Origin of the sequence: Pseudomonas sp. S5D5, from assembly GCF_003013355.1 — a bacterium.
GTDB classification, from domain to species: domain Bacteria; phylum Pseudomonadota; class Gammaproteobacteria; order Pseudomonadales; family Pseudomonadaceae; genus Aquipseudomonas; species Aquipseudomonas aylmerensis.
The window spans coordinates 6,497,298-6,554,968 of the sequence record NZ_PTEO01000001.1; the positions used below are offsets into that span (position 1 = coordinate 6,497,298).

Genomic DNA, 57,671 nt, shown 5'->3' on the forward strand with positions numbered 1-57,671 from the left:
ATCAAGCTGGCGCACAAACAGGGTTCGGCGGTGATGATAGGCCACCCTTATCCACAGACCCTGGCGGTGCTGGAGCGCGAGCTACCCAAGCTCAAGGCCCAGGGGGTCGACTGGATTGATATCAAGCTGATGATCAGCGTGCGCGGCAACCAGGCGATGGCCGGGCACGGCAAGAATGGTATTTACCGCTGACGATTCATTGTAGGGGCCGGCTTGCCAGCGATGGCGGGGCATCAGTCAGTAGCTTCAGTGACTGACCTGGCGCTTTCGCGGGCAAGCCCGCTCCCACATTTTTTGGGCGTGTTTAGCCTGCTGATTGTGTAGCGCAATTTGTGGGAGCCTGGTTTGCCAGCGATGGCGGGGCATCAGTCAGTGGCTTCAGTGACTGACCTGGCGCTTTCGCGGGCAAGCCCGCTCCCACATTTTTTGAGCGTGTTTAGCCTGCTGATTGTGTAGCGCAATTTGTGGGAGCCTGGCTTGCCAGCGATGGCGGGGCATCAGTCAGTGGCTTCAGTGACTGACCTGGCGCTTTCGCGGGCAAGCCCGCTCCCACATTTTTGGACGTGTTTAGGCCGCTGATTGTGTAGCGCAGTCGGTAGGAGCCTGGTTTGCCAGCGATGGCGGGGCATCAGTCAGTGGCTTCAGTGACTGACCTGGCGCTTTCGCGGGCAAGCCCGCTCCCACATTTTTGGGCGTGTTTGGCCCGCTGATTGTGTAGCGCAGTCTGTGGGAGACTGGCTTGCCTGCTCCCATAGAAGTGCTCGCCAGTTAAAGATAGTTCGCCATGATCTGGTCGACGACGCCGTCTTTACGCAACTGGTCCAGCGCGGCCTGCAGCTTGGCCACCAGCTCGTCAGGGACCTCCTTGTTCAACGCAAGGTAAAGCTGCGCACTGTTGAACCGCAGTACGGTCTTGAGCCCCGTCACACCGACCTGACGCGCCAGGTAACGCCCGGCAGGATCACCGGTGGCCCAGAGGTCGATCTGGCCATCCATGAGCTTTTGCGCGTTGTCCTGGTCGCGCAGTACCACCAGCGGGTTGAGCCCCTGTTTCTCAAGGGTCTCGGCGATCGCATCACCCTTGTAGGCGCCGATCTTGTAGCGGCGCGCGTGCTCCAGGTCGGACAGTTGGATCTTGCTGTCAGCCTTGGCCAGCATCACCCAATCATCCGGGCCGATCGGGCCGACCCACTTGAACAGCGCTTCGCGGTCCGGCAGTCGCGCCATCACGAATACGCCGTAGCCAGGCTTTTCCAAGGCGAGTTTGTAGATTCGCTCCCAAGGGAAACGCAACGTGAGGTTGTAGGAAATGCCGGCGCGCTTGAAGGTCTCGCGGACGATGTCCACGGCGATGCCTTCGATGTTTTCTTCCTTGGCGAAGTTCTTGCCGTTCTTGGCCATGTTGTAGGGCGGGAAATTTTCCGTCAGCAACACCAGGGCGGCGTCAGACGGTTCTTCCGCGTGGGCCGAACCTGCCAACAAAAGGGAAGTACTGGCGAGGGCGAGCAGCAGGGTCTTGAACATGAAGGCTACCGGAATCCATGGCAAGCGCAGAGAGTGCCGCGCGCCCGCCATGGTGTCCAGCAACGTTTAGCGAACGACGATACCGCGCGCTGCCATGTAGGCCTTGGCCTCGGGAACGGTGTATTCGCCAAAGTGGAAAATACTCGCCGCCAGCACCGCGCTGGCGTGGCCTTCGATCACGCCGTCAGCCAGGTGCTGCAGGTTGCCGACGCCGCCGGAAGCGATCACCGGGATACCCAGCGCGTCGCTGATAGCGCGCGTCACGCCCAGGTCGAAGCCATTTTTCATGCCGTCCTGGTCCATGCTGGTCAGCAGGATTTCACCGGCGCCCAGGCCTTCCATCTTCATCGCCCACTCCACCGCGTCCAGGCCGGTCGGCTTGCGACCGCCGTGAGTGAAGATCTCCCAGCGCGGGGTTTCGCCCGGGGCGGAGACTTTCTTCGCATCAATGGCGACCACGATGCACTGCGAGCCGAAGTGCTGCGCGGCTTCGCCGACGAACTCCGGGTTGAACACCGCAGCGGTGTTGATCGAGACTTTGTCCGCGCCCGCATTGAGCAGGTTGCGGATGTCTTGCACGGTACGCACGCCGCCGCCCACGGTCAGCGGGATGAACACCTGGCTGGCCATGCGCTCGACGGTATGCAGCGTGGTGTCGCGGCCGTCGACGCTGGCGGTGATGTCGAGGAAGGTAATCTCGTCGGCACCTTGCTCGTCATAGCGACGCGCGATTTCCACCGGGTCGCCGGCATCACGGATGTTCTCGAACTTGACGCCCTTGACCACGCGACCGTTGTCGACGTCCAGGCAAGGGATGATGCGTCTGGCTAAAGCCATTGACTTAATCTCCGATTAAGAAGCTTCAAGCTACAAGCGGCAAGCTGGAGCAGGTGTGCTTTGACTTGCAGCTTTCAGCTTACGACTTGGAGCTGTTCGCGTAGGCATCGCAGTAAGCCTGGGCTTCGGCGACGTCCAGGGTACCTTCGTAGATCGCGCGGCCGGTGATGGCGCCGATGATCCCGGGAGCCTTGGCGTCCAGCAGCGACTTGATATCGCCCAGGTTGTGAATACCGCCAGAGGCGATCACCGGGATCTTGGTGGCCGCCGCCAGTGCCGCGGTAAACGGCACGTTGCAGCCCTGCATCATGCCGTCTTTGGCGATGTCGGTATAAACGATGGCAGACACGCCGTCGGCTTCGAACTGCTTGGCCAGGTCGATCACCTGCACGGTGCTGATTTCAGCCCAGCCGTCGGTGGCGACGAAACCGTCCTTGGCGTCCAGGCCCACGATTACCTTGCCCGGGAACGCGCGGCAAGCTTCGGCGACGAACGCCGGATCCTTCACGGCCTTGGTGCCGATGATCACGTAGCTCACGCCCGCCTTGACGTAGTGCTCGATGGTTTCCAGGGAGCGGATACCGCCGCCGATCTGGATCGGCAGGTTCGGGTAGCGCTTGGCGATCGCGGTCACTACTTCGCCATTGACGGGCTGGCCTTCGAAGGCGCCGTTCAAGTCCACCAGATGCAGACGACGGCAGCCACCTTCCACCCATTTGGCAGCCATGCTCACCGGGTCATCGGAGAACACGGTGGAGTCTTCCATGCGGCCCTGGCGCAGGCGTACACAAGCGCCGTCCTTGAGATCGATAGCGGGGATAATCAGCATGCTTTTTCCTTCGTCAAAAGAGTTGCGAGTTGCGAGCTATAAGCTGCAAGCAAGCACGCGTATCAATTCTTGCAGCTTGGCGCCTGACGCTTTCAGCTGCTCTTTTCAAGCGACCACAGGTCGCTTTCGATGCTTTCGAACCTTTCTTTAAGGAGCGTCTGCGTGTCGAAAATCGCCCTGTTGTAATAGTGCGGAGCGACCTCGGTGGTGAACAACTCAAGGATCTCGGCGACCTCGAACGAGCCCAGCTTGAGCTCGAAACGGTCTTCCATGAAGCGCTTGATCTTGAGGATCGCCTCACCCTCCTGCTCAGGCGTGAGGTTGAGCACCGGCAGCTTCGGCTTCTTGGCCATTTACCAGCGACCGTCCCAGGCGGCGAAGTTCTGCAGCAACTGCAGGCCATGGGTATGGCTCTTCTCCGGGTGGAACTGCACGGCAAACCGCGAGCCCTCGGCCAGCGCGGCGGCGAAGTCGACGCCATAATGCCCGCCACCCACCACCTGGCGCGGGTTACCGGCGGCGATGTAGTAGCTGTGCACGAAGTAGAAACGCGCCATGTCAGGGATTTCGTGCCACAACGGGTGGTCGACGGTGCGACGCACTTCGTTCCAGCCCATGTGCGGGACCTTCAGGTGTTCGCCGTCTTCATACAGGTCTTTGCCGAAGAACTTCACCTGGCCTGGGAACAGGCCGATGCAGTCGACGCCGTCGTTCTCTTCACTGCTGTCGAGCAAGGCTTGCATGCCCACGCAGATGCCGAGGAACGGGCGATCCTGGCTGACTTCGCGCACCAGGCTGTCAAAGCCCAGGCGACGGATCTCGGCCATGCAATCGCGAATCGCACCGACGCCCGGGAACACCACGCGATCGGCTTCGCGAATCACGTTGGCATCGCTGGTGATAAGCACCTTGCCGGCACCGACGTGCTCGAGGGCCTTGGCCACCGAGTGCAGGTTACCCATGCCGTAATCGATAACCGCGACCGTCTGCATTACAGGACGCCCTTGGTCGATGGCATTTGCCCGGCCATGCGTTCATCAAGCTCGACAGCCATGCGCAGCGCGCGGCCGAAAGCCTTGAACACGGTTTCGATCTGGTGGTGGGTGTTGGTGCCGCGCAGGTTGTCGATGTGCAGGCTGACCAGTGCGTGGTTGACGAAGCCCTGGAAGAATTCCTGGAACAGGTCAACGTCAAACCCGCCTACGGTGGCGCGGGTATAGGGCACATGCATCTGCAGGCCAGGGCGGCCGGAGAAGTCGATGACCACGCGCGACAACGCTTCGTCCAGCGGGACATAGGCGTGGCCGTAGCGACGGATGCCTTTCTTGTCGCCGATGGCCTTGGCAAATGCCTGGCCCAGGGTGATGCCTACGTCTTCCACCGTATGGTGGTCGTCGATATGCAGGTCGCCCTTGCTGACGATATCCAGGTCGATCAGCCCGTGACGGGCGATCTGGTCCAGCATGTGCTCAAGAAAAGGTACACCGATATCAAATCGGGCCTTTCCGGTGCCATCCAGGTTGATCGAGGCTTTGATCTGGGTTTCCAGAGTGTCGCGCTCGACGGACGCCTTACGTTCGGCCATCACCAGCTCCGCAAAATCATTGGGCGAAAAAGGCAGCCATTATAGGGGCGCGGGCGCTAAACAGAAACATCGGAGGGGATAAGACTGATGGAGTGTCGACAGGCGCCCCAACATGGTGCGCCCGAGGTATTTACTCGAATGCCCTCGGCGGCTTCGCTGTAACATGAACGCAACGTTTAAAACCTGATGAACTGAACAGTGACAATACCCAGAGTCTTAAGACGCAGCGGCATTCTCCTCTTGTGGGCACTCACCTACTACGTGACCGGCGTCGCCTCGCTGGCCTTTGCTGATCCTGTCTCGGGCATGGCGATCATCTGGTTCCCGGCGGGTGTTTCGGTATCAGCCTTCCTCAGTTCGAAACGCGCACACTGGCCGCTGCTGTTCCTGGTGTTGCTGGCCGCGCGAGTGCTGCTGGATGAGCCAGGCTGGCAACACTTACCGGTCGCCGTGGCGCTTTCGGCCCAGGCGCTGGCGGGCTCGGTGGCGATTGCCTGGCTGGTTCGGCGCTTCGCCCGGCGTGGCGACGACCTGCACGCCATCGTGCTATGGCTGCTGGCAACCGTGGCCGTGTGTGGCGCCGAGGCGTTGCTGAGGAAAGCCTGGCTGATACTGGCCGGGGAGGCCTCGTCGCATACGCTGATGAGCAACTGGATGGCCGGCGTCAACGGCGTGTTCTTCGCGACCGTCGTGGTGATGAACGTACTGACCCGCAACCTGCGCGACGTCGCCCTCAGCGCGCGCGAGAAATGGGCCGGCGCCGTGTGCGTGGCGCTGCTGGCCGTGATGACCTGGTACGTGTTCGGCACGACGCCGCACTGGCTCACCGACATGCTGGACACCGACGCCGGTGCTGCGCTGTATTTCATCCTCGCCTGCCTGCCCATCGCCCTCACCCTCGCCGTCTGCGTGACATGGCGCAGCCCCGGTGGCTCGCTCGCGCTGCTGGTCCTGGGCAGTATCGTGGTCAATTACACCGATCAGCAGACAGGCCCGTTTTATGTGCCCGGCCTGCTGGAAGGTGAACCCTTGCTGCTTGCGCAAAGCTACCTGTCGATCACTGCCTTGCTGGTGGTCGCGATACGCCTGATGACCCAGGCGGCCAAGCCTTATGACCCGCAAAGCGGCCGCCTGGCGGGTGATGGCGTGATGTACCAACTGCACCCCGGCACGGGGGAAATCCTCTGGGACGACAACCTTGCAACGCTCCTGGATGTGAGCACCCTGCCACTGGGCACCGTGCAACAGGTCCTGGAACGCGTGCATCCCGAGGATCGCGACCAGCTCAAGCGCCACTGGACACCGGCCACCCACGCGCGCGCGGCCTCATTGGCGTTTCGCATCGACAAGGGCAACGGTGACTGGCTGACCCTTTATGACCAGAGCCCCGGCGCCCTGCGTGATGCCCACGGCCAAGTGATTGTCGGCAACTGGCAACCGAGTCGTTATGACTGACCCCATGACTATTGCCGACCCGCGCCTACCTGTACGAGTACCTTCATGATCCAGATTGCTTTACTGCTGTTCGGCGCAGAATTCGTCCGTTCCAAGTTCTGGTTTCTCGGCCTGGTCGGCATCGTCTGGGGCGCGCTGGGCCTTGGCGTGATGATTGATGGGCTGGATGGCGAGCTGTATTTCCCGCTGCGCGCGTTCGGGTTGATGTTGCTGCTCGAAAGCATTGTCACCCTGAGCGTGGCCGCCAGCGGCGTGGGCACTCAGCGGGCCGTGCTGTATTTCAAGGGCGGCATCTGCTTCTTCGTCGCGGTGCTGATTCTGGCCGACAAGGTCTACAGCAACCTGCTGCTGGCGATCATCTTCGGCTTCACCTACTTCGTGATCGGCCTGCTGACCATCACCTCGGCCTGGGTAGTGAGGTTCCCGCATTGGCGCACATCGCTGATCAGCGGCGGCGCGCAGGTAGTATTTGCGGGGTTGCTGGTCAGTCCCTATCCGATTGCCAACAGTGCAACGGTGTCGTTTTTCCTCGGCGCGTTGATGATCGTCAGCGGCTTGAACACCGTGCGCATCGCGCGTCGCGTCCGGCGCCTGCGCCACGGCACCTCGACGTTCGAGTTGCTCGCGCCCAGGGACCTGCTGTCGGACTTCAAGAAGTTGCCGCCGCAAGCACCGCTCGAACAGCAGGAGCCCGAACCTGCCTGCAACGATCCGCTGGTGGTGCATATCTGGACACCGGAAGGCACCGCGAGCGCCACGACGATCCCGCGCCCGATCATCAACCGCTACATCGCAGCGGTGGATGCGCAAGGCGTGATTTCCACCGGGCATGCGGCCCTTGAACTGTCGCCCTCGGTGTACCTGAGCCTGTACCCGGTCGCCGACATCGATCGCTCGCCGTCAGAGTTTTTCCGCATCCTCAAGGCCACGCGCAACAACGACGTGCCCGGCACATTCCAGCCGGACTACGCCACCGAAGTCGCCAACTGGTGCGACTCAGACCGCAAGATCGTGTTTCATCGGTACAGCCGCAAGGCGCTGATTGAGTTCTCGACCCACTATCGGCAACAGGCCACCTACAACCTGACCTATCGCAACTGCTCGAGCAGCGTGGCATTTGCGTTGGAAGCCTCGATGGATGGCGTGCTGTCGGAGCGGTCCCGGCGTTGGCGCTCGGTGCTGCAGACCTTGCTGATGCCCGAGCTGTGGATTGCCGCGCAAGTGCGCAAGCGCGCCATGACGATGGCGTGGACACCCGGATTGGTAATGGACTATGCCCGCGCGTTGCGGGTGATTGTGCATCCGGTGCCGCAGCCATGGTTTCAACGGATTCCATGGCGCGGCACTGCGGCCAAGGCCGCGCCCGACAAGAAGCAGGACTAGCACGGCCGGATGCCCGGCCCCCCCTCACCTTGCGTGAAAGGGCGCCGGGAAACTGCGTATCAGTGGAACAGTACCGCGGTCTTCTGCAGGGTCACCCACACACCCCACGCCAACGGAATACCCACCACCAGCCAGGCGGCGATCGCCAACGGCTTGCTGCCCGCAGACGCTTTCCACTCCAGCGACGTAGAGGCATCGGTACCTTTGTCATGACCCAGCGCCTGTTCGGCGGCCAGTTCGGCATCGGTCATGAAGTACTTGTCGGCCACCGGACGCACCAGCAGGTTGCAGAGGAAACCCAGCACCAGCAGGCCCGCGAGGATGTACAAGGTGATGTCGTAGGCCGCAGCGCGATCCACGCCGATGCTCAACTGGTACTCACGCAGGTAGTTCACCAACACCGGGCCGAGTACGCCCGCAGCGGCCCAGGCGGTCAGCAGGCGACCGTGGATCGCGCCGACCATCTGGGTGCCGAACAGGTCGGCCAGGTAAGCCGGGACGGTCGCAAAACCACCGCCGTACATCGACAGGATGATGCAGAACGCGGCCACGAACAGCGCCACGTTGCCCAGGTGCCCCAGGTTCGGGATCAGCGCGTACAGGGCAAAGCCCAGGGCGAAGAACACGAAGTAGGTATTTTTACGCCCCAGGTAGTCGGAGAACGACGCCCAGAAGAACCGACCACCGATGTTGAACAGGCTCAACAGACCGGTGAAGCCCGCGGCAATTGCCGCAATTGAAGCCAACTGACCGGCATCAAGCTGGCCGAATGGCACGTCCACACCCAGCAACTTGCCGCCGAAGACTTCCTGCAGCAGTGGCGAAGCCATGCCGAGGATGCCGATACCGGCGGACACGTTCAGGCACAGCACCAGCCACACCAGGCGAAATTGCGGGGTTTTCCACGCCACATTCACGTGCACGTGACGGTGGGTGATCATCGCGTTGCTGGCTTTTTTCGCCGGTGCGGTCCAGCCCTCAGGCTTCCAGCCGGTCGGCGGAACGCGGTACAGCAGCGCGCCGGCGATCATGAACACGAAGTAAATCGCCGCCATGACCACAAAGCTCTGCCACACGCCCACGCTGGTCGGCGTGGCAAAGTGGCCCATCAGCGCTGCCGCCAGGGGAGCGCCAACCATTGCGCCGCCGCCGAAGCCCATGATCGCCATGCCGGTGGCCATGCCGCGCTTGTCCGGGAACCACTTGATCAGGGTCGACACCGGCGAGATATAGCCCAGGCCCAGGCCGATACCGCCAATGACCCCGGAGCCGATCCACATCAGCCAGATCTGGTGGGTATAGATACCCAGCGCCGAGATCAACAGGCCGCCACACCAGCACAGGGCCGATACAACCCCGGCTTTACGAGGCCCGGCATGTTCCAGCCAGCCGCCCCAGATCGCTGCCGAGCAGCCCAGGAAAATGAAGAACAGGGTGTAGATCCAGCCCAGCATGGAGATGGGCCAGTCGCATTGGGACGAGAAGACTTGGGCGATGAACCCCATGTCCGGCGCGCAGGCGACCGGCTTGGTGATACCCAGTGCCTTGGACAGTGGCAGCCAGAACACCGAGAAACCGTAGGCCATACCGATGCACAAGTGGATGGCCAGGGCGGCCGGTGGAACCAGCCAGCGGTTGAAGCCGGGCTTGGCGATAATGCGCTCCTTGGACAGGAACGCAGGCTGTGCGGCAGTATGACCTGCTGCAGTGCTAGTGCTCATTGGTGTTTCCCCCAGTTGTTAGTATGTGTCCGTCAGGCGCTCTCTCCCTCGGCCTTGCACGCAAAGCGTTGGCCGTTGTTGTTGAGTAAAGCTCCTTTTAAGCGCGACGTTGTGTCGCAGAAGGCAGACGAACCTGCGCAGATTAGCACCTGTGGATGACAGAAAAACCAAACTGATATCACCTTTTTCAGGAAATCTGTTTTGTTTGACGCCAGAAACCCGTTCCCGCGCCCCTGGATACAATGTAACGATCCGCGAACTGACGCGGGCCGTCGGGCGTTATACTCTGCGGCTAAATTTTGAAATCGACATACAAGGACTCGCCCATGAAAGCGTTCGGCAAAATCCTGGGTCTGGTACTTCTCGGGCTGTTGCTGATCATTGTGGCTCTGGGCTTTGCCCTGACCCATCTCTTCGATCCCAACGACTATAAAGACGAGATTCGCCAGATAGCCCGCGACAAGGCCCACATCGAGCTGACGCTCAATGGCGATATCGGCTGGAGCTTGTTCCCCTGGCTCGGCCTTGAACTGCACGAAGCCAGCGTCGCGACCCTGACCAACCCGACTCAGCCGTTCGCCGACCTGCAGATGCTGGGCCTGTCGGTGCGCGTGCTGCCGCTGCTGCGCCGCGAAGTCCAGATGAGCGACGTGCGTGTCGAAGGCCTCAACCTGCGCCTGACCCGCGACAAGCAAGGCCACGGCAACTGGGAAGACATTGGCAAGAACGTGTCGTCGGCCAGCACCGGCGCACCCGCTCCGACCGAGCAACCTGCCGAGACCGAGCCGGAAAAACCGTCAAAGCCGATCCGCCTGGATATCGACAGCCTGACGGTCAACAACGCCCGCATCGAATACAACGATGAACAGACCGGCAAGCAGTTCAGCGCCGAAAGCATCCAATTGAGCGCCGGCGCCGTGCACGAAGGCGCGAGCATTCCGGTGAAACTCACCGCCTTCTTCGGCAGCAACCAGCCGGTGATGCGCGTCAAGACCGAGCTCAACGGCAACCTGCGCATCCAGCGCGCCCTCAAGCGCTACCAGTTCGAGGACATGAAAATCACCGGCGAAGCCACGGGCGAGCCGCTGCAAGGCAAGACAGTGACCTTCTCCACCCAGGGCCAGTTGCTGGTGGACCAGGCGGCGAATATCGCCGAGTGGACCAACCTGAAGCTGTCGGCCAACCAACTGCGCGCCTTGGGCGAGCTGAAGGTCAATGACCTGGACAAGACCCCGCAATTCAGCGGCGCGCTGTCCATTGCCCAGTTTGACCTGGCCAAGTTCCTCGACAGCGTCGGCCACCCGTTGCCGCCGATGGCGGACGGCAGCCTGAGCAAGGTCGAGCTGGTCAGCCGCCTCAAGGGCACGCCAAACAGCCTGGCGCTGGAAGACCTGAACCTGAAACTCGACGGCAGCACCTTCACCGGCCGCGTTGCCGTGGACGATTTCGCCAAGCAGTCGCTGCGGGTTCAGCTCAAGGGCGACACCTTCAACGCTGACAACTACCTGCCGGCCAAGTCCGACTCCGCCAAAGGCGCGAGCGCCGCCCGCCAGGCCGAGGTGCAGAACAGCGAAGCCGGGGCCATGGCCGCCGGTGGCACTACACCGCTGCCGGACGCGCCCACCAAAGGCGCCTGGAGCACCGACAAGCTGCTGCCGCTGACGCACCTGCGCACCCTGGACATAGACGCCGACCTCGCCTTCGGCCAGCTGACGCTGAGCAAGCTGCCGATCCAGAACGCGGCACTGAAAGCCTCCGGCGTCGACGGCCAACTCAAGCTGGACACCCTCAGCGGCGGCCTCTACAACGGCACGTTCCAGGCCAACGGCAACCTCGATGTGCGCCAGGACATCCCGGTCCTCGCGCTACAGACGCATATCAAGCAGGTGCCGGTTGAACGCATCCTGCAGGCCCAGGGGCAGAACCCGCCGGTCAAGGGCCAGATCACCCTCGACAGCAACCTCAACGGCCGTGGCAACAGCCAGAAGGCGCTGATCGACAGCCTCAACGGCACCGCCAGCTTTGTGATCAACAACGGCGTGCTGCTCAACGCCAACCTCGAACAGCAACTGTGCACCGGCATCGCCCTGCTCAACCGCAAGACCCTGAGCACCACGCCCCAGGGCAAGGACACGCCCTTCCAGGAGCTGCGCGGCAACCTGACATTCCGTAACGGCGTGGCCAGCAACCCCGACCTGAAAGTGCGCATTCCAGGGTTGACGGTCAACGGCAACGGCGACGTCGACTTGCGCGTACTCGGCATGGATTACCGCGTCGGCATCATCGTCGAAGGCGACCAGCGCGATACGCCGGACCCGGCCTGCCAGGTCGGCTCCAACTTCCAGAACATCGAAGTGCCGCTGCGTTGCCGTGGCCCGCTGGAACTGGGCGCCAAGGCCTGCCGCCTGGACAAGGACGGCCTGAGCCAGGTCGCGATCAAGGCGGCCGGCAACAAGCTCAGCGAGAAGCTGGAAGAGAAACTCGACAAGGTAAACCCGCAGTTGAAAGACGCGTTGAAAGGCCTGTTCAAACGATGAGAAACGAGCAGTTTTCAGAGGCCGTACTCAACTGGTACGACCGCCACGGTCGCCATGACCTGCCCTGGCAACAGGGCATCACGCCTTACCGGGTGTGGGTCTCGGAGATCATGCTGCAGCAGACCCAGGTGAGCACCGTGCTCAACTACTTCGACCGCTTCATGGCCTCGTTGCCAACGGTCGAGGCCCTGGCTGCCGCGCCGGAAGACGAAGTGCTGCACCTGTGGACCGGACTGGGGTACTACACCCGGGCGCGCAACCTGCAAAAGACCGCGAAGATCGTCGTGGCCGAGTACGGCGGCGAGTTTCCCCGGGATGTCGAAAAGCTCACCGAACTGCCGGGTATCGGCCTGTCCACCGCCGGCGCGATTGCCAGCCTGAGCATGGGCCTGCGCGCGCCGATCCTCGACGGCAACGTCAAGCGCGTGCTGGCACGCTTTACCGCGCAGGAAGGCTATCCGGGCGAGCCCAAGGTGGCGAAGCAGCTGTGGGCCACCGCAGAACGCTTCACTCCGCATGACCGCGTCAACGCCTATACCCAGGCGATGATGGACATGGGCGCCACCCTCTGCACCCGCAGCAAGCCCAGTTGCCTGCTGTGCCCGCTGGAAAAAGGCTGCGAAGCCCACATGCTCGGCCTGGAGACGCGCTACCCGATCCCCAAGCCGCGCAAGAGCATCCCGCAGAAGCGCACGCTGATGCCCTTGCTGGCCAATGCCGAAGGCGAAATCCTGCTTTACCGGCGCCCATCCACCGGCCTGTGGGGCGGTTTGTGGAGCTTGCCGGAGCTGGACGACCTCACCGACCTGGAACACCTCGCCCACCAGCACGCGCTGGCACTGGGCAAACAGCAGGAGCTGCCGGGGCTGATCCACACCTTCAGCCACTTCCAGCTGGCCATCGAACCCTGGCTGGTCCAGGTCGAGGAATCCGCCCATCACGTGGCCGAGGCCGACTGGCTCTGGTATAACCTCGCCACCCCGCCGCGCCTGGGCCTTGCCGCCCCGGTCAAGAAACTGCTGAAGCGCGCGGCCGACGTATTGAATGCAGGAGTGTCGTCATGACCCGCACCGTAATGTGCCGCAAGTACAAAGAACAATTGCCCGGCCTGGAACGCCCTCCGTACCCAGGTGCGAAAGGCCAGGACATTTTCGATCACATTTCCGCCCAGGCATGGGGCGACTGGCTGAAACACCAGACGCTGCTGATCAATGAAAAACGCCTGAACATGATGAACGCCGAAGATCGTAAATACCTGTCAGGCGAAATGGACAAGTTCTTTTCCGGCGAGGATTACGCCAAGGCCGACGGCTACGTGCCGCCTGCTCAATAATTGATCAAAAATCGGGGTCGGCACGTAAGCGACGGTAATAATTAAATATTTTTTGAAAACTTGCTTGACGACCCCCTGAAAAACCCGTTTAATGCGCCCCGTTGCCCAGATAGCTCAGTCGGTAGAGCAGGGGATTGAAAATCCCCGTGTCGGCGGTTCGATTCCGTCTCTGGGCACCACTATTAAGTTTCAGGTGGTGCAAATATCATCTGAAACACACAAGAAACCCGCCTAGTGCGGGTTTTTTGTTGCCTGCGATTTTTCGGTCTACCGAGGCGATTCAACATCGCCCCAAAGCATCGATCACCCTCCTCCACATCAGCGCCTTCCGCCCCTCACATGACCGGCCAACCACTCGACCGGCAGACGCATAGCCCGTCACTGACTCACTCCAGCAAAAACACCATCAGGGGATTATCGTTCAAGCGCCCCTCGAAGCTTGGCGCCAGATGTTCCAGGGGCGTGCCCTTGAGCAGCGCGGTTTCCTTGCGCGCCACGATGACCCACGCCGGGCGGGGCAGAGTGTCCAGCCGCGCAACGTCGGAGCTACCGACAAACAATGGCTGCTCGTCATGCTCCAGGTTCATCATGTAGCGCACCGCCCAGGTGTCCCGGCCGAGATTCACAAATACCAGCGGCCCCGGTTGCGCCACGCGCAGGGCTTCCACCTGGCTGACAAACTGGCGGGTGTCGAACTGCAGGTCCTTGGCGGGCTCCACTACCGTCACCAGCACCAGCCACTGCGCCGCGAGTGCGAACACGCTGAGCCACACCAGCCGCCCTGCTCGCCGCCAGGCAAGCAGCGCCGCGACTTGCAGGATCACCAACCCACCGATCAACAACGGCAGCGAGACGCCAGGCCAGTAACCGTGTTTCTGCCAACTATGCCGACAGACAAACACGACAACCACGCACAACGCCGGCAGCGCCGCGACAAGCCCCTCGTAGCATCGGCGCACGCCAATCAGCCATCCTTGCGCCTGGAGCAGCCCATAGGCGGCGACAGCGGCAAACATCGGCACCATTGGCAGGATGTAATAAGCGCGCTTGAAGTGCGGCACCGACAACCCGAGCAGGATCATCAAGCCGCAGGCGCCGAGCCGCACGACCAATTGCACATCATCGTCGAAGCGCTGCGCCCAGCGCTGTCGCAGGGCAACCAGTGTGGCCAGCGCCAGGGGCACCACGGGGAAATAACGGTACAGGCTCAGCTGGAAGTAAAAATAGAACGGCTCGCCGGTCTCATCGAGGCGCCCGCCCACCTGCATCTTGAACACCTCATCGGCAAACGCATCGCCGCCACTCAAGCGCGCGAGCTTGACCAGCAGCCACCAACAGGCCGCCAGCAACACCAGCCCGACGATGCCGTGAATCAACACCTGCTTGACCCGCTCTCCAGGCCGGGCCAGTGCCCAGTACACGCACACCACGCCACAGACTTCGATCAAGCCCAGCGGGCCGCGAATCGCAAAGCCGAGGATGAACAACGGGAACACGGCGAGTTGGCGCCACCGCGAGCCGAGGCGCTCGCCGCTGTGCAGCAGGTAGAAACTGCCCAGGCACAACAGCGCGACCATTTGGTCCAGGCACACCGAGCGCGACTTTTCCAGCAACTGGGTCGTCAGCAGGGTCAACAGCACGGTAAGCAGCGCCCAGCTGCGACCATACGGCACCAGCAGGCGATAGATCAGCGCCACCACCCCGGCCGAGGCCAGCGCGGTCGGCAGGATATTCGCCAGATGGTTAGGCGCGCCGAACAACCGGGCGAAGACAAAACTAAAGAACGTCGCGGTGCCGGGATAGTCCGCGTAGGGCTGCCCGTAGGTCGTGGGGAAAAGACTCGCGCCATGGCGAAACATTTCCTGCAGGAAAAGCGCCCAACGTCCGTCAAACCCTTGCGGCTGCTGATCCCAGATGCCCAGGGTAAACAGCAACAAGGCAAGCAGGAAAATGCCCAGGGATTCCATGCGAAAACGGTTGCGATGATCCATCAGTAGGCCTGTCAGGTAGGGAGCGCCAACCTATGTTGCCGAGCGAGCCCCTGAATAGCGCCTGAACAAACCTGAACATTTGCGCTTTTACCGACCCGCGGGCCACACCGCCTTGGGAATCAGCCTAACGTAAATCAGCTCACCCACCAGTTCGACCAGGGTTTGCAGGATGACCGCCGTCGCCGCCAGCCCTCGCACGTCTTCCGGCAAGGCCAGCGCCAGGGGCAGCACCACCAGCGAATTACGCGTCGACGCGCTGAAGGTCACCGCCCGCGCCGTTGCCGCCGGCAGCGCGAACAGCCGCGCCGCCAGCGCGCCCATCAGCGGCGCCAGCACCAGGAAGCCGACATACACCGGGATCACCGGCAGCAGCAGGTTGATGTCGCGCACCACCGAGGTGATTTGCGAACCGATCACCACAAACAGCACCGCTGCCATCGCCGGCACCGGCAGCCACGCCCAGGCGCTGTTCCAGGCATTGATGAGCGCCGACTTGCGCGCCAGCGACGTCGTGATCACCGCGAGCACCATCGGCAGCACAATCAACCACAGGAACGCCTCGATAAATGGCCCCGCCGCCACCACGACCTCGGACTGCGCGCCCAGCATGAAACCCAGGTACAGCGGCAACAGCAGCAACTGCAGCAGCAACAGCACCGGCGTCGCCGCCAGCATCAGTCGCGCATCACCTTTGCCGATGTGGGTGAACACCACCACGTAGTCGATACACGGCGTGAGCAACACCAGCAACGCACCCACCAGCAACGCCGGGCGCTCCACCAGTCCACGCGTCAATGCCCACACCAGCAACGGCACCAGGATGAAATTGGCCAGCAGCAACGCCGCGAGGAAGCGCCTGTTGCCCAGGCCCTGACGCAGATCCAGAAAAGGGATTTGCAGGAACATGGCGTACATCAAGACCGCGATGGCAGGCGTGACCAGCGCACCCATTCCATGCCCCCAGGACGGCGCAAGCAAGCCGAAGGCGACGGCCAGAATGACCGCGACGAAGTAGACCGGGATCTGGTTGTGCTCGAGGGTGTCGCGGGTCATGGACTGACTCCGGTTGATCAAAAGTTCGTAAGCCTAAGCACCCCAGGGGATAAGGTCGAGCATCGCAATAATTCCTGCGCCTGCGCCGGGCGAAATTTGTTAATTTCGGCTGACTACAAAAGCGCATGGGCCTTCCAGCCCACATCGAAGCGCAAGGATCGAGTCGACCTATGAACCTGCCCACCCGACCTGCCCCAGAAGCATTCCGCGAGCCCGCTGCCGACGGTTACCCTCTCGGCGGCTTCAGCTGGCGCCACGTCCGAACCGACCTGGCGCGCCCCGCCGTGATCATCAACGCCGCCACCTCGGTGCGCTGCCGCCATTACTCACGCTTCGCCGATTACCTGTTCGCCCACGGCTTCGACGTGATTACCTACGACTACCGAGGCATCGGCGAATCCCGCAGCGGTTCGTTGCGCGGCTTCAAGGCCTCGTGGTCGGATTGGGGCGCGCTGGATTTCGAGGCGATCCTGCGGCGGGCGCAGCGGGAGTTTCCGGGCCAGCCGATTGATGTGGTCGGCCACAGCTTCGGCGGTTGTGCGGCAGGGCTCGCCGCCTCAGGGGCGGTGATCCGGCGGATCGTCACGGTGGGCGCGCAGTTCGCCTACTGGCGCGATTACCAGGCGAGCGGGCGCTGGCGGATGTTTGCCAAGTGGCATGTAGTGATGCCACTGGTCACGGCGCTGTGCGGGTACTTCCCGGGCAAGCGACTGGGCTGGCTGGAGGACACGCCGGCAGGCGTGGTACGCGACTGGAGCACGCCGACACCGAGATACGAAAAGCGGCCCAGCGGTCGCGCGCTGGCGGGCTTGCCGTTCAGTCGTGTGAGCGCGCAGATCCTGGCGATCAGCATCACCGATGATCCGTTTGGCACAGTGCCGGCGATTGAGCGATTACTGGGCTATTTCGACGGCAGCGAACGCACTCACCTGCGGATTGCGCCTGAAGATATCGGCGAAAAACAGGTCGGACATTTCGCGTTCTTTCGCAGCGAGTATCAGGATCGGCTGTGGCCGATTGCATTGGCGTGGCTGCAAAACGGCGAATTAACCGCAGATACCCTTGGGATTTCCCCCAACCTGCGCTTCAATACTCATCCCAGATCCTCAGGACGTTGAGCCCATGGCCTCGCCAAACAAGCAGCAAAAACGCGCCCAACGGGCAAAGGCCAAGGCCAAGGCCAAGCAGAACCGTACCCAGCGCGCCGTCGCGAGCAAGCCGGATGCGTTTTCCGGCGATGACAGCCGCATTGACCTTGAATCGGTGGATTTGACCGAGCTGTTCGTCGAGATGCGCACAGCGGGCGAGATCAGCCAGCAGGCATTGTGTGCCGTGTTCCTGGCGCACCCGTTGCTGGCGCTGGTGCTGGAGCAGGAAGGCGAAGAGGAAGCCACCGACTTCATCCTGGCGGCACTGATCGAATATCGGCAGTGGGCCACGGACACCGATGATGAAGCGGCTGCGCTGGCGTGGATCGAATCGCCGCAGTTCCAGGCGGATTACCTCGCGGCCTCGAAGGCACTGACCCAACTCTGACTCTGTAGAAGCCGGCTTGCCGGCGATGGGGCCCTTGAAGACGCCATCGCCGGCAAGCCAGCTCCTACAGGGATCGGTGCAACCTAGCTGAGTGCTGCAGCGCCTACCCGCTGGGCCTTGCGACGGCTCGACACAAACAGCCCCGCCACGACCACCAGCAAGCTGAGGATACCGGTCGCGATGATCTCGACCCGGTGCGCTTCCTGGAACAGCATGATGGTCAGCGTGCCCACGATGAAGACCATCACTGCGTAGGTCAGGCCTGGGAACAGCCACATCTTGAACACAATCTTCTCGCCCGCCGCCGTGCGCTTCTGGCGCATGCGCAGTTGCGATACCGCAATCACCAGGTACACCAGCAACGCGATGGCACCGGAACTGGCCAGCAGGAATTCGAACACCGCCGCCGGGGCCACGTAGTTGGCAAACACTGCCAGGAACGCCGCGCCGGTCGACAGCAACACTGCCCAGTAAGGCGTGCCGCTCTTGTTGGTGCGCTTGGCGACTGCCGGTGCATCACCGCGACGACCCAGCGAGAACAGCATGCGCGAAGCGGTGTACAGCGCCGAGTTCAGGCAACTGGTCACAGCGACCAAGACCACCAGGTCGACGATCAGCTTGGCATTCGGGATGCCCATGCGTTCCAGCACGGTCTGGTAGGAACCTACGGCAGCCAGGGTCGGATCGTTCCATGGCACCAGCGACACTACGATGAAGATCGACAACAGGTAGAACAAACCAATCCGCCAAATGACCGAGTTGGTGGCCTTGGTGATTTGCTGGCCTGGGTTCTTCGATTCGGCGGCGGCGATGGTGACGATCTCGGTGCCCATGAAGGAGAACATGGTGGTCAGGATCGCAGCCAGGACAGCGCCCATGCCGTTAGGCATAAAGCCTTGGGTGTCGAACAGGTGCGAAACGCCGCTGACCTGGCTGGTCGGCAGGAAGCCGAAAATCGCCGCGAGGCCGAGGATCACAAAGCCCACGATCGCCACGACTTTAATCAACGCAAACCAGAACTCGAACTCACCGTAGTTCTTCACGCTGAACAGGTTGGTCGCCGTCAGCAGCAAAGTGATGATCAGCGTAAAGGCCCAGATGGCCACATCCGGGAACCATGCGTGCAGGATGGTCGCGGCGGCGTTGGCCTCCAAGGGGATGACCAATACCCAGAACCACCAGTACAGCCAGCCGATGGTGAAACCGGCCCAATGGCCGATCGCGCGGTCGGCGTAGGTGGAGAACGAACCGGTATCAGGCGAGGCCACGGCCATTTCGGCGAGCATGCGCATCACCAATACCACCAGCGTCCCCGCAGCGGCGTAGGCCAGCAGTACAGCAGGGCCGGCGGCAGCAATCGCGTGGCCGGAGCCGACAAACAAACCGGCACCGATGACGCCGGCGATCGACAGCATGGTGACGTGACGCGGTTTGAGCCCCTGTTCGAGGTCATTGGAGCTTTGCGTACTACTCATTGACACACCTTTACGAGGAATTGCGAAAACGGTCCGCCCGGCCTGAAATCTTTCTCGTGAAAAGAAACCAACAGGGCGTTCTTTATTTTTTACGCAAGATTTGCGCCAAAATGTTACAAGGCCGCGATTGACGCGGGCTGTAGGACGATTCAACAGAAATCGCAAGTCATTGAGAACAATGGCATTCCGCTATAGCGTTACCGTGCGACTCACTTCCAAGACCACCCAGCGCACCAAAAACACACACAAAAAGTACGTGACGCTCCATAAAAGGGCTGATAAGCACCGTTTGCCCGGTTAACCCTTCCAACACCCGCCCAAAGCTGGCACCATCGCGCCCTTTTTTACGCGAAGCCTGCGGTTTTACAGGTTCAAACGGTTGTTCGGTTGTTGATGGCGCGACACGCTGCTGTGCCGATGCGACACCCTGCCGCACACCGCCTGTTTACCGCCGGCCGCGCTGTTGGCTGCCATCAAGGCGCTATGCTAGCTTGGCGCCTCGCCAGGAAGGCGGCCCAACAGCAGGAACGCAATGAACACAATGAGGACCGCACATGGCCGAGGCCGCGCCCGCGCTTGAAATCCGCAACTTGCATAAACGCTATGGTGAGCTGGAGGTACTTAAAGGTATCTCGCTGACCGCTCGCGACGGCGACGTGATCTCGATCCTGGGTTCCTCCGGTTCCGGCAAGTCCACGTTCCTGCGTTGCATCAACCTGCTGGAAAACCCGCACCAGGGCCAAATCCTGGTCGCCGGCGAAGAGCTCAAGCTCAAGGCCGCGAAAAACGGCGAGCTGATGGCCGCCGACGGCAAGCAGATCAATCGCCTGCGCAGCGAAATCGGTTTTGTGTTTCAAAACTTTAACCTGTGGCCGCACATGAGCATCCTCGACAACATCATCGAGGCACCCCGCCGTGTGCTCGGCCAGAGCAAGGCCGAGGCGATCGAAGTCGCCGAAGCCTTGCTGGCCAAGGTCGGCATCAGCGACAAGCGCCACGCCTACCCCGCGCAATTGTCCGGCGGCCAGCAACAACGGGCGGCCATCGCGCGCACCCTGGCGATGCAGCCCAAAGTCATCCTGTTCGATGAGCCTACATCCGCGCTTGACCCGGAAATGGTCCAGGAAGTACTTAATGTGATCCGCGCGCTGGCCGAAGAAGGCCGCACCATGCTGCTGGTCACCCATGAGATGGGCTTCGCCCGCCAGGTGTCCAGTGAAGTGGTGTTCCTGCACCAGGGCCTGGTCGAAGAGCAAGGATCGCCACAGCAGGTATTTGAAAACCCGCTTTCGGCGCGCTGCAAACAATTCATGTCCAGCAACCGCTAACGGAGCAACATGCATGCAGAACTATAAAAAATTCCTTCTGGCCGCGGCCGTCTCGATGGCGTTCAGCGCCACGGCCATGGCAGAAACCTTGAAAATGGGGATCGAAGCGGCCTACCCGCCGTTCAACAATAAAGACGCCAGCGGCAACGTGGTCGGCTTCGACAAAGACATCGGCGACGCCCTGTGCGCCAAGATGAAAGTCGAAAAGTGCGAAGTGTATGTGTCCGACTGGGACGGCATCATCCCGGCCCTGAACGCCAAGAAGTTCGACTTCCTGGTGTCCTCGCTGTCGATCACCGATGAGCGCAAGCAGGCCGTCGACTTCACCGACCCGTACTACTCCAACAAGCTGCAGTTCATCGCCCCTAAAGCCACGACGGACTTCAAGACCGACGCCGCTTACCTGAAGGGCAAGGTCATCGGTGCACAACGCGCGACGTTGGCCGGTACCTACCTGGAAGACAAACTGCCGGAAACCACCGCCAAGCTCTATGACACCCAGGAAAACGCCTACCTCGACCTGACGTCCGGCCGCCTCGACGGGATGCTCGCCGACAAGTACGTGCAGTACGAATGGCTCAAGAGCAAAGACGGTTCCGCCTATGAATTCAAGGGCGACCCGGTGGTAGAAAGCGACAAGATCGGTATCGCCGTACGCAAGGGCGACCCGCTGCGCGAGCGCCTGAACAAAGCCCTGGCCGAGATCAAGGCTGACGGCACCTACAAGAAAATCAACGACAAGTACTTCCCGTTCAGCATCGAATGATCTGAACGGCCTGACCGGCGCGCCCCCTCGGGCGCGCCGGCTTTCAGCAATGCCTGCCGCGATATGAAAACACCATGAATTTCGATCTCTACGGATTCGGCCCGGCGCTCGCCGCTGGCGCGCTGATGACCGTCAAACTGGCGCTCACGGCCCTGTGCCTGGGGCTGGTGCTCGGCCTCGCCGGCGCCTTGGCCAAGACGTCCCCGTACAAGCCGCTGCAATGGCTTGGCGGTGCTTACTCGACCATCGTTCGCGGTATTCCCGAGTTGCTGTGGGTACTGCTGATTTATTTCGGCACGGTCAACCTGATGCGTGCCCTGGGGGAGTTCTTTGGCAACCCCGACCTTTCTCTAAGTGCCTTTGCTGCCGGGGTCATTGCCCTGGGCCTGTGCTTTGGTGCCTACGCCACGGAAGTATTCCGTGGCGCGATCCTCGCCATTCCCAAGGGCCACCGCGAAGCCGGTGTGGCATTGGGGCTGTCGAAGTTTCGCATCTTCACTCGCCTGATCATGCCGCAGATGTGGCGCATCGCTTTGCCGGGCCTGGGCAACCTGTTCATGATCCTGATGAAGGACACCGCGCTGGTGTCGGTGATCGGCCTTGAAGAAATCATGCGCCACGCGCAGATCGGCGTGACCGTGACCAAGCAGCCATTCACCTTCTTCATGGTGGCCGCCTTCATGTACCTGGGCCTCACCGTCCTGGCCATGACCGGCATGCACTTCCTGGAAAAACGCGCCGCCCGCGGCTTTGCAAGGAGCACCCAATGAGCGGCGACTACAGCTGGCTGGCGCATTTCGACCTGGGCCTGAACTGGGCCGTGATCATCAAGTGGCTGCCAAAATTGGCCCAGGGCGCGACCCTGACCCTGGAGCTGGTGGCCATTGCCGTGATCGCCGGCCTGCTGCTGGCGATCCCCCTGGGGATCGCCCGTTCCTCGCGCCGCTGGTATGTCAGCGCCCTGCCCTACGCCTATATTTTCTTCTTCCGTGGCACGCCACTGCTGGTGCAGCTGTTCCTGGTCTACTACGGCCTGGCCCAGTTCGACGCGGTGCGCAACAGCTTCATGTGGCCGTACCTGCGCGATCCGTTCTGGTGCGCCACGGCGACCATGACCCTGCACACCGCCGCCTATATCGCCGAGATCCTGCGCGGCGCGATCCAGGCCATACCGCCCGGCGAGATCGAAGCCGCGCGCGCCCTGGGCATGTCCAAGCCGAAGACGCTGTTCTACATCATCCTGCCCCGCGCCTCGCGCATCGGCCTGCCGGCCTATAGCAACGAAGTGATCCTGATGCTCAAGGCCAGCGCCCTGGCCAGCACCGTGACCCTGCTGGAACTGACCGGCATGGCACGCACCATCATTGCCCGCACGTACTTGCCGGTGGAAATCTTCTTCGCTGCCGGCCTGTTCTACCTGCTGATGGCCTACATCCTGGTACGGGGCTTCAAGCTGCTCGAACGCTGGCTGCGCGTCGATGCTTGCCAGGGACGTTGAGACACGCTTCGCGGCGCTGGATGCGTTTCTGATCGAGCACCAGGGGCTGTGGAAACCACGCCCCTTCACGCATCGCCAACTAGCCTGGGAAACCCGGCATCCCGACCTCGCCCAGTGGCTGCGTCAACGTTCGCTGGCCGATGCCGAAGCCAGTCACAACCATCCCCACGACCTGGCCGCGCCTGCGCCTTTTCCACAGCTTGCCGAGCAAGCCCTGCAACTCAGCGCTGTGGATAAGTTGCCGACGCAGCCCCTGCACCCCGCCCGCCAGCGCCTGAACGTCGACGTGCCGGGCCGCAAGTGGGAACAAATCGAAGCCTTCGGCGCGGCGCTGCCGTTTGCACAAACACCCCGGCACTGGCTGGACTGGTGTGCAGGCAAGGGCCACCTGGGTCGTCGCCTGCTGCAAACAGGCCAAACATTGACCTGCCTGGAATACGACCCGGCACTGATCGCCGCCGGCCAAGCCTTGAGCGAGCATCACGGCTTGCCGGTCACCCATCGCCTGCAAGATGTGATGGCCGACGTGGCTATCGGCCCCGAACACACGCCCGTCGCCCTGCACGCCTGTGGCGACCTGCATGTGCGCCTGCTGCACCTCGCCAGCGCCGCCGGCTGCAAACAGCTGGCGCTGGCGCCGTGTTGCTACAACCGCATCAACGCCGACACCTATCAACCGCTGTCCACCGCAGGCCGAGCATCGCGCCTGCAGCTGTCGATCGATGACCTTGGCCTGCCGCTGAGCGAAACCGTTACCGCAGGCAAACGCGTGCGCTTGCAGCGGGACACGTCCATGGCCCGACGCCTGGGGTTCGATCACTTGCAACGCGAGCTACGAGGCCACGACGACTACCTGCCCACACCGTCCCTGCCCGCCAGCTGGCTGGACAAACCCTTCGCGGACTACTGCCGGGAGCTGGCGAGCCGCAAAGGGTTATCCACAGGTGAGCAGGATTGGGGGGCATTGGAGGCATACGGCTGGCGGCGTCTGGCCGAGGTCAGGAACCTGGAATTGGTACGTGGTCTGTTTCGGCGCCCGCTGGAGGTCTGGCTGGTGCTGGATCGGGCATTGTTTCTAAGTGAAAACGGCTACACGGTCGAAGTAGGCAGCTTCTGCGAACCAACCCTGACGCCGCGCAACTTGATGGTGCTCGCCGAGCGCGATTAAGGGGCGAAATTGTCGCACCCCAACCTGTGGATAACTCTGTTGATGAATTCTTTACGGAGCCCGTAGCCATCTGCGCTACAGGCCGAAAGCCGCGCTGGTCATTTTTTGTTCACAAAATAAAACACACGTAAAACAGGCAGTTGCGGCGTGATGAGAACGGCTCCACAAAATGGCTGTTTCGTGACAACTCGGTCCAACCGATTGTGCATAAGCATTTGCTGTTACGCGTATAAACCGCCGTTCACAGCTGTTTTCTGCGTGCGATCAGCAGCCGGCAAAGCGCATCGATATCGTCACCCGCCAGACTCAAAGCCTGGCTGTCCAAGGGATCCGTGCCAAACGCCAGCGCCTCACTGATCGCTAAATCGTGGTGCACCTCCAATGGCTCCTTCGTACCGAGGCGCTGCCTGAACGCCTCAACCATATCCAGGCTGAAGGCATTGTCCTCATCGAGCTGATTGATCACAAAGTGAACATGCGGTGGCCGCTCGCGCTCAAGGTGCGGCGCCATCAAGGCATCGAGTTGATCCAGGGTGCCCAAGGAAGCGGCATCGGCCTGGGTAATCACCAACACCACATCGGCGACACTCAAGGCTTGATGAAAATAGACGTTATTGCCGGCAGGAGTATCGATGATCACCGTGTCGCGGGCACTCAGGTCCAGGGCTGCCAGGCGCTGCGCCAGCCATTGCGGCTCATGTTTGAGCCAGCGTTGGAGGTCGTCCTGCTGGCGGATATCGGTATCGCCAAAGGTAATCACGCGACTGCCGACAAAACCCGGCTGCTGGAGAGTTTCCCAACGTGCATTGCGCAGGCTGGCGCGACCAATCCCGGGCGAGGCGCGGCTGACACCGAAGTGCAATCGCAATGCATCCTGGGGGTCCAGATCCACCGCCACCACTGACTCACCCAGGCGCTGCAAGCCGCTGCTCAACGCGGTGGCCAGGGTGCTTCGCCCCACGCCGCCATTGACTGACACCAACGCCACCACACACGGACGCCGCTCGGCCTTGTCCACTGGCAGGCAATGCTCATTGGCGCTGGGAGTCTGAGGGGGAAACGGAGTGCCATCATCCACGGGGATGCTGCCGAAAAAGTGCAGCCGCGCATTCAGCCCACGGGCGTCGCGACTGACATCTTTGCCAAGCAGGGCAAGAAGACCATCGGTAAAACTCATAGCGCGTTCCTCGTCACGGCGAAGTTTAAAGACGTGAAAAGGTCAGCTGATACGACTGCTTACCGCAGGTCTTTTTCTGGTCGCCCTAGTCCGTGCAGTCTGCTTCAAGCGCATAAAAGTGTCATTATTTTGATGTCATGGCTGGCTATTTTTTAGACAAACGGCAAGTCGTCAATTTAATGACCGTCAACGCGCCTGTCATAGGGGTTTTCAATCGATTTGCTGCTTTAGACGAGGACGGGCCCCATAACCAGATTCCAGTGCGGGGGCATATGTAATTCCTTGCTGACTGTGCAAATAGAAGCCATTGCAGTGGGCAAAATAACCAGCCAGGCAAAAAAACTGCAATTGCGCAAAAATAGTCAGAATTCAGGGGTTTACAGAACCCCTCCAATCGCTATAATCGTCGCCCTAACACGCCGGTATAGCTCAGTTGGTAGAGCAACTGACTTGTAATCAGTAGGTCCCGGGTTCGACTCCTGGTGCCGGCACCATTCAAGGTTCCATAGAAAGCTTTCAAAATCTCTGGAATCCCCGAAAAACCCGCCTTCTGGCGGGTTTTTTCGTTTTGGCGTTCCATCGATTTCCGTCAGAAACTGGTGGATTCCAACCGTTTTAAGGGTAGAGTTTGGGATACAGGTCACTTCGATAAAAGGGAGTACCCTTATGTCGCGCACCACAGCTCCGCTCTCCGACGCAGCTTGCCGCTTGGCAAAACCTGCAGACCGCGCCTACAAGCTTTTCGATGGCGATGGCCTCTATCTCCTAGTCCAACCCAATGGCCGCAAAGGCTGGCGGCTCCGTTACGTCAAACCTGACGGACGGGAAGGACTGACCTCGTTCGGCAACTACCCCGTCATTGGCCTCGCCGATGCGCGCCGCAAGCGCTTGGAAGTCAAGCGAATGCTGGCGGATGGCGTTGATCCTATAGAGACCAAGCACCAAGCCAAGGCGGAAGCCGTAATCAAAGGCAGAACCTTTGAAAGCGTTGCGCTCGACTGGCATACGGAAATGTCGGCCAAGTGGGCACCAGGCCATTCCAAAACAGTGATGAGCCGCCTCAAAACCCACGTGTTCCCGCTGATCGGCGCACGCGCCATTGTTGATCTCGACACCCATGACCTTATGCAGCCCTTGGAAGCGATCAAGAAGCGCGGATCGATAGACGTTGCTTTAAGGGTACAAAACTACCTGCAGAGCATCATGCGCGAGGCAAAGCGCCTCCGGCTTATCACTATAAACCCTGCTTACGACCTCGAAGGCTCGATCAAGGCCCCGCGGGTGATCCATCGCCCCGCTCTACCCTTATCGCGACTGCCGGAACTGCAGGAGCGGATCGACACCTATAAAGGCCGGGCACTTACCCGTCTGACGGTGATGCTGTCATTGCATGTGTTTGTACGATCCAGCGAACTGCGTTTCGCACGCTGGAGCGAGTTCGACCTCAAGCGCGGCACCTGGGAAATACCTGACACTCGTCCAGCGTTGGACGGAGTACCCTTTTCAACAAGGGGGACGAAGATGGCCGGGGACATCCACCTTGTACCCTTATCGCCGCAAGCCGTAGCCCTGCTTGAACAGATCCACGCCCTCACCGGAAAATTCGACCTGGTGTTTGCAGGCGATGCCAAGCCCTGGAAACCCATGTCCGAAAATACCGTGAACAACGCGCTACGGACGATGGGATACGACACCAAAACCGATATCTGCGGACATGGGTTTCGTTCGATGGCCTGCAGCGCACTGATCGAGTCAGGACTGTGGTCGGAGACAGCTATTGAACGGCAGATGAGCCACAAGGAGCGCAACAACGTCCGCGCCGCTTACATCCACAATGCTGAATTCATCGAGGAACGCAGGCTGATCATGAACTGGTGGAGTCGGTATCTGGAGGCCAACCGGCAAGAGCATGTCACTCCACACGAATTCGCCAACCAGATTGGGGTTAACGTTACTCGGATGAAGGCGAAGTCTGGCACTGGCGCAGAAAGGAAGAATTGACATGGATATCTCAACCGCACAAAGCATCAAGCTCGCCATCGTGTCGGCAACCGGGCTGTCAAAAGACGCGCTGCATATCTATGTGGGCATGGTGGTCTATTTAACGTTGATCGTCGGCACCCGACGATTCAGACCATACATTGGCTGGCTGGTTGTTTTCATCATTGCGTGTGCTGGCGAGTGGGTAGATCGGCGAGACGATATTGGAAGCTTCGGATACTGGCGTTGGCAGGCAAGCGCTCACGACATTCTCAACACGTTGTTTTGGCCGACGGTGCTGACACTGCTTTGGCTTTTAAAGTGCCGCAGTAAAGCAAGCGTACATCCGTAAGACTCTCGCAATCTGCTCTGCCACGCGGGTCCATCCAAACAGGGCTGCAAAGCCGCCCTGTTTGGATGGACCTCACTTAAAAAATCTAAAGCCCACCCAACTGTCTGTGGAAAACCACAGATTTCCACCGGTGGATAATTTCATCCACAGCCGCAGAACTCCCGAAAAATCGAACCTTGACCCAAATTATCTACAGGAGTAGAAAAGATCGGGCAAAGCGCTGTCGTTGACAGCAACCCAGGTAGCCAGAACCTTAAAGGCTACGCCACACCGTGGCGGTTCTCCCAAAGTGCGATTAGCGTCCGGCGGCTCGCACGGTCACAACGATGTGATGGATGCCTACTTTTACCAGCATGCCCACTGCGGCAACTCATTCCCTTTCATAGCTGCCCTGCAGCAACCTGTCCGCTTGGCCATTTCCTTGCGCCAACCTGCGCCCGTCTCTTTCTCCCGGAAAGAGACGGGCGCTCCTACCGCTGCTGCAGCCCAACTCGTACAAGGCTTTGCGGCATTCCCCCTCGTGACAATCGGCGTGACAAACACCGAAGTCACCAGCAACAGCGATGCAGATGATGGTGCCGCAGTCCACGGAATGGACTGCACCTGACTGACAGTCAGGCATACCCCAGTCATCGCCTCGCTGCCTTCACCCGACTCAGGATCTCGCGGCGCCGGTCTCGTCAGCCAGTGCAGCCTCCACCCGCCCACTTCTGCGGAAGTGTTCAGGAGGTCAGATCATGAGATGCCCAAGCTCCCGGTCGTAAAGAGCCGCCAGTCCCGCGTAGTGGACAACCCTCACAGGTCGCAGGGGCCTTGATCCCTGATAACACTCAACATTCTTGGCGGGACGACGTGGGGATGGTTTTAAAGGTTTGGCTTCGAGAGGAGTTTGGTCATGGGATTGGTCGGTAGACGAGCTGGGCGCAATTTTGGCTATGGTCGGCAGTTGAGCTATGCCGGGCCGCGGGCATTGCGCGATCTGTTTGGCGGCGGGCACTACGGCACGGTCAAGGCGCACAGTGATCACTGGCAGGCGTTTGTACGCTGGTGTCGCTCCGAGAATGGGCCAGGATTTAACGATGCACGACAAATTGATCGGCAGACCTTGCTGGACTACGCCGGACATCTGCGTCAGCAAGTTGAACAAGGTGAGCTCGCCATCGCCACCGCGCAAAACCGGTTATCCAGTGTGAATCGGACCATGGCCGCGCTTCGCGGTGATCAGTATGTGAAGGTCTCGAGTCCGAGTAAGGCGCTGGGAATGCGGCGAACCAGTGTTCGTCGCTCGGTGCCGCAGGGCCAAGACCGCGAACAAGTTAAGCGGACCGTAAACGCCCTCTGCGAAAATCAGTACCCCCGCGCCGCCGCCATTGCGCAGTTGGCGCGTGCCACCGGCATGCGCTTGCGCGAGGCCATTTTGGCCGACCTACCGCGTCTAAAACGTGAGGCCGAACAATACGGCAAGATCAACATCCAGGATGGCACCAAAGGTGGCCGCTCAGGTGCGTCGGCACCTCGCTGGATCAGGGTAGACGATCATATTCGTGACGCACTGAGGTTTGCCGAACAGGTCTCGCCCGACGGCAGCCGCAACCTGCTTGCACCGAACGAGAGCTATCTCGATTTCCAACCGAGTGTCGTACGCCCCGCCCGAGATATCCTCCATACGCACCACCTCAAAGGCTTCCACGAACTGCGCGCGGCCTATGCGTGCGAACGCTATGAACAGATCACCCACCACCTAGCGCCCATCAACGGTGGCAGGTGCAGGCGGCTCGATCCGCGCCTTGATCGAGAGGCACGATTACAAATCAGCTATGAGCTGGGGCACGGTCGAATCGACGTGGTATCGGCGTACATCGGCGGTCGGGTATGAGTAAACCATTCGATATGGAGATATTCTTGGCTGGAGTGCTGACTGGAGCACATACCACACGAGAACGACACATCCGCCAGGCCAAGACTATTCAAGCAGCTATTTCTGAACGCTGGAACCGAGGTAACCCATGGTCATGGCAAAGAAAACATCTCATTTGGTTTTTGAATCACCACATAAACTCAAACTCGAAATCGACCCACTACTACTATCTGCTTACCACAAGTCTGATCACTCTGCGCCTAGGAAAATCTTGGAATTTCAAACGCGAACGGAAGCCAGGGTACGACCACATCGCCGAGAATGTAGCTGCTTCAGGCGATAATTTTTAAAGCTCACATGGTGCTCCGTCATCGTCGAAGTAGTAAATATTCTCATGCTTATAACCCCATTTACCGGCTCTCAAACGTATGTGGGGCTCAAATGTAAAACAGGTCACCTCACCCAGGCGGCGATTGTTGCCCGACTCAATGTAAAGCCTTTGATCACGTCGCTCGCAAATGCTGTGACCAACGTTGCCAAGAAAATCGAGGTTCTCGAAACCGGCATCAATTATCGACTCATTAGCTAACTCATACAGGTCGTTGAAGGTGGTTTCAGGGTGAACAAACCGCAGCATGATGTCATGTAGACTTTGCTCCGCCACATATCCTCTAGTGAAATCATCACCAAGTGGCATCGTTCGACATATACCATCCTCGACGTAAAATGAACGTGCGCAATCACCCCACACAGTGCCTGATCGGGGGCTGAGATCGACTGTTACAAGATTTCGCAAACCTACCGCCTCTTCGCTTGGTTGGTAGCCCCGACCTGAGACTGAGGCCAGACTGCGGGATCCGAGCAAAACGAATGCCGGACAATCGTAATACCAAGTATCTGGATATCCCAACTGCGTGAGCATATCGGCTGCGATTCTTACGATAGATGCTTCAGTGGAGTTTGGTGTTATGTGATTAACGAGTTGTGCTAAGACGGATTTCGCAGCAGCTTGGACGGGTAGATTTAGCGGCGCAGGCATGGATGGGGCCTCTATCGTCGGTTTCGTTAGCCACGCAGGCGCTTGAGTTGAGCAGCTTAACAAAAGGTAACGAAGCTTTCGCTTCAAGGTGTATTGGCAATACACTTACCTCTCGAGAGCAGTTGGGGCACAAATCTATTGCGGAATCAATGGGAGCCCGTTTATCAGTACGCGCCCGGCAACGTCAGCTAGCCCGCTCCGCAAACCCCAGATAAGCATCCCGCCATCCCTCCGTTCGACCTTCAGGAGATGGCATTATCAAAGGCCGATCTAGAGATCGTTACACTCAACCGCGACTACTAAAGACTTTGAGGCAACCTGCATGAGCGGCGATGAGTTGAGGAGATTGAGGGCGGAAATTGATAGTTTGGATGAAGAGGTCATCAGGATTCTCGCGCTGAGATTTGTCGCTACTGGCAAGGTTGGCACTATCAAGGCAGCACAGAACTTGGAAGCTGTGGATCCTTCTCGCGAAGCCGCGCAAGCCGAAAGGTATTCCGTCCTAGCTGCACGTTACGGGGTTAGTATCGAGCTAACTCAGAAAGTCTTCAGAGCCGTCATAGACGAAGTCGTGGCAAATCATCAAACCATCCGAGAAAGCACATTGAAATAGGCTGCAAAGCAACCGATGGTGGATTCCCAGCGGTGAGGTAACAGCTCGGTAATCTCACGCCCAGCAGCGTCAGAAGGTGCATGAAGATGGCCTTCAAATCAGTATATGGATAATGTCCGTTGAGTCGCTGATTGGAGCAAGCTTATGATCGCCGCCAGCAGTTTTCCGCCGAGTAGCGACCTTTCAAACAGCCAATTCCATGGCCTAAGTACCCACAGGCGAGTCTCGAACTACTATTTACACTTCTCGCCCCTATCTTCCCAGCACAATCCAGCTGGCTGGACACTCAGCGCTCTCGTAATAACAAATGGCTCCTCATTGAAGACAATTTCGTCTAAAGCCAGGACTAAATGCGGAGTAAATTACCGTGCTTCTGTGACTGCCATGGAGGCATTGATGCCCTCTCCAAAACTCCAAATCGGCCTTGTGCTGTTCCCCAATCTGACACAGCTTGATCTCACCGGACCCGCCGAGGTATTCGGCAGACTTCCTGGAGCGCAGGTTCATTTGCTCTGGAAAGATCTCGACCCTGTTTCGGCCGATCGCGGCATGCGGATCCTACCGACTACCCGCTATGACGAATGCCCTCCACTCGATGTGATCTGTGTTCCCGGAGGGGCGGGTCAGATCGAACTGATGAGCGACCAGCAAACCTTGGATTTTCTGAGGCAGGCGGCGAAGACTTGCCAACTGATCACCTCTGTTTGTACGGGGTCACTGGTTTTAGGAGCAGCGGGTTTGCTCAAAGGTTATCGAGCAACTTGCCACTGGTCCTCGATCGATCAATTGGGTCTGCTGGGCGCAGTGCCCGTGCATGAACGAGTAGTGCAAGACCGTGATCGGCTAACGGGGGCCGGTGTGACATCCGGAATTGACTTTGCACTTAGCGTAGTCGCCTTGGTGGCAGGAGAGGAAGTGGCCAAGGAGATCCAGCTGCAAATGGAATACGATCCTCGCCCACCCTATGACGTCGGTTCGCCTCGCTCCGCGCCTGCAGAATTGCTATCGCGAACGAAAGATAAAATGAGTTCGTTCATCGAGCGTCGTAGGGCAGCGACGATCCTAGCTGCTGGGCAAGCGTATTTAACAGCCATTGAGTAGAGCTTGCTGTTCAAGTGTAAGCATCCTGTACCCGATTCGTCACAACAGCCCGAGCGGCTTCAGTTGGTAAGGTTCCCGGTTTAACTCATTAAGATGGATTTCATGCATTTATACGTCGTACGGCACGGGGAAACCTGGGCCAATGCCGAACAGCGCTATCTCGGTTCACTTGATCCAGCGCTGACCGAACTGGGGCGGCGGCAAGCTGAAGCGCTTGGCGAATACTTGCCCAAGAATCTTGATGCACTCGTCGTCTCCCCTCGCATAAGGGCTAAAGAAACTGCGAGGATCATTAACGAAAGGCTGAAGCTCCCGATCGAGATTATGGAGTGTTTCCGAGAGCGGGATGTCGGAGTTTTTGAGGGATTGACTCAAGCTGACGCAAGAGAGCAATACCCGCAGCTTTGGTCGCAAAATATCACTCGACGTTGGGATGCCGGACCAACCGGCGGTGAGTCGATCTCAGACGTAGTGAAGAGAGTACGAAGCGGTTTGGTTGAGCTGGAATCGAAATACTCGTCAAAAACTGTTTTGCTCGTCGCGCACGGCTTCGTTGCAAAGGTCATCCGCGCGATGGCCAAAGGGGATTTTTCAGATTTTTACCACTGGCAGCTCTCAAACGGCCGCATGCTGATCTTGGAGAGTTTCGAGATTCCAACGCTTGATACTGACATTCTGAGAGGCACGCTGCCTCTAGTGTGATGCTGGCTGCTGCCATGAATGGGCGCCCGCGTAATTTAAGTGTAAGTCCATAGTGACGCCTGCACAGCACTGGCTAATCCGATGTGCCAAGAGTTGGCTGCCGAGGATGAGAACCAATCGAATATGCCTAACACGTCCTCCAATACCGATTTTATGCACCTCGCTCTCGCCCAAGGGCGTTTAGCCCTACCTGAGTGCCTCCCAAACCCGCCGGTAGGTTGCGTGCTGGTAAAAGATAACGCGGTGATCAGCCAAGGTCATACACAGCCGCCTGGGTTTTATCATGCGGAAGCAATGGCGCTAAGCTGCTTATCGCGCGACTGCTCCGGGGTCTCTGCATTTGTCACGCTTGAGCCATGCTCCTTTCATGGCCGAACTCCGTCATGTGCGTTGGCACTGATAAAAAGTGGAGTCGAGACAGTGTTTGTTGCGCTGCTTGATCCCGATCCGAGAAACTCGGGAGCAGGCATAAAAATGTTACAAGATGCAGGTATTACCGTCGTTGTCGGCTTACTGGCAGAGGAAGCTGCCAAGGACTTAGCTGATTTTTTAGTAAGAAAACCAGATGGATCATCGGATCATAACGATGAGTAAATCGTCGACCTCTCAGCACAAGTCGGGATGCCCGTACCGTTACCTCACGGGTCCTCACGGGCCGGTTTTTTTGATCGGCATACACGCACCTCTTCAACATGTTATATCCGAACACAAAATCTATGACATTCCCAGATAGCGATCTACGAATAGAATTTACTAAGGGCTAAATGCAGTAGCCGTCCGGGCAAGACACCTTGTTTGCAATTTCGAATAGAGCAATGGCGTCCGATTAGATAACATTTTCAGCGCTTTCAAGCAGATGCATCCCCATCTCAAACACTCGAACTTCCATGCCAAACTCCCTCGTACATCCGGATCGCAGCTGTATTGAATGTCCAGACAGCTAGTTCGAGGTCTTCTGCTCCTCTAACGGTTGCCCATTCCCGCGCAGCGCTCATCAGTTTTCGTCCAATACCCATAAGCATATGGCGAAGTCACCCAGAACCCGGTTGCTTCTAAGGCTATACGTAAAAAATCTTATACCGACGTTAGCCGTTCCCATATGCTCGCCCCCGAGAAGCATCATCGGTTAATGGAGATCAGAAGTGTTCTCAGGGACAGTCATGACTACCGTCACGAAGGCTACTTTGATACACGCGATTATGGTCGATGTGGATGGTGTCATTGTTAACGGTCGACCCTCCGATGGAGAGGGTTGGGCTTCCTCTCTCGAAGAGGATCTTGGGCTGGCACGCTCAGATCTTCATACGGTGCTCTTCGAGCCGCATTGGGACGACATAGTCACGGGTAAATTAAGCTTGGAGGCGACGCTGAAATCCGTGCTGCCGGACATCGCACCGGGCCTTTCTCCACAAACATTATTGAAGTATTGGTTTGAAAATGATGCCCGGCTTGACCTGAGATTGCTGGCTGATCTCGACCTACAACGGCGTCATGGCGTCAAGGTGTATCTTGCGACCAATCAGGAGCACCTTCGTGCAAAGTTTCTGATGGAGTCGATTGGCCTAGATCAGTATTGCGACGGTATTTTCTATTCAGCAGCGCTGTCTTGCCGGAAGCCAAGCACCCTTTTTTATGAGAAGGTCAACGAATTGTCTGGGTTCCGGCCAGAACAGCTACTTCTGATAGACGACACTCCCGCAAATGTTTTGGCTGCGCGCAACTTGGGATGGAATGCTATTGAGTGGAATAAGTCCAGCACGCTCGCGGGCCAAATAGACACGCTGCAATTGGCCGCGAGGCGTATTGGGTAACTCGGCCTGATTTCTGGCCTCAATGCAACGGCGAATAGTGCTCGCTGAAACAGAGGTGCTGTAGGGACAGGCGTTGCCTGGCCGGGCGAGAGCGTCGATGACATCATCAGGGTAGATTTAGAGATAAGCCTGCTCTCATAGGCTTTATAAAACGCCACTTATCAGCAAGTTATGGTTCGCTTCGACTCCTGGTGCCGCACCATACGCAGTACCAGAAAAGGCTCACCGAAAGGTGGGCCTTTTTTGTGCGCGCTAGATTTCTGTAGGAGCTGCCGAAAGCTGGGAAGGCGTCATCCAACACAAGAACAACAAGCCCCCGGACCTACTTCACTCCGTAGGAGCCGGGCTTGCTCGCGATAGCGATCTCAAGCAATCGAGCAACAACAGGCATGAAAATCGTTACAGCTTCCAGTCAGGCGCATTTAATCCATCCGTTAAATCTCACTACTGGAGTCGCCTGCGAGGCTGGGCGCTTTCATCGAAGAGCTGGAACGCTATCGCCCTGGCGTACTGCGCTGCATCGGTTCAGGAGCTGAGCATCTCAGGCGCGTTCCGCATCGATGATACGGATACCGTGCTGGAAAACCTGAACCAGGCCTTACCGGTGAGAGTGCACTACCTGACGCGCTATTGGGCTAGCATCGAACCGGCATGAGTTCGATTTGAAAATGTTTAACGAGTCACCTTGCTGATTTTGATTCTCATCCGTCAATGACACAAGCCGCGATGACGGCGACTTTCTGCCATGACAACGGAAGGATCAACGAATGCCCCTGCTTCCCCTCTATGCGAAGACTTCAATGACCCGCCCGGTTCGCTTGGCCCTCTTTGGACTGAGCCTCGCGAGTCTGTCGGGGCTGGCGCTAATGTCCACGCCAGTTTTGGCGCAAAGCCAGACGTCCTACCAGATCGCCTCAGGCCTGCTTGGCACTGCCCTGACCCAGTTCGGAGTGCAGGCGGGCGTGACTATTTCATTTGATACCGAGCAAACCCGCCGTCTGACTACGGCGGGCCTGACTGGCGTGTACAGCGTCGAGGAGGGACTGATGCGCTTGCTGGCGAACAGCGGGTTACAAGCGCAGCGTCAGAGCAATGGTGGCTACGTGTTGATCCCTGCCAATAACGGAACCACGGTGGTGCTTGGCGCGACGAGTGTCACGGGCCAATCGCTGGGAACGACGACAGAGGGGAGCGGATCCTACACCACCGGCTCCATGAGTACCGCGACCAAACTGGCCACCTCCATGCGCGAGACGCCGCAGTCGGTCACGGTAATCACTCGTCAACGCATGGATGACCAGAACATGCAGTCTCTGGAGGACATTTCGACTCACACCCCAGGCCTGACCATGCGCAAAACCGGTGGCGAGCGCCCAGAGTTCTATTCCCGCGGTTCCGCCATCGACAACATCATGATTGACGGACTGCCAGTCGCGTATGACAGCGACACCCTTGGCACGTCGACCCTGGCGATGTTCGACCGGGTTGAAGTCGTGCGCGGTGCGTCGGGCCTGATGCTCGGTGCCGGCAACCCCTCCGGCACCCTCAACCTGATCCGCAAGCGCCCCACCGTCGAGCCGCAAGTTTCAGTCACCTTGGGCGCCGGCTCGTGGGACAACTACCGCACCGAAATCGATGCCAGCAGCGCACTCAATTCTGTCGGTTCGATCAGAGGCCGCGTGGTCGGTGCCTTCCAGGACAAAGACAGCTTTACCGATGGCTACAGCAGCAAGCGCCAGTTGTTGTACGGCATCACCGAATTTGACCTGAGCGAAGCCACGACCCTGACCCTCGGTGCGTACTACAACCGTGAAGACAACCCGGGAGCCGACTGGTCGGGCATCCCGACCAGGGCCAATGGCACGTTCCTGCCGATATCCCGCTCGACGCGCATGAGCCCGAACTGGACCTACTGGAACAAGAAAAACACCAGCGCATTTGCAGAAATTGAGCACCGCTTCGACAACGACTGGAAACTGCGCCTGAATACCACGTGGCTGCGAGGCGACCTGGACATGCTGGGCACCAGTTTCTATCGACTGGACCCCAGTGCAGATCAGTTGAACCTGAACGTGGGCCGCTACACCTACCAGCACACACAAAAAAGCGTCGACGGCTACGTTTCCGGCCCCTTCACCCTGTTTGGTGCGACCCACGAACTGGTACTCGGTGGCAGCTATCGCAATGATAAAACCGACGATGGCCCCGGCGGTGGTTTCCTCAATGACCCAAACATCGTGCTCGACCCATCAAACTTCGACTATCACGGCGTAGAAAAACCGGCCATCAACTACAACTGGTCTCGTAAGGGCAAGGTCGATCAATACAGCACCTACGCCACCGTGCGCTTCCATCTGCGCGACGACCTGAAATTGATCCTCGGTTCACGCCTGGATTGGTATGAATACGAACAGAACACTATTTCCGGCGACTACACGTTCGGCGCCGACTACAAGGCTACGCGCGAATACACCCCCTATGCCGGCCTGATCTACGACATAAACGATACCTACTCGGTGTACACCAGCTGGACCAGAATCTTCCAGCCGCAAGCCAACGTGGACTTCCAGGGCAGCCTTCTGCCGCCGGTCACGGGTACCAACCGTGAAGTGGGGATCAAGGGCGAGTACTTTGACGGGGCGCTGAATGCTAGCCTGGCCTACTTCCAGTTGAACCAGGAAAATCTCGCCCAAGGGCTTGATGCCTGTGCACCGGGTGTTGCTTCCTGCTCCGTGGCCTCCGGTGAAGTGGAAACCAAAGGCGTCGACCTTGAACTGCAAGGCATGCTTGCCCGTGGCTGGCAGGCCTCCGCCGGCTACACCTACGCCGGCGCCAAGAACGTCAAGGGCGGCAGCGGTCGCTTCGACAGCGATACGCCATACAACCTGCTCAAGCTGTCCACCACCTATCAATTGCCGGGCGACCTCGAAAAATGGTCGATCGGCGGCTCATTCCGCAGCCAGAGCAGCACATACACAACCTACGGCGTATCGCAGGGCGGCTACAGCATCGTCGACCTGATGACCGGCTACAACGTGAACAAAAACCTCAAGGTCCAAGCCAACCTGAACAATGTGTTCGACAAGCACTACTACCAGAGCATCAGTAACCCGGCGGGCGCAAACATCTTCGGCGACCCGCGTAACGTGGCCGTGACCATGAAGTGGAGCATGTAAGCTACATCCTCCGAGAATGACAACATCCTGCCTGGGCAGGAGTGCGCCGCAACATGCCCTCAGGCGCTGTCCACCCCGGCAGCGCCGAGCAATAAGCCGCAGGCAACAAAAAGGGCACTTGCCTAACCGCCAAGTGCCCTTTTTTATCACCCGCAAAAGCGCTTAACGCGCCAGCATGAACGTCTCATATTCCAGGTCTTCCAGCGCCGACGACAGGCGCGCCAGCCCCAGCAGGACACACACCAGCAACGACAGTGTGAACCCGTAGCCGAAGAAGCTCGGGCCCAGGTGCATGCTGAGGAGGGTCAGGCCGGCGTTCAACACGGCGAACAGTACGCACAGCTCCAATACCACGCGACGTTTGTCGAGGTAGAAGAACACGTTGAGCAGCGCCATGAACACCACCTGGATGCTCACACCGATCAGGTCGATGTAGAACAGTGGCAGGTAGTAGCTGGAGATGCCGATCCACTCGAGCAAGCGCGGCGCGAAGAGGAACAGCAGGACCACGGTGAGGCCCTGGACCTTGCAGATTTCCAGCAGGCCCTGGCGAATGGACAGGGTCATTTCGGTTTTCAGCGAACCGATGTGCTGCAAGGTCTCGCCGTCGCGGATGGCGCGGAACAGCCGGTCGTACCATTCGGCGAAGTCGGTTTCGATGCGCACCAGGAAAACCGCCATGCCAGGGATGATCGCCAGGTACGCGATGAAAATCGGCATGTCATACAGGATCGAAGCGCGCAGCGGTCCGATGACGGCGTTGGAAGTGCCGGGGTTGAACCAGAACAGGATCTTGTCGACCCAGATGCCGAAGTTGTAGAAGAACCCGGTGACCAGCAGGCTGAGGAACACGTTGCGACGATTGAGGAAATCGAAGGCAATCATTTTCTCGGCACGGTATTCGCGCAGGATGTCGTAGAGGTACAGGAACAGCAGGCTGCCGTGCCCGATCAACAACGCCAGCAACAGGCCGGGCATCTTCAGGAAGCTCAGCAACCAGGCACTCGCCACCATCAGCGCGTAACCCACCACCATCACCAGCAGGATGCGGTTATATTTTTTCATCCCCGAGAGGAAGATGATCACCAGCCACAGGTTGCACAGCACCACGAAGTTCGACAGTACCAGCACGCGGTAGATCAGGGGCTGATCGAACAGCAGCGCCAGCACGATGACACCCAGTACGCCGGCGCCGACGGTGACCATCAACAGGATGCCCAACAGGTTCGGCAGGATTTGCTCGTAGCGTTGCTCGAACAATTGGTCGGACACAAAGCGGGTGAAGAACAACTGCAGCCCACCCGTGAGGATCAGCGAGCTGGCCATCAGGTAGGTCACCGTCACCAGGAACTGCCCGACCAGTGAGTTGGGCAACAACAGGCCGAGGCTGATGATCCCCACCAGCATCACGCTGATGATCGACAACACCCACGGCCCGGAGCTGATCAAGCCCGCATACACGTAGGCGTGCAGGGTTGCGGTGTATGAGTCGCGCGAAAGAATCTTGCGCAGTTCGAAGCCAATACCGGCCATTTAATTGTTCTCCATGGCTGCCTGGTACAGGTCGCGGTAGCGCTGCAGCATCAAGGCTTCGGTGTAGTAACGGTGGACCCGCAAGAGCCCGCTGGCCTGTGCGGCCTTCCAGCGTTCCGGGCTGCGCAGCAGTTCGAGGATCGCCGCCGAGGTGGCTTGTGGGTCGGCGATCGCCACCACTTTGCCGGCGAGGCCAAGGTCACGGTCTTCGGCGCTGCCGCCTTCGATCAATTCTCGACACGAACCGACGTCGCTGCTGATCACCGGTGTGCCGGCGGCCCAGGCTTCGAGGATCACCAACGGCTGGGCCTCGCTGATCGAGGTCAGCACCATCAGGCCCAGTTTGGGCAGGATGTCCTGAATGCGCTGGAAGCCCAGGAAGTGCACCTTGCCTTCAAGCCCCAGACTGGCCATCAAACTGCGGCATTCGCTGACGTACTCGGGGTCTTCCTCTTCAGGGCCGACAATCCAGCCCTCGGCCTGTGGCATGGCGCTGATCACACCGCGCATGGCCCGCAGGAAGGTCTTGACGTCCTTGATCGGCACCACCCGTCCAATCAGCCCCACCACCGGCGCAATGCCCGGCTCGCGGGATTCCAAGGCCTTTGCCCACTGCGACAGGTCGATGCCATTGGCGATCAACTGCGTGCGGCTCGGGTCGGCGCCGTCCTTGATCTGACGCTGACGGTTGCCGTCATACAAGGCAATGATGTTGTCGGCGCTGTTGTAGGCCAACTGGCCGATGCGTTCGAAATAGCGTACCCACAGCGTGCGGATATACCCCGAACCGCCATCGAGGCTGCGGTTGAGCGCCTGGCCGGAGCTTTCGGCGATCCACGTGGCCTGGGCCAGGTCGATCTTGCGCTCCTTGGTGTAGATGCCGTGCTCGCTGAGCAGGTAAGGACATCCCCAGCGATGCTTGAGGATGCAGCCCAGGAGCCCCGCGTAACCGGTGGAGATCGAGTGCAGCACCCGCGCACGCGGCATCTTGCGCGAAGCTTCGGCGAGCATCAGCAACGGCGACTGCAGGGAGCGCAGGGTCCAGAAATAATTGACGAAGGAGGGGTCGGCGCAATGCTGGCGATAGCCTTCGCTGAGGGTCTCCCAACTGGCGCGGCTGCGCAGTACATCGTCGAGGGTCATGTGCCCTTCGGCGATGCAATTGAGCATGCGCTCGCCCAGCTCGCGCGGGGGCGCGTCCGGGTGGTGCAAGAAGCGATACAGGTCGGCCAACTGCTGCGGGTCGGCCTCGCGTGGCTTACCGCGCTGGTTGGCGGGATGGGTTGCATCCTCAAGGAAGACTTCTTCGATGTGCACCACGTTTGTCGGCACTTCATAGCGTCGCGAGGAGTACGCCGAGCGCTGGCCGCCGATGAACATGACCGAAAAGGTCAGCTCCGGCAGGCCGAGGATCATCTGGTGAATCCAGCTCGATACCCCGCCGCGCACGTACGGCCAGGTGCCTTCCAGCAACAGACAGATATCAGCGGTGGGTGTCGCTTCCTTATGATTCATTCCAGCTCCTCACCAGCTCAGCGAACGGTGGACGCTGGCGGGTTTTCTCGGGAAGGCTGGCGAGCAACCCAGGGATTTCGTGATAACGACCGGCTTCGAACGCCAGCTCTGCATGAAACGGCAGCAATTGCGCGGCGCCCAGGCCATTTCGCTCGGCCTCGTGCAACAGCGCTTCAGCCCGCTCGTTCTCGCCGCGCTCCAACGCGATACGTCCCGCCAACAGCAGCAGCTCGCCGCCCTCGCCCGCGGCCAAACCTTGCTCGGCGTGTTCACTGGCTTGATTGAGGACGTGTTCGAGCACACTGCCCTGGGCCAGGCCGAGGTAGGCCAGCTCCCAATACCAGCGCGCCAGCATGCTGTGCACCGGGCCTGCCATGCGTGGGCTCACGCCGGCCAATTGCTCCAGGGCCATCTGGATGTGCAGGTTGATGTCGCTTTCCTGCTTGTCGAGCATCGAGTACGCCAACAGGCGCACGTCGTCACTCGGATCGCCCAGGGCCAATTTGAGGATGGGCACCGCGTCCTTGCCGGGCATGCGCCGCGTCGCCAGCAAGGCTGCCAGGCGCTGGTCCGGGTCGGGCGCGTGACGCAACACATCCTGCAGGCCGCCATCGGCAAAAATCGGCGTGCGTGTCTGTGCCTGCGCACGGAACGGCAGGCCCGGAATGCCGACAGCCTGCCAGGCCTGGCGGTCGCGTTTGCGCGGCAGGTACAGCGCCGGGAAGATTGCCGCCACCACGCCCAAGGTACCGATGACCGGCACGAAGAATGCCAGGCAGAAAATGAACAGCGGGCTCCAGGGAAGCGGTGCACGGTAGCGCGCCGGCAGCATCCGCCACACGGCAGCGCACAGCATCAGGCAGGCGAGGCCGTGGCTGAAGATAAACACCAGCAGTTGATGCAACTCCGGCGCATTGAGCCACAAACTGGCCCAGCTGCCCGCCTCTAACAACAAGGCTCCGCTAAACAGCCACTTGCTGATCATTCAGGCCACACTCGTTGTGAAGAAAGTTACGCAGCCCGTTGCGGTCACAGCCAGGCTCCAGGTTGAAAGGCATTACCCGCACACCCAGGCTGTCAAAATCGGTGTCGATGCCGAAGTGCTCGTGCAGCAACAGGCCGATACGCGCCAGGTAGCCTTGGGTGCCTTCCGGGCTGGTCAGCGGCAACAGGACCAACAGCAAAGGATGATCGCGGTTGTTGCGAACCGGCAGGTGCAGGTCGAGACCACGCTGGCTGCGCTCCATCAAACGCGTCAACTCGTCGTTGGGGCGCGTCATCTCAAACGCGAACAGGCCGGCCGGCAACGTGTGCTGCTCCGCATCCACCAGCGAGCGCTTGAGCTGCAAGGTGAATTGCTGCGCGTCGGCATCGGGCAGGCGCAGCACTTGCGGATCGCGGCGCAACAGGTCGGCGATGTGGCCGGCGAGCAACGACAGGAGGCTCAGCGTGCGGTCCTGGAACGCGAAGAACGGCATCTGCCGGACAGCCAGGACCGCCAGCAGGCGACCTTCGGCGTCGATCAGCGGGATGCATGCCTGCAGCGATGAGAACTGCGCGGAGTTGCCGGAGTCGATCAGGTCCTGACGCACGCTGACCAGCTCGCCACGTTCCAGGCACAGGGTGATCAGACCGTCGTCGGTGCCCAACGGGCCCATCACGCCGATCATGGCCAAGGCCTCGGGCAGCACATTTTTTTCGCTTTCATCGACACGGTACAGCCCGGCAACGCGCAGGGCACCGTACTGGCCCAGCATCGCCACGATCGGCTCGGCCAGGTCGCTCAAGGCATCGCCTTCGATCGGCATGCTGCGCAGCTTCTCGCGCAGGCCCAGCAACGAACTGCGCAGGCTCTGATCGCTGCCAGCGACGCGCTGCTCCAGCAAGTCATGGGAAACCCGCAGGATCTGGTGAGCGCGGGTGAACTCATCAAGACGGTACTGGCGGTACTCGTTGGCCATCTGCAGACGCTCCAGGCGGCGCACCCACAGGTCGCGAACTTCACCCACGAGCATCCCGCACACCAGCACGCCGACGATAAACGACGGCTCAAGCTCGGTGTAGCCTGCATGCCCGGTGTAGCGCAGCACAAATAACGCCACTACCAGCAGACCTGCGCTGAACAAGCCGCGTACAAAACCGTAACGCACACCTAACAGCAGCGGCGCCAGGATTACCCAAGGGAAACCACCGTGCATCTGCAACGGGTCTTCGGGAGTCAGCCAGAGGCCGAGGCCAATCGCGGCACCCGTCACTATCAGCGTTTCCAGCCAAGACACCGGCCCGCTGGCGCGGGGCGCCAGGCTGTAATCCATGTGTGGAGAATTCATTGCGTTCACTCGAACCGAAGGGCGCCAACAAGTTTGTCGATTACCGTCTGAGCATTGCCCGCCAGGCTTTCACGGGACCAGCCGGCGCGCGCGCCGCTCTTGCTCCAGAGCACGGTACCGTCCTTGGCGTCCAGCACGCGCAGGCTGATGCCGACCGCTGGCTCGCCGTCCAGGCCGTTCTTGTATTGCCACTCTTCGACGCTGCCTGCAACGACGTAGTCGAGCTTCTGGTCGCGGGCCCACTCGAGGGCGCCGGTGAGGCGCTCGTTGTCATCCATCAGCGCTTGTTCGCCCTGGGTAGTGGTCGGGTAGACGCGAGGCTGCAGACCGTGGCTGCTGAGGACGCTGAGCAGGATCTGCTCGCTGCGCTCACCGGCTTGCGGGGTCTGGGAATAGTTGACCATCGGCACGATGCCCCATTTCGCACTGCGCGACAGGTTCGGGCTGTTTTCACTGGTGAAGCTCGAGCAACCGGCGACGAACAGTACTGTCAGGGCCAGGCTCAGTGTACGAATTGCTTGCATAGGTTTTTCTCCCGTAGATTCTGTAATCAGCGCCCGAAACGCACGCCGTAGCTCATGCCCAGTGTGCCGCCGGACTTGCCATCCCCGCCCTGTGGGGCAGATTGGTAACCGAAGGTCAGGGCCAGTTCGTCATCACCCAGCACTTCAAACCCGATGCCCGTGTTGATGCCGTAGTTGAAAGTCTGATCGGTCCATTGCCAGCCCGCCGTCATGTCCACCAGCCAGGTGTATTGCGGCTTGCTGCGCACCAGTGCGCCTGGTATGCCACGACGCCACGAAGTGCCGACGTAGAGCTGGCCATAGCGGCTTTGCAGCAGGTCGGCGCCGGTCACGGTGTCGACATCGAGAGGATCAAGCTGGCCGGTGTCAGGGTCGGTCGACTGAGGCGTGATCTTGACGGCGCCGCCATTGCGGCTGGACAGGTAGTCCAGGTTGCGATCCTTCACGTTGTTTTTCTGGTAATCCAGGCCGCTGCGCACCGTCCAGTTAGGCCCGGCGAACTCCAGCGTGTGGTTGAGTTCCAGCTTCAACGCCTGACCAGTCCCCAGCGAGTCACCCGCGCGGGTCGAGAACGACCGCTGCGCCACTTCCCAGCTCAACTGATCGCGTGCGGTCAGGCCGTGACGGCCACCCACCCAGGCGCGGTCCTGCTGGCCGAAAGCACGCATCAGGCCGCTGTCGTCACTCTTGCGATGCCAGTCCAGGCCGGTCTCGATCTGGTGGCTGTTACCCAATTGCCACATACGCGACAGGCCCAGGCCGTTACGGTCATCGTCCTTGCGCTGGCTGGTGTCGGCGAAGAGCTTCCAACTGCCGTTTTCCACCGAGCGAACCAGGGTCAGGGCGGCATTGCTCTCATCACCGATCCGGGACGAGATGATGTCGTCGCCCTTGTAGTTACCGTGCTCGGCTTCAAGGTCGGCGTACCAGTTGTCGCCCAGGTTATGCGCGATTTCCAGGCGCGGCGAGTCAAACGACAGGCCACCGAAATCCTGCTTCTGATAGGACAGCAACGCGCCTTGCGGGGTGCTTTCGTGAATTTCCACGGCCTGGCGACGCAGTTGCTCGTTCACTGAAGACGGCTGGTCGTCGCCGAGGGCGGACAGGCTCGTGTCCAGGGCTTCGTTGGTGCGCCCCAGACGGCTCAGCGCTTGGGAGCGCTGGGCCGGGTTCAAGTCACTGCTGGCCAGCAGGGTTTCAACCTGGGCCTTGTTGCGGCTGCGCAGGGCTTCCTGGATCTGCTCGTAGCGATCGACCTTCAAGCCTTGGCTGCGTGCCCACTCCAACCACTGGTCTTTCTGCGCCTCCTGGTTGGTCGCGTCCAGGCGGGCCAGCAGACGCTCGAACCACATCTGCTTCATCGACGGCGAACCGTCCTTCCACTTCAACAATTCCTGCTGCGCCTTGCGAGGCGAGTAGCTGCTGGACATCAACCGCAGCCAGATCGCATAACGCTGGGACGAAGGTTGCAGGTTATCGGCCTCAGGGTTACGCAGCAGCTTCAAGCGCAGGCGCTGGGCGGCGTCCTGGTAACCGGCGGTGTCCAGTGCGTCGGCGTAGGCCGCTTGCACCAGCCAGTCGTTCGGGGTGAGCTTGAGGTACATGCGGTACCACGCCAAGGCCTCGGTGTCGCGCCCCAGCAACTGGCTGGCGCTTGCAAATGGCAGCCACAGCAAGCGGTCTTCACGCGCATAGGCACGCCACTTGGTCAGCAGTGGCTTGAGCTTGGCGGTGTCGGCCTGGTCGACATACAGCCAGGTCAGACGCTCGCGGAACAGGTTGTCATCCGGGTAGTTTGACAGGCCGAGCAGGTACAGGCGCTCGGCCTCGGCCGTATCGCCCTGCTCGATAGCCAGCGCGCCACGCACGGCCAGGACCTGGGCTTGCTCGTAGGCCTGCGGGTATTTGCGGGCGTCATCCAGCAAGGCGATCACTTGGTCCCAGTCCTGCAATTCCTGGGCGAGCTGCAGGGCTTCGACCAGGCGTTGAGGATCCTGGGCGCGGTGCCAGCTGGCAACCATCAACTCCAGCGCGCGCTGGGGGTTGCTGACGCGATACAGGGAGATCAACTGACTCTCGTCGCCGCTGACCAACTTGCCGTTGATGGCGAGCAGGCGCTCCAGCGACACACGCAAATCCTCATCGCGCTCCAGGTCCCAAGCCAGTGCGGCACGTGTGTGCCAGTACTCCGGATCCTGAATGGAGGGATCATCCACCTTGACCACGTCCCACGCAGCCTGCTCTTCGAACAGCTTCATGTGGGTGCTGGCCCAGTCGACCTGTTCGGCCGTGGTCAGCTTGTAGCGTTTGGCGTAGTCCTTGTAGAGCTTGCCTTTGGCGGCGAACTGCCCGGTGTTTTCCAGGTTTTGCAGCAGGCGGGTCCAGGCCAGGCGGTGCGAAGGGTATTTGCGCAGGTACGTACGCAACCAGGCTTCGGCCTCGGCCGGCGTACCGCGCGATTCGTGACCGTAGATCAAGGCATCCAGCTCGATATCGGTGAGTGCGCGCTGTTGCATGATCTCGGCAAGCAACGGGATCGAGCGGTCAAAGTCGAACTGTTGGCTGGCCAGGCGCCAGGCGTGTTCGCGGGTGGCCGGGTCTTCCTTGAGCTTGAGCAGGCGAACCCAGTAGTCCAGCGCCGCTTCGTTATCGCCGCGCCATTCACCGAGGCGGGCCATTTGCTCGAGCAGCTCGGTGTCATCCGGGTAATCGACGGTCAATTGCTGGCCGGTTTCCCAGGCACCGGCCAGGTCATTGATGGCCAGGCGCACGTGGAATTCTTTCAGTGCAATTTTCGGGTTGTCCGGCTGCAGCACGCGCCACTGTTGGAGCACGCGCTGCGCAAGGTCGTAATGCTTGGTCGCCACGGCGACATCGACGCCCTGCTCCAGCCATGCCGGATCGGTCTGCGGGTTGGTGAGGTCGGGCAACTCATCGGAGAGCACCTGTGCGGCTTGCTCATCTTGGCCTGCCGACAACAGGCTGTTGAACGCCAGTTGTGCGTACTCGCGTCGCTCGGCCGGTTGCTGGGCATCGCGTTTGAGTTGCAGGTAGATCTGCGCGGCACGCGCGGGTTTTTCACCGGCCATGAACCACTGCGCAGCGGCTTTGAGTGATTCACTGCGCTGCGCCGGATCGCGCGCGGAGATCTCTTCGAACACGCTGGCAGCAAATGCCGGTGCCTGCAATGTCAGCGCCAGCTTCGCCAGGTTCTGCAGCTGTGGCACCGCCAGTTTGCGGTGATCGAATGTTTCCAGGCGCTCGACCAGCGCCTGCTGCGCAATCAGGTCGTTGCTGCTGGCCGCGACCAGTGCATCCAGTTCCAGGCGATAGTACGCCTGGGTTTCCGGCTGCGGCTTGGGCCAGGCCTCCAGGTGCTGGCGCGCCTTGGTGTAGTCACCGAGGCGAATCAGCAAATCAACCAGCTGCAGGCGCAGGTGGTCGTCATCCGGGTGGGCCGTCAGCAGCAGCTCGGCGTAGTTGGCCGACACTGCGTCCGGCTGGCGCCCATCCGGCTGGAAGACTTCTTCGCGCTGGAAAGTCGCCCACAGCAGGCCGCCCACGGCGACCGCGACTACCGCCAATGCCCAAGGATTGAGCAGGCGGCTATTTTTAGTTGCAGAGGAGCTGACCATTACTCACCTGCTTCATAGGTAATTGAAAAGTCCAGAGGCCGGCTGACGCCTTGCCCGCGAAACGCTGTCCATCGACTTCCACGCGACACGCCGTCGCCGAGCGTACGGAGAAGGTCAGGTCGAACTGACCGGCAAACGCAAAGCTCACGCGATTTGCATCGACGTAGCGCCAGTCAAGCAACGGCAGATTTGCCTCCTCCAGGGCGGGCCTGGGGTCTCGATCCGGGCGCAGCACCAGCAAGGCCTTGTCGCTGCTCAGCGCCACATAGCGCCCTTGCGGCAAGTCGCGCACACCGGCGATGCCTTGGGATTGGAGCAGGTCCGGCCAGCCCATTTGCGCGTCAAGGCGCACGGTGCGCAGCGCGTCCATCCCGCGGATCTGCCAGGCCCCGTCAGCGGTTCGCGCCAGGCTCGCCTGGTACAAGCCGTGCAGGCGGTCGACGTAATCGCTCATCCACAAGGACATCGGCTGCTGATCGCGCATGTAGCCGTAGATCTCATGCATGGCCTTGATCGAAGCCTGCTTGGTGCTGGAGTAGAAGTGATAGTAAAGATGCAGCCCGCGCAGGCGGCGGGGGCTGTCGGTGAGTTCGAAGGTCTCGATCAACTCGCGGAAACCGTAATACGGCCCCTTCCACAAGTTGGTGTAGAGGTTTTCGTTGATGATCGGCGCGTAGTATTGCAGCCCGCCCGGGGTCGGTCGCAGCAGCGGGTTGAGGCCCGTGAGCGACGGGTTGGCCTTGGTCATGATGGTTTCGGCACCATTGACGTTTTTCAAGCCAGCGTCGTAGGCCAGTTTGATCGTGTCGGACGATGGCAGCGCGTCACCTGGCCAGAACACCATCTTCACCGGCTTTTGCGGGGTGGTCAGGTTCTGGTTGATGTAGTCGCGCGAGCCGAAGATTTCACGGCGAAAATCAATTTTGTCGTAGCCGGCGATCTTCATGTTCATGCCGTATTCCGCGTTGAAATTTTCGCGTTTCTTGGCTTTGTTCGGCTGCATGAAAAACGGGTGGCTGAAGGTGTGGGTGGCCACTTCAACTTTCGGGTTGGCGAAGATCTCGCGCGCAATCGGCTCCAGTTCGCGTGCCAGGAACGGGAACGCGCCACGCGGCGAAATTTCCCCTTCAATGATCGACACCGACGTCAGGAACGGGTTGGGCTTGATGTAGTCGTCCAGGGTGTGACGCCCGGCGTAAGGCGTGCCGCGTACTTCGGCACGCGAAGGAAAGCCGTCGCCATCAATGTGCACGGTCGCGATGCGACGGCCATTTTCGGTGGTGGTGTCCGGGCGCGGCTGGTTCGGCAGGCGCAGGCTGGCCTGGAGAAACGCAAAGGGATCGAGAATCCAGCGGCTGCGCTCGTTGTTGATTTCCAGGATATAAGGCGCGAGGGCCAGGCCACCCCATTTGCCCACTACTACCGGCGTGAATACGTCGCCACCGACGCCTTTCAACGACAGCGCCGGGATCGGGCCGCCGGGCAGTACCGAGACCGCGGCCAGGTCACGGGAGCGCGGCACTACAGGGGCTTCAAAAGCGCCGAGCAGGGCCTTGTCCTGATGGGTGACGGTCAACACCTGTGTCGCCGGCGGCGCATCGCGCTTGAGGCCCAGGCGCTTGAGCAGCAGCTTGTCTTCGACCGGCAGCCCGCTGAAGAACACCACGGGAACCTGCTCGTCGAGGCGCGCATTGAGGAAACGGTTGAACGCCGGGGCATCCTGCGGCGGGCCGCTGGTCATCCAGGTGATCACGCCGGCGTACAGGCCACTGAAGCTGTAGAGCGGCAGATTGCTGTCGGCCGGCAGGTAGTCGACGCGGTAGCCCAGGTATTCGAGCAGGCCGCCAAGGTTGGTATGGCCGGCGGCGTCTTCCATCGCGCCTTCACGCGGATCGTAGATCAACGCGATACGGCGCGGCTGCACTTCGATACTGCTGATGCCCAGTGTGTTGAGGTCCGGGGTGCTGATGTACGGGATGAAGCCTTCGTCGCGCAGACGCTTGGCCAGCGTGCGGGCTTCTTCGCGGCGCTCCGGCGGCAGGTAGTCGATCGCGACCAACGGGATGCCTTTGGCACGCAGCGGTTGCAGGTGTGTTTCCAGCCACGCGCGGTCGGACTCCGATACCGGGCGATAACGCTTGGCGGCGGCATCCCAGCCGGCGTGGATTGACTCGACCGCAACGGCAGCGGCGACGCCGTCCAGTTCGGGCAGTACTTCGAAACCACGGTTGAAGAACAGCTTCAGCTTGGGCTGACGTTTGTGCAATTCCCGCAGCAGGCTGGCCAGGCCAACGCGCTGGGCTTCACGGGAGGCTGCGGTCACGAGTTGGAAACTGTCGAGCGTATCGAGAAACAGACCGGCATAACCCTGGGCTTCCAACGCCTTCGCACGGCCAAACAAATGCTCGCGCCAGGCGGGTGAAGTGAGGTCCATGACCTGGCTGTCCCAGGCATTGTTGCGTACCGGCGAAACAGCTTTGGTCAGCCCGGCCTTTTCGATTTCCGCCTTGTTGCCGTCGAACTCCCCAACGGACAAGTAGGCAAACGGCTGGCTGCCCAGGGTCCGCAAGGTTTTCACATCGCCCGGTGTCATGTGGCCTGGCTCGACCACGGCCCAGTCGAATTGCGACAACTCTGGCAGTGGCGGCTGGTCGGCGTACCAGAAAGCCACGCTGGCTGGCTGGGGTAACACAGCAGCCTGGACCGCTGGCCCGCCGACGAACAGGGCAAGAGCAGCTAATAGCCGCTCAGCGATCACGCGGACACGCGTCCTGCGGAAAACGATTTCCATAATTCACTCTTGAAAAATGACTGAGCCAATACTGCGTTAACGACGGACAGGGTGACCGGCGAGTTACAAACTTCGCAAAAGCTGCGCCAGACCCTGGCCGATGGAGGTCGGTTCCGGGAGTGCAAAGCGTTCCAGCAAACGGGTGTTGTTGGCGCGCGAATGGCGAATGTCACCTTGGCGTGGCGCCTGGTAAGTCACGTTCAGCGGGGTGCCCGTGGCCTTGCCCAGTTCGGCGATCAGGTCATTGAGACTGGTCGCGCGGTTAAGCCCGACGTTGATGGCTTCAGGGGCCGGCTTGCGGGTCTCCACGGCCTGGACCAGGATGCTGACCAGGTCCTGCACATAGACGAAGTCGCGCGTCTGCTCGCCGTCACCAAAGACCGTGATCGGCTTACGGGCCAACGCGCGTTCGGTGAAGATGCTGATCACACCGGAGTACGGCGAGGAAGGATCCTGGCGCGGGCCGAAGATATTGAAGAAACGGAAGATCACCGGTTCCAGGCCGTGCTCGCGGCGATAGAAGTCCAGGTAGTACTCACTGGCCAACTTGTCGCTGGCATAAGGGGTCAGTGGCGACTTGGGGGTGTCTTCGGTGATGGCCGTGCCTTCGCCGTTGTTGCCATAGGTCGCGGCGCTGGAGGCGAACACCACGCGCTTCACGCCGGCCTTGAGCATGCTCTGGCAGACATTGAGGGTGCCGACGAAGTTGGCTTGGTGGGTGGCGACAGGATCGTCTACCGACGCCTGCACCGACGCCACTGCGGCAAGGTGTACGACGGCGCTGCAGTCGCGCATGGCCTGGTCAACGACGGCGCTGTCCGCCACGTCACCGACGACCAGTTCGAGGTCGGCATTGTCGACGGGCAGGTTCGTCACCTTGCCGGTCGAGAGGTTATCGAGTACGCGAATCTTGTAGCCTTTGCCAAGCAAAGCATCTACCAGATGTGAACCAATGAAACCTGCACCACCCGTAACCAGAATTCGTCCAACAGCCATGTAGTTTTCTTCCTAAAGACTCGAGCGCAGGCGTGTAGAAGCGAGCCTGCTAAATAAAGTGACAGCGTTTATTAGTTAACTCTGGCCGACGCCGCCGGACCGTTTGAATCCGAGCCGCCATATCCCTTTATCTTGAAAAACCACAGCGGGACGAACGCGCGTCATTAATGTCATTTTAATGGCTTAGAGCCATCAAAACCGTCGCGAATAATGTTGGATGAATATCAAACTGTCAACGCTTTGTCTTATCTGCCGCCCAACGGCATTTTTTGCGCAAAAACGTCACTTATTTGACGACATAAATGGAGCCATGGAGGGCGTTCGCTAACGAGTTCAGTCGCGGGAAAGTGCGGATACGTACGAGCGGAAAGTTGTAAAAGACCGACATTTTAATAGTACCGAACGTTCTAAAAGAACATTCAAAGGCCTTGCCTAATAAACGTGCCATCACAATAATGAGAGCCATTACCATTTACACTTCGGTGGCACGCTCATGTCGACCCTCGATCCTTCAACACTTCACCAGCTGTACAGCGAACACAACAGTTGGCTGAAGGGCTGGTTGCGGGTGCGCCTGGGGAATGCTGCGGATGCGTCCGACTTGGCGCAGGACACGTTCGTACGGGTGATGACGGCCCGCCACACTACGCCCATCCGTGAGCCGCGCGGCTATCTGAGTGCGATTGCGCGTTCGTTGCTGATCGATAAATCCCGGCGCCGGGCCATCGAGCAGGCTTACCTGCAGGCCTTGGCGCTGCGGCCGGAGCCGGTGGAGGTGTCGCCGGAGGTGCGCTTGTCGATCATTGAGATGCTGGTGTCCATCGACACGCTGCTGGATGGGTTGGGCACGCGCACACGCGAGATTTTTCTCGCGGTGCAGTTGGAAGGCTTGAATTACGTAGCGGCTGGCGAGCGATTCGGGGTGTCGGTGACCACGGTGAAAAATCACCTGGTTCGCGCCATGACCCAATGCCTGTTGTTGGTCGAAACCTGATGGCTACACCGCCGGACCTCAAGACGCTGGAGGCCGCCGCCACCTGGTACGTGCAGCTCAATGACGGTACGCCGGATGAGGCGCGCACCCACGCCTGGCAGGCCTGGTTGCAGGCCAGCCCGCAACACGCGGCGGCGTGGGCACGGGTCGAGGCGCTGCAGCAGCAGTGGGCGAAGATGCCTCGCCAGGCGGCGCTTTCCGGTCTGGGCGCGGCGCAGAAACAACGTCGCGCTGTATTGAAGATTCTCGGCATGCTGCTCGCGGTAGGTGGCTGTTCGTGGCTGGCGGTGGAACAGGTGCCGTATCGCGCGGTGCTCGCACAACACCGCACCCACACCCGGGAACGGCGCTCGCTGAGGCTCGACGATGGCACGCAACTGGAGTTGAACACCGGCACGGCGCTGGATATCCGCTTCGACGCCCACCAGCGGCTGATCCAGCTGTACGAGGGCGAAATCCTGGTGCAGACCGCCAAGGACCCTGCCCGGCGCCCGCTCATCGTCAGCACCGGCGACGGCACGATCAAGGCGCTTGGCACCCAGTTCAGCGTTCGCCAATTGGAAGACAGCACCCACGTTGGTGTGCTGGAGGCCGCCGTTGAAGTCCGCCCGCGCCGCCAACCAGAACAGGCGTTGCGCCTGGAGGCCGGCCAACAGGTCACGTTCGATCACGATGCGCTTGAAAACGCGCGCCCTCTGCCTCCCGGCTCGGCGGCATGGGTTCGCGGCATGTTGAGCGTGGACGATTGGCGCCTCGGCGACTTCGTCACCGAGTTGGGTCGTTACCGCCCAGGCGTGCTGCGTTGCGCGCCGCAGGTCCAGGACCTGAGCATTTCCGGCGCGTTCCGCATTGACGACACCGACACCGTGCTGGAGAACCTGAGCAAAACCCTGCCGGTAAGGGTGCGCTACCTGACCCGCTATTGGGTCAGCATCGAACCCGCCTGAAAACTGTTCGCGCGCAGCCTTGCCGATTTTGATCTCATCCCGAACAGTCGGTGGAAGGTTTTGTGCAGCGGTACCCGCCATCGAGACTAGTCGGCGGGCGTCATTGACTCAAATCAGCGCACTCAGTGCCCGGCACTTTGCCCGCCGTCCACATGCAGAATCTCGCCGGTCACGAATGCCGCTTGCTCCAAATAGATAATCGCCTGGGCGATGTCACTCACTTCGCCCATATGCCCCATCGGGTGCAACTTCCCGAGTGCCGCGTGGGTGGGCTCGGCGTGCATCGGCGTCTTGATGATCCCCGGGCTCACTGCGTTGACCCGGATCCCGCGCTTGGCGTATTCAATCGCCAGCGACTTGGTCGCAGAATTCAGCCCGCCCTTGGTGAGGCTGGCGAGCACCGAAGGCACGCCGTCGACGGCATGGTCGACCAGGCTGGTGGTGACGCTGACGATATGGCCGGCGCCACGTTTTTCCATCTCGGCAATGGCGAGTTGGGTGATGTAGAAGAAGCCGTTGAGGTTCACCGCGAGCACATTGGCGTAGTCTTCTTGGGTGTACGTGGTGAAAGGCTTGGCGATGAAGATACCGGCGTTGTTGACCAGGCTGTCGATGCGCCCAAAGGCTGCCAGCGCTTCGCGGATGACGCGCTGGGCGGTGGCGGAGTCGCCGATGTCACCGGCGACGGTGAGGATGTTCGGGTCGGTGGACGGCTGAATCGAACGCGAGGTGGCGACCACGCGGTAGTCGAGGGCGCGGTAGGCCTGGACCACGGCGGCGCCGATGCCTTGGGAAGCGCCGGTAACGATAACGACTTTACTCATGATGATGCTCCGGTAATGGATTTGCGGTACTCAGTGGTGGTGATGCCGGCGTAGCCCCAGTTATCGGTGTCGATTTCTTCGATGACGATGTGGGTCAGGTCCGGGCGTTTGTGCAGGACGCGTTCGAGGGTTTCGGTGAACTCGGCGATGACCTGGGCTTTTTGCTCCGGGGTAACGCCGTCTCGGGTGATGCGCAGGCTGACAAAGGGCATGGCAATGGCTCCAGTCGCCGGCCATCGGGGTGATGGGCTGGCAGTGGGGCCAATTTAGGCGTGCGCCTTGAGCGGATAAAGGTGGGGCTGGGTACTTCATTAGTGACGCGGTGTAATGGATCAACAGCGCCGTATTGCTCTATCCTCGCTGGCGTATTTTTCGGTATAACCGAAGCCCACGCGTTGTGAACGGACTCCCATGAACGCCCTGAAGCTGACCTTTCTACTGGTGATTTTCCCGCTGCTGTTGGCCGCACTCGGCGGTTGGGAGCACCAGCGCGCTGCCCAAAGCAGCAACGCGGTGATCGACTATCACCTCAATGTCGGCATCGCCAAGCAGCAACTGCTGGCGCTGGCGGCGCAAGACCCGGACGCGACCGTCGACCTCGGCAAAGAAAAAATCCGCGTGCAACTGGCGCTCTCGCGGCTGGACAAGATCGAAGCCGAACTGCCCACCGCCCATCACATCAACCGTGCACTGCGAGCGTTGGCACCGTGGGTGATCGGCCTCGGGCTGCTGGCGGCCTTGATTGGCCTCGCGGCGCTGCTCGGCACGCAGTGGGCCGGGCAACGGGCGCAGCAGTCGCGGGACAAACTCTTGCAGGCGTTCACCCTCGGCAGCCGCTTGCTGCCCTACGTATTGGTCAGCCATGTGGTGGCGATGGCGGCAACGGTCGCCCTCGCCTTGAGCTATGAAAGTTTGGCGATGTGGCATGTCGGCCGGCTGGGCAGCGGTGAAATCAAGCTGATGGCAGTGCTGGGGGTGGTCGCGGCGTTCTGCGTGTATTCGATCTGGCTATTGCTCAAGCAGTTGCGGCACATGCTGGGCATGTTCAAGCCCGAACCGCTGGAGATGTTCGGCGCCGTGGTGACGCCCGAACAGGCGCCGGCCTTGTGGCGCCAGGTGAATGAGCTTTCGAGCACACTGGGTGCATTGGCGCCGGACCATATCGTCGTGAGCCTGGCCCAAGGCTTTTATGTGACGTCCAGCGAGGCCAGTGTGCTGCCGGCACAGACCCGCTTGACTGGGCGCACCCTGCACGTGCCGCTGCTGCACCTAGGCTTGCTGAGCCGCGCCGAAATCGGCGCGGTGATCGGCCATGAACTGGCGCACTTTGCCGGCGAAGACACCGACTACAGCCTGCGCTTTGTGCCGATCTATGACGGCGTCAATCGCAGCCTGCAGGCTTTGCTGCAAACTCTGCTGGCGAGCGACCTGATCCAGGGCTGGCTGATGCGCCCATCATTTCTGTTCGGCGTGTTTTTCATGCAGCACTTTGATCACGCGGTGAATCATTGGAGCCGCGAACGCGAGTTGCTGGCGGATGCCGCCGGCGCGCGCGTGGCCGGCAATCGCGCAGCGGCGTCGGCCCTGTTGCGGGTGTCGGTGCTGCATGCCCACGTCGAGGAATCGCTGCTGGCGTTATGTGACGCCGCATCAGAAGAAGACCTGCCCCGCGCCGTGCTCACCGCGCTGAGCGGTTGCGAATTGCATCTGCCGCCTGAAGCACTGGAGATTCATCAGCCGCATCCGACCGATTCCCACCCGTCCAATGGCGAACGCCTGCAGGCGCTTGAGGTGCCATTGGACGAGGCGCTGCGCACCGCCACCCGCCTCGTCGACGCCGCCGCGGCGAATGGGCAAATCGATGGTTTTTTCAGCGCGCCACAGACGCTGCGCGAGCAACTGTCTCGCGATCTGCTCGAGGTGGCCGTCGCCGAGAACGCCGTGCACACTCATCTGCTGGAAACCCTGGTCGTTTCGACAGATGGCGAACGCGCACTGCATGAAGGCGGCGCATGGCGCGGCGTCTTGATGGCGGTGTTGACGATACCCTTCGTGCTGTTCGCCCTGTGGATAATGGCCCGCCCCTGGCTGGCCCCGGAGCGCCTGAAAGGCACGCCGTTGTCGGCAATCGGCGTGGGCGCCGCCGTCGGTTGCGTCGCGCTGATATTCCTGGGGCTGGGCGTGCGGCGGTACAAACGCGCAGCGCAGGTCGCCTTGCGCCTGACGCCGGAGCATTTTGTCTTCGCCAACCTGAAGCAGCCGGTGCCGATCGAGCACATCGCCGATGTCTCGCTGCAGTTCATGCAGGGCATCTGGGTAACGCTGGAGTTGAAGCCGGATGCGCCCTTGCCTGAGCGGCGCAAGACCGCGTTTGGTGTGCCCGGCGCGCGGATCAACAAGAAGAAACGCCAAGTGCTGCTGCAGATGGCGCAGCTGTGTATCGACAACCAGAAGATCGAACCCTATGAGGGCCTGAGGCTGATGCTCGACTACGTCAATGCGTCTGTTGCACGCAAGGTCCTGCAGAGCCGGGAGGATTCTGCGCAGGCATAAAAAAACCCCGAACCAGTCGGGGTTTTTTATCGCCTTGGATCAGGCGCGACGCCAGATCAATTAGAAAACGTTGATCGGGTAGTCGGCGAACAGACGGATTTCGTTACCGCCTACGTTGTACTGGTCGGCGTTGCTGGAAACACGCAACCAGGACGCACGCGCACGCAGGCTCAGGTCTTTGGCCGGGCCACTCTGAACGACGTATTTGAACTGGTTGAAGATTTCACGCTCAGTGCCATTGCCGCGGTTGGAACCGTCGTCAATGTTGGTACCGCGCACGTAGGCAACGTTGTAGCTCAGGCCAGGCACGCCGAAGGTAGCGAAGTCGATACCGTAGGCTGCTTGCCACGAACGCTCGTCCTTGCCGTTGAAGTCGGACCAGTAGGAGTTGGCCAGCAGGATGGTGTTGCCGCCGTCGCCGATGCCGCCAGCGTTGCGGTAGCCGCCATACAGGTAGCCGGTGTCGCCGGTGCTGCGCTGGTGAGCCAGAGTGAAGCTGTGCGGGCCGACAGCCCACGTGGCGCCCAGGCTCCAGATTTTGTTGTCGCGGGCGTCTTCGTCTTTCTGGTTTTCCAGGGCGAAGCTCTTGTCCAGCTTGGTTTTGTAGCCGTTGAAGTCAAAGGTCAGCGACTGCTTCTCTGGCAGGGCCAGCACGTAGTTGACGTTGACGTATTGCTTCTTCAGCACGTCCTGCATGTCGGAAGCGTAGAGCGCAGCCGACAGGCTTTCGGTGAATTTGTAGCTACCACCGATGTAGTCGATGCTTTTCAGGCGACCGCTGTCGGTGCCTTCCATGCTCTTGCGCGCTTCTTTGGTGAAGTGACCTGCGTCCAGTTGCAGACCGGCGATCTCTTTGGAAACGATCGACGTACCGGTGTAGGTTTCCGACAACAGACGGGAGTTGTCGTACTGCAGTACAGGCACGGCCGGGAACTGATCACCGTACTTGAGCACAGTGTTGGAAACGCGGAACTTCACGGCAGCGCCGCCTTTGGCCAGGTCGTGCGGTGCCGAGCCTGGGTTGTTGCTGCCATCAGGGTTGGTGGTGCCATTGCCCTGCTTGAAGAAGTCGATGCCGCCCGCGCCGGCGCGACCTTTACCACCGTCCAGACGGATAGCGTATTGGCCGATGACGTCCACACCCACACCGACGGTGCCTTGGGTGAAGCCGGACTCCAACTTACCGATGAAGCCTTGGCCC

Annotated in this window: 50 protein-coding genes, 2 tRNA genes and 1 pseudogene (2 of these 53 cut by a window edge); 29 read left to right on the forward strand and 24 right to left on the reverse strand. The window is 60.3% G+C overall.

The window, feature by feature from the left end:
- Positions 1-192: the final stretch of a divergent polysaccharide deacetylase family protein gene (locus tag C9990_RS29680; RefSeq protein ID WP_106805403.1), read on the forward strand. It extends 582 nt beyond the left edge of the window; only the last 192 of its 774 coding nucleotides appear in the window; its start codon lies off the left edge, out of view; the stop codon is at positions 190-192.
- Positions 193-768: 576 nt separating this feature from the next.
- On the opposite strand, the gene C9990_RS29685 is transcribed toward C9990_RS29680, so the two are convergent.
- The 6 genes from C9990_RS29685 to hisB all read right to left on the reverse strand — a co-directional run bounded on the left by C9990_RS29685 (position 769) and on the right by hisB (position 4,775).
- Positions 769-1,524, reverse strand: coding sequence for an ABC transporter substrate-binding protein (locus C9990_RS29685; protein ID WP_106805404.1), 756 nt, complete (start codon positions 1,522-1,524; stop codon positions 769-771).
- A gap of 66 nt (positions 1,525-1,590) precedes the next feature.
- Positions 1,591-2,361, reverse strand: a complete 771-nt coding sequence (hisF, locus tag C9990_RS29690; protein ID WP_065899801.1) for an imidazole glycerol phosphate synthase subunit HisF — start codon at positions 2,359-2,361, stop codon at positions 1,591-1,593.
- Between the two features lie 79 nt (positions 2,362-2,440).
- Positions 2,441-3,190, reverse strand: a complete 750-nt coding sequence (hisA, locus tag C9990_RS29695) for a 1-(5-phosphoribosyl)-5-[(5-phosphoribosylamino)methylideneamino]imidazole-4-carboxamide isomerase (protein WP_065899799.1) — start codon at positions 3,188-3,190, stop codon at positions 2,441-2,443.
- Between the two features lie 92 nt (positions 3,191-3,282).
- Complete coding sequence (locus C9990_RS29700; protein ID WP_065899797.1) at positions 3,283-3,543, reverse strand: DUF2164 domain-containing protein; 261 nt, start codon at positions 3,541-3,543, stop codon at positions 3,283-3,285.
- Positions 3,544-4,182, reverse strand: coding sequence for an imidazole glycerol phosphate synthase subunit HisH (hisH, locus tag C9990_RS29705; RefSeq protein WP_065899790.1), 639 nt, complete (start codon positions 4,180-4,182; stop codon positions 3,544-3,546).
- Positions 4,182-4,775 (reverse strand): imidazoleglycerol-phosphate dehydratase HisB, encoded by a 594-nt coding sequence (gene hisB, locus C9990_RS29710; protein ID WP_017849940.1) that lies wholly within the window; start codon positions 4,773-4,775, stop codon positions 4,182-4,184. The genes hisH and hisB overlap by 1 nt, the downstream gene beginning before the upstream one ends.
- Before the next feature lie 240 nt (positions 4,776-5,015).
- Here hisB and C9990_RS29715 point away from each other — a divergent pair, with 240 nt between their 5' ends.
- Together C9990_RS29715 and C9990_RS29720 are read left to right on the forward strand one after the other, a co-directional pair.
- Entirely contained in the window at positions 5,016-6,230 is a 1,215-nt protein-coding gene (locus C9990_RS29715) for an MASE1 domain-containing protein (protein ID WP_157955107.1), read from the forward strand.
- A 45-nt stretch (positions 6,231-6,275) separates the two neighbouring features.
- The gene (locus C9990_RS29720) at positions 6,276-7,613 is read left to right on the forward strand and encodes an HdeD family acid-resistance protein (RefSeq protein ID WP_065899786.1); all 1,338 of its coding nucleotides are present in this window, start codon (positions 6,276-6,278) and stop codon (positions 7,611-7,613) included.
- Positions 7,614-7,672: 59 nt separating this feature from the next.
- Here C9990_RS29720 and C9990_RS29725 read toward each other — a convergent pair whose 3' ends face one another.
- The gene (locus tag C9990_RS29725; protein WP_065899784.1) at positions 7,673-9,334 is read right to left on the reverse strand and encodes an OFA family MFS transporter; all 1,662 of its coding nucleotides are present in this window, start codon (positions 9,332-9,334) and stop codon (positions 7,673-7,675) included.
- Positions 9,335-9,660: 326 nt separating this feature from the next.
- Here C9990_RS29725 and C9990_RS29730 point away from each other — a divergent pair, with 326 nt between their 5' ends.
- The 4 genes from C9990_RS29730 (at position 9,661) to C9990_RS29745 (ending at position 13,383) form a co-directional block, all read left to right on the forward strand.
- Positions 9,661-11,871, forward strand: coding sequence for an AsmA family protein (locus tag C9990_RS29730; RefSeq protein WP_065899782.1), 2,211 nt, complete (start codon positions 9,661-9,663; stop codon positions 11,869-11,871).
- A complete protein-coding gene (gene mutY / locus C9990_RS29735; protein WP_065899780.1) occupies positions 11,868-12,935 on the forward strand; it encodes an A/G-specific adenine glycosylase in 1,068 nt (355 codons plus the stop codon). Before C9990_RS29730 ends, mutY begins: the two co-directional genes overlap by 4 nt.
- Positions 12,932-13,204 carry an oxidative damage protection protein gene (locus C9990_RS29740; RefSeq protein WP_065899778.1) on the forward strand — a complete coding sequence of 91 codons (273 nt, stop codon included), beginning with the start codon at positions 12,932-12,934 and terminating at the stop codon, positions 13,202-13,204. The genes mutY and C9990_RS29740 overlap by 4 nt, the downstream gene beginning before the upstream one ends.
- A 103-nt stretch (positions 13,205-13,307) precedes the next feature.
- A tRNA-Phe gene (locus C9990_RS29745) sits at positions 13,308-13,383 on the forward strand.
- A 207-nt stretch (positions 13,384-13,590) separates the two neighbouring features.
- Here C9990_RS29745 and C9990_RS29750 read toward each other — a convergent pair.
- Positions 13,591-15,195, reverse strand: a complete 1,605-nt coding sequence (locus tag C9990_RS29750; protein WP_106805406.1) for a glycosyltransferase family 39 protein — start codon at positions 15,193-15,195, stop codon at positions 13,591-13,593.
- A gap of 87 nt (positions 15,196-15,282) precedes the next feature.
- The gene (locus C9990_RS29755; RefSeq protein ID WP_106805407.1) at positions 15,283-16,248 is read right to left on the reverse strand and encodes an arsenic resistance protein; all 966 of its coding nucleotides are present in this window, start codon (positions 16,246-16,248) and stop codon (positions 15,283-15,285) included.
- Between the two features lie 170 nt (positions 16,249-16,418).
- On the opposite strand from C9990_RS29755, the gene C9990_RS29760 reads away from it, so the two are divergent.
- Together C9990_RS29760 and C9990_RS29765 are read left to right on the forward strand one after the other, a co-directional pair.
- Entirely contained in the window at positions 16,419-17,366 is a 948-nt protein-coding gene (locus C9990_RS29760; RefSeq protein ID WP_106805408.1) for an alpha/beta fold hydrolase, read from the forward strand.
- A 4-nt stretch (positions 17,367-17,370) separates the two neighbouring features.
- On the forward strand, positions 17,371-17,784 hold the full coding sequence (locus C9990_RS29765) for a hypothetical protein (RefSeq protein WP_106805409.1): 414 nt from the start codon (positions 17,371-17,373) through the stop codon (positions 17,782-17,784).
- Positions 17,785-17,867: 83 nt separating this feature from the next.
- Here the strand turns inward: C9990_RS29765 and gabP are convergent, their stop codons facing one another.
- On the reverse strand, positions 17,868-19,259 hold the full coding sequence (gabP, locus tag C9990_RS29775; protein ID WP_065899768.1) for a GABA permease: 1,392 nt from the start codon (positions 19,257-19,259) through the stop codon (positions 17,868-17,870).
- A gap of 554 nt (positions 19,260-19,813) precedes the next feature.
- Here gabP and C9990_RS29780 point away from each other — a divergent pair.
- The 5 genes from C9990_RS29780 to C9990_RS29800 all read left to right on the forward strand — a co-directional run bounded on the left by C9990_RS29780 (position 19,814) and on the right by C9990_RS29800 (position 24,019).
- The gene (locus tag C9990_RS29780) at positions 19,814-20,587 is read left to right on the forward strand and encodes an ABC transporter ATP-binding protein (RefSeq protein WP_017138656.1); all 774 of its coding nucleotides are present in this window, start codon (positions 19,814-19,816) and stop codon (positions 20,585-20,587) included.
- A gap of 13 nt (positions 20,588-20,600) precedes the next feature.
- Positions 20,601-21,353, forward strand: coding sequence for an ABC transporter substrate-binding protein (locus C9990_RS29785; protein ID WP_065899767.1), 753 nt, complete (start codon positions 20,601-20,603; stop codon positions 21,351-21,353).
- Positions 21,354-21,427: 74 nt separating this feature from the next.
- Entirely contained in the window at positions 21,428-22,123 is a 696-nt protein-coding gene (locus tag C9990_RS29790; RefSeq protein ID WP_053253867.1) for an ABC transporter permease, read from the forward strand.
- A gap of 38 nt (positions 22,124-22,161) precedes the next feature.
- Positions 22,162-22,851 (forward strand): ABC transporter permease, encoded by a 690-nt coding sequence (locus tag C9990_RS29795; RefSeq protein WP_058422651.1) that lies wholly within the window; start codon positions 22,162-22,164, stop codon positions 22,849-22,851.
- Positions 22,832-24,019, forward strand: a complete 1,188-nt coding sequence (locus C9990_RS29800; RefSeq protein ID WP_106805410.1) for a methyltransferase — start codon at positions 22,832-22,834, stop codon at positions 24,017-24,019. The genes C9990_RS29795 and C9990_RS29800 overlap by 20 nt, the downstream gene beginning before the upstream one ends.
- A 241-nt stretch (positions 24,020-24,260) precedes the next feature.
- On the opposite strand, the gene bcsQ is transcribed toward C9990_RS29800, so the two are convergent.
- Positions 24,261-25,196, reverse strand: a complete 936-nt coding sequence (gene bcsQ / locus C9990_RS29805; protein WP_106805411.1) for a cellulose biosynthesis protein BcsQ — start codon at positions 25,194-25,196, stop codon at positions 24,261-24,263.
- Positions 25,197-25,614: 418 nt separating this feature from the next.
- Between bcsQ and C9990_RS29810 the strand changes: the two genes are divergently transcribed.
- From C9990_RS29810 to C9990_RS29835, 5 genes are all read left to right on the forward strand, one after another.
- Positions 25,615-25,690: transfer RNA gene (locus C9990_RS29810), tRNA-Thr, on the forward strand.
- 172 nt (positions 25,691-25,862) lie between these two features.
- A complete protein-coding gene (locus tag C9990_RS29815) occupies positions 25,863-27,197 on the forward strand; it encodes an integrase arm-type DNA-binding domain-containing protein (protein WP_106805412.1) in 1,335 nt (444 codons plus the stop codon).
- Between the two features lies 1 nt (position 27,198).
- Positions 27,199-27,528 carry a hypothetical protein gene (locus tag C9990_RS29820; RefSeq protein ID WP_106805413.1) on the forward strand — a complete coding sequence of 110 codons (330 nt, stop codon included), beginning with the start codon at positions 27,199-27,201 and terminating at the stop codon, positions 27,526-27,528.
- An 895-nt stretch (positions 27,529-28,423) separates the two neighbouring features.
- The gene (locus C9990_RS29830; protein ID WP_106805415.1) at positions 28,424-29,404 is read left to right on the forward strand and encodes an integrase domain-containing protein; all 981 of its coding nucleotides are present in this window, start codon (positions 28,424-28,426) and stop codon (positions 29,402-29,404) included.
- Positions 29,401-29,736: a hypothetical protein gene (locus C9990_RS29835; RefSeq protein ID WP_248769689.1), complete on the forward strand. Its 336-nt coding sequence runs from the start codon at positions 29,401-29,403 to the stop codon at positions 29,734-29,736. Before C9990_RS29830 ends, C9990_RS29835 begins: the two co-directional genes overlap by 4 nt.
- Here C9990_RS29835 and C9990_RS29840 read toward each other — a convergent pair.
- Positions 29,733-30,425, reverse strand: coding sequence for a M24 family metallopeptidase (locus tag C9990_RS29840; RefSeq protein WP_106805416.1), 693 nt, complete (start codon positions 30,423-30,425; stop codon positions 29,733-29,735). The genes C9990_RS29835 and C9990_RS29840 overlap by 4 nt on opposite strands.
- A gap of 322 nt (positions 30,426-30,747) precedes the next feature.
- Here C9990_RS29840 and C9990_RS29845 point away from each other — a divergent pair, with 322 nt between their 5' ends.
- The 4 genes from C9990_RS29845 to C9990_RS29860 all read left to right on the forward strand — a co-directional run bounded on the left by C9990_RS29845 (position 30,748) and on the right by C9990_RS29860 (position 33,435).
- Positions 30,748-31,038 (forward strand): chorismate mutase, encoded by a 291-nt coding sequence (locus tag C9990_RS29845; RefSeq protein ID WP_106805417.1) that lies wholly within the window; start codon positions 30,748-30,750, stop codon positions 31,036-31,038.
- Positions 31,039-31,434: 396 nt separating this feature from the next.
- Positions 31,435-32,139, forward strand: coding sequence for a DJ-1/PfpI family protein (locus tag C9990_RS29850; RefSeq protein ID WP_106805418.1), 705 nt, complete (start codon positions 31,435-31,437; stop codon positions 32,137-32,139).
- 102 nt (positions 32,140-32,241) lie between these two features.
- Positions 32,242-32,841: a histidine phosphatase family protein gene (locus C9990_RS29855; protein WP_106805419.1), complete on the forward strand. Its 600-nt coding sequence runs from the start codon at positions 32,242-32,244 to the stop codon at positions 32,839-32,841.
- 81 nt (positions 32,842-32,922) lie between these two features.
- Positions 32,923-33,435 (forward strand): bifunctional diaminohydroxyphosphoribosylaminopyrimidine deaminase/5-amino-6-(5-phosphoribosylamino)uracil reductase RibD, encoded by a 513-nt coding sequence (locus tag C9990_RS29860; RefSeq protein ID WP_256595142.1) that lies wholly within the window; start codon positions 32,923-32,925, stop codon positions 33,433-33,435.
- 275 nt (positions 33,436-33,710) lie between these two features.
- Here the strand turns inward: C9990_RS29860 and C9990_RS33225 are convergent, their stop codons facing one another.
- Entirely contained in the window at positions 33,711-33,863 is a 153-nt protein-coding gene (locus tag C9990_RS33225; RefSeq protein WP_106805420.1) for a GNAT family N-acetyltransferase, read from the reverse strand.
- Positions 33,864-34,001: 138 nt separating this feature from the next.
- On the opposite strand from C9990_RS33225, the gene C9990_RS29870 reads away from it, so the two are divergent.
- The 3 genes and pseudogenes from C9990_RS29870 (at position 34,002) to C9990_RS29880 (ending at position 37,828) form a co-directional block, all read left to right on the forward strand.
- The gene (locus C9990_RS29870; protein WP_106805421.1) at positions 34,002-34,652 is read left to right on the forward strand and encodes an HAD-IA family hydrolase; all 651 of its coding nucleotides are present in this window, start codon (positions 34,002-34,004) and stop codon (positions 34,650-34,652) included.
- A 462-nt stretch (positions 34,653-35,114) separates the two neighbouring features.
- A pseudogene (locus C9990_RS32870) lies at positions 35,115-35,307 on the forward strand (iron dicitrate transport regulator FecR); the annotation flags it as partial.
- A 211-nt stretch (positions 35,308-35,518) separates the two neighbouring features.
- On the forward strand, positions 35,519-37,828 hold the full coding sequence (locus tag C9990_RS29880) for a TonB-dependent receptor (RefSeq protein ID WP_256595143.1): 2,310 nt from the start codon (positions 35,519-35,521) through the stop codon (positions 37,826-37,828).
- A 162-nt stretch (positions 37,829-37,990) separates the two neighbouring features.
- On the opposite strand, the gene pelG is transcribed toward C9990_RS29880, so the two are convergent.
- The 8 genes from pelG to C9990_RS29920 form a co-directional block, all read right to left on the reverse strand.
- On the reverse strand, positions 37,991-39,361 hold the full coding sequence (pelG, locus tag C9990_RS29885) for an exopolysaccharide Pel transporter PelG (RefSeq protein ID WP_065899656.1): 1,371 nt from the start codon (positions 39,359-39,361) through the stop codon (positions 37,991-37,993).
- A complete protein-coding gene (gene pelF / locus C9990_RS29890) occupies positions 39,362-40,876 on the reverse strand; it encodes a GT4 family glycosyltransferase PelF (protein WP_065899655.1) in 1,515 nt (504 codons plus the stop codon).
- Positions 40,866-41,861: a HEAT repeat domain-containing protein gene (locus C9990_RS29895; protein WP_065899654.1), complete on the reverse strand. Its 996-nt coding sequence runs from the start codon at positions 41,859-41,861 to the stop codon at positions 40,866-40,868. Before C9990_RS29895 ends, pelF begins: the two co-directional genes overlap by 11 nt.
- On the reverse strand, positions 41,839-43,206 hold the full coding sequence (locus tag C9990_RS29900; RefSeq protein ID WP_256595144.1) for a PelD GGDEF domain-containing protein: 1,368 nt from the start codon (positions 43,204-43,206) through the stop codon (positions 41,839-41,841). Before C9990_RS29900 ends, C9990_RS29895 begins: the two co-directional genes overlap by 23 nt.
- A 5-nt stretch (positions 43,207-43,211) precedes the next feature.
- Positions 43,212-43,730: a penicillin-binding protein activator LpoB gene (locus C9990_RS29905; RefSeq protein ID WP_065899648.1), complete on the reverse strand. Its 519-nt coding sequence runs from the start codon at positions 43,728-43,730 to the stop codon at positions 43,212-43,214.
- A gap of 26 nt (positions 43,731-43,756) precedes the next feature.
- The gene (locus C9990_RS29910) at positions 43,757-47,365 is read right to left on the reverse strand and encodes a tetratricopeptide repeat protein (protein WP_106805423.1); all 3,609 of its coding nucleotides are present in this window, start codon (positions 47,363-47,365) and stop codon (positions 43,757-43,759) included.
- Positions 47,343-50,156, reverse strand: coding sequence for a bifunctional glycoside hydrolase 114/ polysaccharide deacetylase family protein (locus C9990_RS29915; RefSeq protein WP_106805424.1), 2,814 nt, complete (start codon positions 50,154-50,156; stop codon positions 47,343-47,345). Before C9990_RS29915 ends, C9990_RS29910 begins: the two co-directional genes overlap by 23 nt.
- A gap of 63 nt (positions 50,157-50,219) precedes the next feature.
- Entirely contained in the window at positions 50,220-51,152 is a 933-nt protein-coding gene (locus C9990_RS29920; protein WP_065899641.1) for an NAD-dependent epimerase/dehydratase family protein, read from the reverse strand.
- A gap of 493 nt (positions 51,153-51,645) precedes the next feature.
- On the opposite strand from C9990_RS29920, the gene C9990_RS29930 reads away from it, so the two are divergent.
- Together C9990_RS29930 and C9990_RS29935 are read left to right on the forward strand one after the other, a co-directional pair.
- A complete protein-coding gene (locus tag C9990_RS29930) occupies positions 51,646-52,146 on the forward strand; it encodes a sigma-70 family RNA polymerase sigma factor (protein WP_106805426.1) in 501 nt (166 codons plus the stop codon).
- The gene (locus tag C9990_RS29935) at positions 52,146-53,093 is read left to right on the forward strand and encodes a FecR domain-containing protein (protein WP_106805427.1); all 948 of its coding nucleotides are present in this window, start codon (positions 52,146-52,148) and stop codon (positions 53,091-53,093) included. Before C9990_RS29930 ends, C9990_RS29935 begins: the two co-directional genes overlap by 1 nt.
- A 122-nt stretch (positions 53,094-53,215) precedes the next feature.
- Here the strand turns inward: C9990_RS29935 and C9990_RS29940 are convergent, their stop codons facing one another.
- Complete coding sequence (locus tag C9990_RS29940) at positions 53,216-53,917, reverse strand: SDR family NAD(P)-dependent oxidoreductase (RefSeq protein WP_065899634.1); 702 nt, start codon at positions 53,915-53,917, stop codon at positions 53,216-53,218.
- The gene (locus C9990_RS29945; RefSeq protein ID WP_065899633.1) at positions 53,914-54,129 is read right to left on the reverse strand and encodes a 4-oxalocrotonate tautomerase family protein; all 216 of its coding nucleotides are present in this window, start codon (positions 54,127-54,129) and stop codon (positions 53,914-53,916) included. The genes C9990_RS29940 and C9990_RS29945 overlap by 4 nt, the downstream gene beginning before the upstream one ends.
- Positions 54,130-54,328: 199 nt before the next feature.
- On the opposite strand from C9990_RS29945, the gene C9990_RS29950 reads away from it, so the two are divergent.
- Entirely contained in the window at positions 54,329-56,470 is a 2,142-nt protein-coding gene (locus C9990_RS29950) for a M48 family metallopeptidase (protein ID WP_106805428.1), read from the forward strand.
- 60 nt (positions 56,471-56,530) lie between these two features.
- Here C9990_RS29950 and C9990_RS29955 read toward each other — a convergent pair whose 3' ends face one another.
- Positions 56,531-57,671: the 3' portion of an OprD family porin gene (locus tag C9990_RS29955; protein WP_065899631.1), read on the reverse strand. Its footprint extends 176 nt past the window's final position; 1,141 of the gene's 1,317 nt are visible here — the last part of the coding sequence; its start codon lies beyond the right edge, outside the window; it ends in the stop codon at positions 56,531-56,533.

Coding starts and splice junctions, on each gene's coding strand:
- C9990_RS29685 (WP_106805404.1), bottom strand. CDS start 1,524: ATGTTCAAGACCCTGCTGCTCGCCCTCGCCAGTACTTCCCTTTTGTTG.
- hisF (WP_065899801.1), bottom strand. CDS start 2,361: ATGGCTTTAGCCAGACGCATCATCCCTTGCCTGGACGTCGACAACGGT.
- hisA (WP_065899799.1), bottom strand. CDS start 3,190: ATGCTGATTATCCCCGCTATCGATCTCAAGGACGGCGCTTGTGTACGC.
- C9990_RS29700 (WP_065899797.1), bottom strand. CDS start 3,543: ATGGCCAAGAAGCCGAAGCTGCCGGTGCTCAACCTCACGCCTGAGCAG.
- hisH (WP_065899790.1), bottom strand. CDS start 4,182: ATGCAGACGGTCGCGGTTATCGATTACGGCATGGGTAACCTGCACTCG.
- hisB (WP_017849940.1), bottom strand. CDS start 4,775: ATGGCCGAACGTAAGGCGTCCGTCGAGCGCGACACTCTGGAAACCCAG.
- C9990_RS29720 (WP_065899786.1), top strand. CDS start 6,276: ATGATCCAGATTGCTTTACTGCTGTTCGGCGCAGAATTCGTCCGTTCC.
- C9990_RS29725 (WP_065899784.1), bottom strand. CDS start 9,334: ATGAGCACTAGCACTGCAGCAGGTCATACTGCCGCACAGCCTGCGTTC.
- C9990_RS29730 (WP_065899782.1), top strand. CDS start 9,661: ATGAAAGCGTTCGGCAAAATCCTGGGTCTGGTACTTCTCGGGCTGTTG.
- mutY (WP_065899780.1), top strand. CDS start 11,868: ATGAGAAACGAGCAGTTTTCAGAGGCCGTACTCAACTGGTACGACCGC.
- C9990_RS29740 (WP_065899778.1), top strand. CDS start 12,932: ATGACCCGCACCGTAATGTGCCGCAAGTACAAAGAACAATTGCCCGGC.
- C9990_RS29750 (WP_106805406.1), bottom strand. CDS start 15,195: ATGGATCATCGCAACCGTTTTCGCATGGAATCCCTGGGCATTTTCCTG.
- C9990_RS29755 (WP_106805407.1), bottom strand. CDS start 16,248: ATGACCCGCGACACCCTCGAGCACAACCAGATCCCGGTCTACTTCGTC.
- C9990_RS29760 (WP_106805408.1), top strand. CDS start 16,419: ATGAACCTGCCCACCCGACCTGCCCCAGAAGCATTCCGCGAGCCCGCT.
- C9990_RS29765 (WP_106805409.1), top strand. CDS start 17,371: ATGGCCTCGCCAAACAAGCAGCAAAAACGCGCCCAACGGGCAAAGGCC.
- gabP (WP_065899768.1), bottom strand. CDS start 19,259: ATGAGTAGTACGCAAAGCTCCAATGACCTCGAACAGGGGCTCAAACCG.
- C9990_RS29780 (WP_017138656.1), top strand. CDS start 19,814: ATGGCCGAGGCCGCGCCCGCGCTTGAAATCCGCAACTTGCATAAACGC.
- C9990_RS29785 (WP_065899767.1), top strand. CDS start 20,601: ATGCAGAACTATAAAAAATTCCTTCTGGCCGCGGCCGTCTCGATGGCG.
- C9990_RS29790 (WP_053253867.1), top strand. CDS start 21,428: ATGAATTTCGATCTCTACGGATTCGGCCCGGCGCTCGCCGCTGGCGCG.
- C9990_RS29800 (WP_106805410.1), top strand. CDS start 22,832: ATGCTTGCCAGGGACGTTGAGACACGCTTCGCGGCGCTGGATGCGTTT.
- bcsQ (WP_106805411.1), bottom strand. CDS start 25,196: ATGAGTTTTACCGATGGTCTTCTTGCCCTGCTTGGCAAAGATGTCAGT.
- C9990_RS29815 (WP_106805412.1), top strand. CDS start 25,863: ATGTCGCGCACCACAGCTCCGCTCTCCGACGCAGCTTGCCGCTTGGCA.
- C9990_RS29820 (WP_106805413.1), top strand. CDS start 27,199: ATGGATATCTCAACCGCACAAAGCATCAAGCTCGCCATCGTGTCGGCA.
- C9990_RS29830 (WP_106805415.1), top strand. CDS start 28,424: ATGGGATTGGTCGGTAGACGAGCTGGGCGCAATTTTGGCTATGGTCGG.
- C9990_RS29835 (WP_248769689.1), top strand. CDS start 29,401: ATGAGTAAACCATTCGATATGGAGATATTCTTGGCTGGAGTGCTGACT.
- C9990_RS29840 (WP_106805416.1), bottom strand. CDS start 30,425: ATGCCTGCGCCGCTAAATCTACCCGTCCAAGCTGCTGCGAAATCCGTC.
- C9990_RS29845 (WP_106805417.1), top strand. CDS start 30,748: ATGAGCGGCGATGAGTTGAGGAGATTGAGGGCGGAAATTGATAGTTTG.
- C9990_RS29850 (WP_106805418.1), top strand. CDS start 31,435: ATGCCCTCTCCAAAACTCCAAATCGGCCTTGTGCTGTTCCCCAATCTG.
- C9990_RS29855 (WP_106805419.1), top strand. CDS start 32,242: ATGCATTTATACGTCGTACGGCACGGGGAAACCTGGGCCAATGCCGAA.
- C9990_RS29860 (WP_256595142.1), top strand. CDS start 32,923: ATGTGCCAAGAGTTGGCTGCCGAGGATGAGAACCAATCGAATATGCCT.
- C9990_RS33225 (WP_106805420.1), bottom strand. CDS start 33,863: ATGCTTATGGGTATTGGACGAAAACTGATGAGCGCTGCGCGGGAATGG.
- C9990_RS29870 (WP_106805421.1), top strand. CDS start 34,002: ATGACTACCGTCACGAAGGCTACTTTGATACACGCGATTATGGTCGAT.
- C9990_RS29880 (WP_256595143.1), top strand. CDS start 35,519: ATGTCCACGCCAGTTTTGGCGCAAAGCCAGACGTCCTACCAGATCGCC.
- pelG (WP_065899656.1), bottom strand. CDS start 39,361: ATGGCCGGTATTGGCTTCGAACTGCGCAAGATTCTTTCGCGCGACTCA.
- pelF (WP_065899655.1), bottom strand. CDS start 40,876: ATGAATCATAAGGAAGCGACACCCACCGCTGATATCTGTCTGTTGCTG.
- C9990_RS29895 (WP_065899654.1), bottom strand. CDS start 41,861: ATGATCAGCAAGTGGCTGTTTAGCGGAGCCTTGTTGTTAGAGGCGGGC.
- C9990_RS29900 (WP_256595144.1), bottom strand. CDS start 43,206: ATGAATTCTCCACACATGGATTACAGCCTGGCGCCCCGCGCCAGCGGG.
- C9990_RS29905 (WP_065899648.1), bottom strand. CDS start 43,730: ATGCAAGCAATTCGTACACTGAGCCTGGCCCTGACAGTACTGTTCGTC.
- C9990_RS29910 (WP_106805423.1), bottom strand. CDS start 47,365: ATGGTCAGCTCCTCTGCAACTAAAAATAGCCGCCTGCTCAATCCTTGG.
- C9990_RS29915 (WP_106805424.1), bottom strand. CDS start 50,156: ATGGAAATCGTTTTCCGCAGGACGCGTGTCCGCGTGATCGCTGAGCGG.
- C9990_RS29920 (WP_065899641.1), bottom strand. CDS start 51,152: ATGGCTGTTGGACGAATTCTGGTTACGGGTGGTGCAGGTTTCATTGGT.
- C9990_RS29930 (WP_106805426.1), top strand. CDS start 51,646: ATGTCGACCCTCGATCCTTCAACACTTCACCAGCTGTACAGCGAACAC.
- C9990_RS29935 (WP_106805427.1), top strand. CDS start 52,146: ATGGCTACACCGCCGGACCTCAAGACGCTGGAGGCCGCCGCCACCTGG.
- C9990_RS29940 (WP_065899634.1), bottom strand. CDS start 53,917: ATGAGTAAAGTCGTTATCGTTACCGGCGCTTCCCAAGGCATCGGCGCC.
- C9990_RS29945 (WP_065899633.1), bottom strand. CDS start 54,129: ATGCCCTTTGTCAGCCTGCGCATCACCCGAGACGGCGTTACCCCGGAG.
- C9990_RS29950 (WP_106805428.1), top strand. CDS start 54,329: ATGAACGCCCTGAAGCTGACCTTTCTACTGGTGATTTTCCCGCTGCTG.